This is a genomic window from Pseudomonas donghuensis (assembly GCF_000259195.1).
Taxonomy (GTDB): domain Bacteria; phylum Pseudomonadota; class Gammaproteobacteria; order Pseudomonadales; family Pseudomonadaceae; genus Aquipseudomonas; species Aquipseudomonas donghuensis.
Genome location: NZ_JH650777.1, coordinates 33,595 through 82,023, shown reverse-complemented (window position 1 = coordinate 82,023; position 48,429 = coordinate 33,595). Strand labels below are relative to the sequence as shown.

Annotated in this window: 48 protein-coding genes, 2 pseudogenes and 1 riboswitch; of the genes and pseudogenes, 23 read left to right on the top strand and 27 right to left on the bottom strand. The window is 62.6% G+C overall.

Annotated elements, in window-relative coordinates; genetic code table 11:
- Window positions 1-66 precede the first annotated feature (66 nt).
- Together UW3_RS0122405 and UW3_RS0122400 are read right to left on the bottom strand one after the other, a co-directional pair.
- A complete protein-coding gene (locus tag UW3_RS0122405) occupies window positions 67-549 on the bottom strand; it encodes a glutathione peroxidase (protein WP_010225806.1) in 483 nt (160 codons plus the stop codon).
- 153 nt (window positions 550-702) lie between these two features.
- Window positions 703-1,188, bottom strand: a complete 486-nt coding sequence (locus UW3_RS0122400; protein WP_010225804.1) for an FKBP-type peptidyl-prolyl cis-trans isomerase — start codon at window positions 1,186-1,188, stop codon at window positions 703-705.
- Here UW3_RS0122400 and UW3_RS29880 point away from each other — a divergent pair.
- From UW3_RS29880 to UW3_RS0122385, 4 genes and pseudogenes are all read left to right on the top strand, one after another.
- A pseudogene (locus UW3_RS29880) lies at window positions 1,157-1,273 on the top strand (DUF3565 domain-containing protein); the annotation flags it as partial. The gene UW3_RS0122400 and the pseudogene UW3_RS29880 sit on opposite strands and share 32 nt — an antisense overlap.
- A 93-nt stretch (window positions 1,274-1,366) precedes the next feature.
- A complete protein-coding gene (pta, locus tag UW3_RS0122395; RefSeq protein ID WP_010225802.1) occupies window positions 1,367-3,463 on the top strand; it encodes a phosphate acetyltransferase in 2,097 nt (698 codons plus the stop codon).
- Window positions 3,464-3,465: 2 nt separating this feature from the next.
- On the top strand, window positions 3,466-4,368 hold the full coding sequence (locus UW3_RS0122390; protein ID WP_010225801.1) for an acyltransferase: 903 nt from the start codon (window positions 3,466-3,468) through the stop codon (window positions 4,366-4,368).
- Window positions 4,369-4,436: 68 nt separating this feature from the next.
- Entirely contained in the window at window positions 4,437-5,021 is a 585-nt protein-coding gene (locus UW3_RS0122385; RefSeq protein WP_010225800.1) for a hypothetical protein, read from the top strand.
- A 112-nt stretch (window positions 5,022-5,133) separates the two neighbouring features.
- On the opposite strand, the gene UW3_RS0122380 is transcribed toward UW3_RS0122385, so the two are convergent.
- The 6 genes from UW3_RS0122380 to UW3_RS0122355 all read right to left on the bottom strand — a co-directional run bounded on the left by UW3_RS0122380 (window position 5,134) and on the right by UW3_RS0122355 (window position 10,071).
- Window positions 5,134-5,451 (bottom strand): DUF3077 domain-containing protein, encoded by a 318-nt coding sequence (locus tag UW3_RS0122380; RefSeq protein WP_010225799.1) that lies wholly within the window; start codon window positions 5,449-5,451, stop codon window positions 5,134-5,136.
- Between the two features lie 439 nt (window positions 5,452-5,890).
- The gene (locus tag UW3_RS0122375) at window positions 5,891-6,586 is read right to left on the bottom strand and encodes a YiaD family glycine zipper/OmpA-like lipoprotein (protein ID WP_010225798.1); all 696 of its coding nucleotides are present in this window, start codon (window positions 6,584-6,586) and stop codon (window positions 5,891-5,893) included.
- Between the two features lie 95 nt (window positions 6,587-6,681).
- Window positions 6,682-7,326 carry an MBL fold metallo-hydrolase gene (locus UW3_RS0122370; RefSeq protein ID WP_010225797.1) on the bottom strand — a complete coding sequence of 215 codons (645 nt, stop codon included), beginning with the start codon at window positions 7,324-7,326 and terminating at the stop codon, window positions 6,682-6,684.
- Between the two features lie 65 nt (window positions 7,327-7,391).
- Complete coding sequence (locus tag UW3_RS0122365; protein WP_010225796.1) at window positions 7,392-7,778, bottom strand: hypothetical protein; 387 nt, start codon at window positions 7,776-7,778, stop codon at window positions 7,392-7,394.
- A complete protein-coding gene (locus tag UW3_RS0122360; protein ID WP_010225795.1) occupies window positions 7,775-8,467 on the bottom strand; it encodes a sensor histidine kinase in 693 nt (230 codons plus the stop codon). The genes UW3_RS0122365 and UW3_RS0122360 overlap by 4 nt, the downstream gene beginning before the upstream one ends.
- Window positions 8,464-10,071: a tetratricopeptide repeat-containing response regulator gene (locus UW3_RS0122355; protein WP_010225793.1), complete on the bottom strand. Its 1,608-nt coding sequence runs from the start codon at window positions 10,069-10,071 to the stop codon at window positions 8,464-8,466. Before UW3_RS0122355 ends, UW3_RS0122360 begins: the two co-directional genes overlap by 4 nt.
- A gap of 431 nt (window positions 10,072-10,502) precedes the next feature.
- Between UW3_RS0122355 and UW3_RS0122350 the strand changes: the two genes are divergently transcribed.
- Complete coding sequence (locus UW3_RS0122350) at window positions 10,503-11,996, top strand: aldehyde dehydrogenase family protein (RefSeq protein ID WP_010225791.1); 1,494 nt, start codon at window positions 10,503-10,505, stop codon at window positions 11,994-11,996.
- Between the two features lie 71 nt (window positions 11,997-12,067).
- On the opposite strand, the gene UW3_RS0122345 is transcribed toward UW3_RS0122350, so the two are convergent.
- The 6 genes from UW3_RS0122345 to UW3_RS0122320 all read right to left on the bottom strand — a co-directional run bounded on the left by UW3_RS0122345 (window position 12,068) and on the right by UW3_RS0122320 (window position 23,073).
- Window positions 12,068-13,972, bottom strand: coding sequence for a sigma-54-dependent Fis family transcriptional regulator (locus UW3_RS0122345; RefSeq protein WP_026001467.1), 1,905 nt, complete (start codon window positions 13,970-13,972; stop codon window positions 12,068-12,070).
- A gap of 118 nt (window positions 13,973-14,090) precedes the next feature.
- On the bottom strand, window positions 14,091-16,811 hold the full coding sequence (locus UW3_RS0122340; RefSeq protein WP_010225788.1) for a winged helix-turn-helix domain-containing protein: 2,721 nt from the start codon (window positions 16,809-16,811) through the stop codon (window positions 14,091-14,093).
- A 205-nt stretch (window positions 16,812-17,016) separates the two neighbouring features.
- Window positions 17,017-18,381, bottom strand: coding sequence for a DUF1329 domain-containing protein (locus UW3_RS0122335; protein ID WP_010225787.1), 1,365 nt, complete (start codon window positions 18,379-18,381; stop codon window positions 17,017-17,019).
- A gap of 27 nt (window positions 18,382-18,408) precedes the next feature.
- Complete coding sequence (locus tag UW3_RS0122330; RefSeq protein ID WP_010225786.1) at window positions 18,409-20,298, bottom strand: DUF1302 domain-containing protein; 1,890 nt, start codon at window positions 20,296-20,298, stop codon at window positions 18,409-18,411.
- 333 nt (window positions 20,299-20,631) lie between these two features.
- Window positions 20,632-22,314 (bottom strand): fatty acid--CoA ligase, encoded by a 1,683-nt coding sequence (locus UW3_RS0122325; RefSeq protein ID WP_010225785.1) that lies wholly within the window; start codon window positions 22,312-22,314, stop codon window positions 20,632-20,634.
- Window positions 22,315-22,443: 129 nt separating this feature from the next.
- Entirely contained in the window at window positions 22,444-23,073 is a 630-nt protein-coding gene (locus tag UW3_RS0122320; protein ID WP_010225784.1) for a LysE family translocator, read from the bottom strand.
- Between the two features lie 147 nt (window positions 23,074-23,220).
- Here UW3_RS0122320 and UW3_RS0122315 point away from each other — a divergent pair, with 147 nt between their 5' ends.
- The 5 genes from UW3_RS0122315 (at window position 23,221) to UW3_RS0122295 (ending at window position 27,048) form a co-directional block, all read left to right on the top strand.
- Window positions 23,221-23,799: an NAD(P)H-dependent oxidoreductase gene (locus tag UW3_RS0122315; RefSeq protein ID WP_010225783.1), complete on the top strand. Its 579-nt coding sequence runs from the start codon at window positions 23,221-23,223 to the stop codon at window positions 23,797-23,799.
- 11 nt (window positions 23,800-23,810) lie between these two features.
- A complete protein-coding gene (locus tag UW3_RS0122310) occupies window positions 23,811-24,179 on the top strand; it encodes a MerR family transcriptional regulator (protein WP_010225782.1) in 369 nt (122 codons plus the stop codon).
- Window positions 24,180-24,200: 21 nt separating this feature from the next.
- Window positions 24,201-25,163 carry a 2-hydroxyacid dehydrogenase gene (locus UW3_RS0122305; RefSeq protein ID WP_010225780.1) on the top strand — a complete coding sequence of 321 codons (963 nt, stop codon included), beginning with the start codon at window positions 24,201-24,203 and terminating at the stop codon, window positions 25,161-25,163.
- A 51-nt stretch (window positions 25,164-25,214) separates the two neighbouring features.
- Complete coding sequence (locus UW3_RS0122300; protein ID WP_010225778.1) at window positions 25,215-26,213, top strand: class I SAM-dependent methyltransferase; 999 nt, start codon at window positions 25,215-25,217, stop codon at window positions 26,211-26,213.
- Window positions 26,214-26,251: 38 nt separating this feature from the next.
- A riboswitch (yybP-ykoY riboswitch) is annotated at window positions 26,252-26,373 on the top strand.
- Window positions 26,374-26,460: 87 nt separating this feature from the next.
- Complete coding sequence (locus UW3_RS0122295; RefSeq protein ID WP_010225776.1) at window positions 26,461-27,048, top strand: TMEM165/GDT1 family protein; 588 nt, start codon at window positions 26,461-26,463, stop codon at window positions 27,046-27,048.
- Window positions 27,049-27,159: 111 nt separating this feature from the next.
- Here the strand turns inward: UW3_RS0122295 and UW3_RS0122290 are convergent, their stop codons facing one another.
- Window positions 27,160-27,975 carry a M48 family metallopeptidase gene (locus tag UW3_RS0122290; RefSeq protein ID WP_010225775.1) on the bottom strand — a complete coding sequence of 272 codons (816 nt, stop codon included), beginning with the start codon at window positions 27,973-27,975 and terminating at the stop codon, window positions 27,160-27,162.
- Window positions 27,976-28,129: 154 nt separating this feature from the next.
- On the opposite strand from UW3_RS0122290, the pseudogene UW3_RS30330 reads away from it, so the two are divergent.
- Together UW3_RS30330 and UW3_RS30325 are read left to right on the top strand one after the other, a co-directional pair.
- Window positions 28,130-29,416 (top strand): annotated as a pseudogene (locus tag UW3_RS30330) (methyl-accepting chemotaxis protein); the annotation flags it as partial.
- Between the two features lie 12 nt (window positions 29,417-29,428).
- On the top strand, window positions 29,429-30,271 hold the full coding sequence (locus UW3_RS30325) for a methyl-accepting chemotaxis protein (RefSeq protein WP_374045267.1): 843 nt from the start codon (window positions 29,429-29,431) through the stop codon (window positions 30,269-30,271).
- Between the two features lie 109 nt (window positions 30,272-30,380).
- Here the strand turns inward: UW3_RS30325 and UW3_RS0122280 are convergent, their stop codons facing one another.
- The 3 genes from UW3_RS0122280 to UW3_RS0122270 are packed head-to-tail and all read right to left on the bottom strand — an operon-like array spanning window position 30,381 to window position 31,460.
- On the bottom strand, window positions 30,381-31,004 hold the full coding sequence (locus tag UW3_RS0122280; protein WP_010225773.1) for an SOS response-associated peptidase: 624 nt from the start codon (window positions 31,002-31,004) through the stop codon (window positions 30,381-30,383).
- A 13-nt stretch (window positions 31,005-31,017) separates the two neighbouring features.
- Entirely contained in the window at window positions 31,018-31,278 is a 261-nt protein-coding gene (locus UW3_RS0122275; RefSeq protein ID WP_010225772.1) for a putative signal transducing protein, read from the bottom strand.
- Complete coding sequence (locus tag UW3_RS0122270; RefSeq protein WP_010225771.1) at window positions 31,278-31,460, bottom strand: CPXCG motif-containing cysteine-rich protein; 183 nt, start codon at window positions 31,458-31,460, stop codon at window positions 31,278-31,280. The genes UW3_RS0122275 and UW3_RS0122270 overlap by 1 nt, the downstream gene beginning before the upstream one ends.
- Before the next feature lie 124 nt (window positions 31,461-31,584).
- Here UW3_RS0122270 and UW3_RS0122265 point away from each other — a divergent pair, with 124 nt between their 5' ends.
- A complete protein-coding gene (locus UW3_RS0122265) occupies window positions 31,585-32,748 on the top strand; it encodes a 1-acyl-sn-glycerol-3-phosphate acyltransferase (protein WP_026001466.1) in 1,164 nt (387 codons plus the stop codon).
- Window positions 32,749-32,844: 96 nt separating this feature from the next.
- Here UW3_RS0122265 and UW3_RS0122260 read toward each other — a convergent pair whose 3' ends face one another.
- Complete coding sequence (locus UW3_RS0122260) at window positions 32,845-33,105, bottom strand: hypothetical protein (protein ID WP_010225767.1); 261 nt, start codon at window positions 33,103-33,105, stop codon at window positions 32,845-32,847.
- A 170-nt stretch (window positions 33,106-33,275) separates the two neighbouring features.
- Here UW3_RS0122260 and UW3_RS0122255 point away from each other — a divergent pair, with 170 nt between their 5' ends.
- Window positions 33,276-33,482, top strand: a complete 207-nt coding sequence (locus tag UW3_RS0122255) for a hypothetical protein (RefSeq protein ID WP_010225766.1) — start codon at window positions 33,276-33,278, stop codon at window positions 33,480-33,482.
- A gap of 63 nt (window positions 33,483-33,545) precedes the next feature.
- On the opposite strand, the gene UW3_RS0122250 is transcribed toward UW3_RS0122255, so the two are convergent.
- The gene (locus UW3_RS0122250) at window positions 33,546-34,130 is read right to left on the bottom strand and encodes a YajG family lipoprotein (RefSeq protein ID WP_010225764.1); all 585 of its coding nucleotides are present in this window, start codon (window positions 34,128-34,130) and stop codon (window positions 33,546-33,548) included.
- A gap of 173 nt (window positions 34,131-34,303) precedes the next feature.
- Between UW3_RS0122250 and UW3_RS0122245 the strand changes: the two genes are divergently transcribed.
- Both UW3_RS0122245 and mqo read left to right on the top strand, forming a co-directional pair.
- On the top strand, window positions 34,304-34,537 hold the full coding sequence (locus tag UW3_RS0122245) for a hypothetical protein (RefSeq protein ID WP_010225763.1): 234 nt from the start codon (window positions 34,304-34,306) through the stop codon (window positions 34,535-34,537).
- Between the two features lie 605 nt (window positions 34,538-35,142).
- A complete protein-coding gene (gene mqo / locus UW3_RS0122240) occupies window positions 35,143-36,648 on the top strand; it encodes a malate dehydrogenase (quinone) (protein WP_010225762.1) in 1,506 nt (501 codons plus the stop codon).
- 52 nt (window positions 36,649-36,700) lie between these two features.
- Here the strand turns inward: mqo and UW3_RS0122235 are convergent, their stop codons facing one another.
- The 4 genes from UW3_RS0122235 to UW3_RS0122220 all read right to left on the bottom strand — a co-directional run bounded on the left by UW3_RS0122235 (window position 36,701) and on the right by UW3_RS0122220 (window position 38,662).
- Window positions 36,701-36,991: a PA4642 family protein gene (locus UW3_RS0122235; RefSeq protein WP_010225761.1), complete on the bottom strand. Its 291-nt coding sequence runs from the start codon at window positions 36,989-36,991 to the stop codon at window positions 36,701-36,703.
- A gap of 70 nt (window positions 36,992-37,061) precedes the next feature.
- Entirely contained in the window at window positions 37,062-37,529 is a 468-nt protein-coding gene (locus tag UW3_RS0122230) for a hypothetical protein (RefSeq protein ID WP_010225760.1), read from the bottom strand.
- Window positions 37,530-37,627: 98 nt separating this feature from the next.
- Window positions 37,628-38,101, bottom strand: coding sequence for a WbuC family cupin fold metalloprotein (locus UW3_RS0122225; protein WP_010225759.1), 474 nt, complete (start codon window positions 38,099-38,101; stop codon window positions 37,628-37,630).
- A 3-nt stretch (window positions 38,102-38,104) separates the two neighbouring features.
- Window positions 38,105-38,662, bottom strand: coding sequence for a hypoxanthine-guanine phosphoribosyltransferase (locus tag UW3_RS0122220; RefSeq protein WP_010225758.1), 558 nt, complete (start codon window positions 38,660-38,662; stop codon window positions 38,105-38,107).
- 164 nt (window positions 38,663-38,826) lie between these two features.
- Between UW3_RS0122220 and upp the strand changes: the two genes are divergently transcribed.
- Window positions 38,827-39,465, top strand: coding sequence for a uracil phosphoribosyltransferase (upp, locus tag UW3_RS0122215; RefSeq protein WP_010225757.1), 639 nt, complete (start codon window positions 38,827-38,829; stop codon window positions 39,463-39,465).
- A 2-nt stretch (window positions 39,466-39,467) separates the two neighbouring features.
- Window positions 39,468-40,742, top strand: coding sequence for a uracil-xanthine permease family protein (locus UW3_RS0122210; RefSeq protein WP_010225756.1), 1,275 nt, complete (start codon window positions 39,468-39,470; stop codon window positions 40,740-40,742).
- 109 nt (window positions 40,743-40,851) lie between these two features.
- Here UW3_RS0122210 and hemH read toward each other — a convergent pair whose 3' ends face one another.
- Complete coding sequence (hemH, locus tag UW3_RS0122205; RefSeq protein ID WP_010225754.1) at window positions 40,852-41,865, bottom strand: ferrochelatase; 1,014 nt, start codon at window positions 41,863-41,865, stop codon at window positions 40,852-40,854.
- A gap of 13 nt (window positions 41,866-41,878) precedes the next feature.
- Window positions 41,879-42,784: a TIGR01777 family oxidoreductase gene (locus UW3_RS0122200; RefSeq protein WP_010225752.1), complete on the bottom strand. Its 906-nt coding sequence runs from the start codon at window positions 42,782-42,784 to the stop codon at window positions 41,879-41,881.
- A gap of 186 nt (window positions 42,785-42,970) precedes the next feature.
- On the opposite strand from UW3_RS0122200, the gene UW3_RS0122195 reads away from it, so the two are divergent.
- From UW3_RS0122195 to UW3_RS0122175, 5 genes are all read left to right on the top strand, one after another.
- Entirely contained in the window at window positions 42,971-43,957 is a 987-nt protein-coding gene (locus UW3_RS0122195) for an NAD(P)/FAD-dependent oxidoreductase (protein ID WP_010225750.1), read from the top strand.
- A 149-nt stretch (window positions 43,958-44,106) separates the two neighbouring features.
- Window positions 44,107-45,075 carry a YbgA family protein gene (locus UW3_RS0122190; protein WP_010225748.1) on the top strand — a complete coding sequence of 323 codons (969 nt, stop codon included), beginning with the start codon at window positions 44,107-44,109 and terminating at the stop codon, window positions 45,073-45,075.
- A complete protein-coding gene (locus tag UW3_RS0122185; protein ID WP_010225746.1) occupies window positions 45,065-45,988 on the top strand; it encodes a MerR family transcriptional regulator in 924 nt (307 codons plus the stop codon). The genes UW3_RS0122190 and UW3_RS0122185 overlap by 11 nt, the downstream gene beginning before the upstream one ends.
- Window positions 45,979-47,421, top strand: a complete 1,443-nt coding sequence (phrB, locus tag UW3_RS0122180) for a deoxyribodipyrimidine photo-lyase (protein WP_010225744.1) — start codon at window positions 45,979-45,981, stop codon at window positions 47,419-47,421. Before UW3_RS0122185 ends, phrB begins: the two co-directional genes overlap by 10 nt.
- Complete coding sequence (locus UW3_RS0122175; RefSeq protein ID WP_010225743.1) at window positions 47,418-48,140, top strand: SDR family NAD(P)-dependent oxidoreductase; 723 nt, start codon at window positions 47,418-47,420, stop codon at window positions 48,138-48,140. The genes phrB and UW3_RS0122175 overlap by 4 nt, the downstream gene beginning before the upstream one ends.
- A gap of 24 nt (window positions 48,141-48,164) precedes the next feature.
- Here UW3_RS0122175 and UW3_RS29875 read toward each other — a convergent pair.
- The coding region (locus UW3_RS29875) for an acyloxyacyl hydrolase (protein WP_010225742.1) at window positions 48,165-48,429 on the bottom strand (265 nt) is incomplete at its 5' end.

Here is a 48,429-nt window from a genome sequence, read left to right as displayed (position 1 = left end):
CAGCATCGCGGGGCAAGCCCGCTCCTACACTTCTGTAGGAGCGGGCTTGCCCCGCGATAGGGCCGATCAGGCCAAAGCCTTCTCGATCGCCTGCACCACTGTCGGATCATCCGGCGCGGTACGTGGCGAGAAACGCGCCAGCACGCGGCCGTCCTTACCGACCAGAAACTTCTCGAAGTTCCAGGTGATATCGCCCGGAAACTCGGCGCCTTCACCCGCCAGCAAGCGATACAGCTGATGACGGTCGTGGCCGTTGACTTCAAGCTTGCTGCCCAACGGAAAGCTCACGCCGTAGTTCAGGCTGCAGAACTTCTGGATTTCTTCTTCAGTCCCTGGCTCCTGGCCGGCAAACTGGTTGCACGGCAGGCCCAGCACACTGAAGCCTTTGCCCTTGTACTGCTGATAGAGGTTTTCCAGCGCCGCATACTGTGGGGTCAGGCCACACTTGGAGGCGACATTGACCACCAGCACCACCTGGCCCTTGAACGGCGCCAGAGGCAACTCCTGGCCATTCAGTGCCTGCAGCTTCAGGTCGTGAAATGCACTCATGACGTACTCCCCTTTCCAGATCCCGGTTGCCGCTGCGAGCTGCAATCAGTAAAACCAGCCCATCAAAAAGGCGCCCTGCCAAGCCGTCTTCCCCTGCTGGAGCGACGGACTTGCCCGGGCGCCTTCGCGACTCTCTGAGCTTAGCGCAGAAAATCAGTGGTGATGGCCACCTTCGCCATGGACGTGGCCATGGGCTACTTCTTCTTCGCTGGCATCACGCACGTTGACGACCTTGACCTTGAAGTTCAGGCGCTGGCCAGCCAGTGGGTGGTTGCCGTCGACGGTGACGTCGTCGCCGTCCAGGTCGCGAATGGTGACGATCTGCATCTGGCCATCCGGCGCCGAAGCGTGGAACTGCATGCCCACTTCCAGCTCGTCGACACCTTCGAACATGCTGCGGTTCAGGGTGCTGACCAGCTCGGCCAGGTATTCGCCGTAGGCGTCTTCCGGCTCGACGGCAACGTCCAGCTCGTCACCGGTGGTTTTACCTTCCAGGGCTTTTTCCAGGCCCGGAATGATGTTGCCTGCGCCATGCAGGTAGACCAGCGGAGCGCCGCCGGCGGAGCTGTCGATGACCTCACCAGCGTCGTTGGTCAGGGTATAGTCGATGGAGACAGCCTTTTTGGCGGCGATCAGCATGGGGCGAGACCTTTTGCATAAGAATGTAGAACGAACAAGTGTAACCAAGGCCTCGCCTGAAAGCGAACGCAACCCGGACAAACGGGTTGCCGGATATTTGCGACGGGTGCGCTCGGGGGGTCGATAGCGATACCCTTGGCAATTGATTCTTTTGCACAGCTCATTTCGAGAAGCTCGCATGCAGACATTTTTTATCGCGCCGACCGACTTTGGCGTCGGCCTGACCTCCATCAGCCTGGGCCTGGTGCGCACCCTGGAGCGTGCCGGGTTGAAGGTTGGCTTCTTCAAGCCGATTGCCCAGCCGCACCCGGGCGATACCGGCCCGGAACGCTCCACCGAACTGGTTGCCCGCACCCATGGCCTGAAGCCACCGCAGCCGCTGAGCCTGGCACATGTCGAGCGTATGCTGGGCGACGGCCAGCTGGATGAGCTGCTCGAGGAAATCATTACTCTCTACCAGCAGGCCTGCATCGGCAAGGACGTGGTGGTGGTCGAAGGCATGGTCCCGACCCGCCACGCCAGCTACGCCGCGCGGGTCAACCTGCACCTGGCCAAGAGCCTGGATGCCGAAGTGATCCTGGTGTCGGCACCGGAAAACGAGGTGCTCACCGAGCTGTCCGGGCGCGTCGAACTGCAGGCCCAGCTGTTTGGCGGGCCACGCGACCCGAAAGTGCTCGGGGTAATTCTCAACAAGGTGCGCACCGACGAGGACATGAGCGCCTTCGCCGCGCGCCTGGTCGAGCATTCGCCGCTGCTGCGCGGCGGCGACTTCCGCCTGCTCGGCTGCATCCCCTTCCAGGCCGGCCTCAACGACCCACGCACCCGCGACGTGGCCGAACTGCTCGGCGCCCAGGTACTCAATGCCGGCGACTACGAAACCCGGCGGATGAACAAGATCATCATCTGCGCCCGCACCGTGGCCAATACCGTGCCGCTGCTCAAGCCCGGCACGCTGGTGGTGACCCCGGGGGATCGCGACGACATCATCCTCGCCGTGAGCCTGGCGGCGATCAACGGTGTACCGCTGGCGGGCCTGCTGCTGACCAGCGACAGCAAGCCCGACCCGCGCATCCTCGAACTGTGCCAGGGCGCGCTACTGGCCGGCTTGCCGGTCCTGTCGGTAAGCACCGGCTCCTACGACACCGCCAACCAGCTCAACGGCCTGAACAAGGAAATCCCGGTGGATGACCGCGAGCGCGCGGAGCTGATCACCGATTTCGTCGCCAGCTACCTGGACGCCGACTGGCTGCACCAGCGCTGCGGCACCCCGCGCGAGCTGCGCCTGTCGCCAGCCGTGTTCCGCTACCAGTTGATCCAGCGCGCCCAGCAGGCCAACAAGCGCATTGTCCTGCCCGAAGGCGCCGAGCCGATGACCGTGCAGGCCGCCGCCATCTGCCAGGCCCGCGGTATTGCCCGCTGTGTGCTGCTGGCCAAGCCCGACGACGTTCAGGCCGTGGCCCGCGCCCAGGGCATTACCTTGCCCGAAGGCCTGGAGATTCTTGACCCGGACCTGATCCGCGAGCGCTACGTCGAGCCGATGGTCAGCCTGCGCAAGAGCAAGAGCCTCAATGCACCGATGGCCGAGCAACAATTGGAAGACCCGGTGGTGATCGGCACCATGATGCTGGCCCTGGACGAGGTCGACGGCCTGGTGTCGGGCCTGGTGCACTCCACCGCCAACACCATCCGCCCGGCCCTGCAACTGATCAAGACCGCGCCGGGCTGCAGCCTTGTGTCGTCGGTGTTCTTCATGCTGTTCCCCGAGCAGGTGCTGGTGTACGGCGACTGCGTGATGAACCCGCACCCAACGGCCCATGAGCTGGCGGAAATCGCCCTGCAGAGCGCCGACTCCGCCGAAGCCTTCGGTATTGCCCCGCGGGTGGCGATGATCAGCTACTCCAGCGGTGATTCGGCCAGTGGCGAAGAGGTCGAGAAGGTTCGCGAAGCCACCCTGCTGGCCCAGGAAACCCAGCGCGGCCTGCTGATCGACGGCCCCTTGCAGTACGACGCTGCGGCCAACCTGGACATCGCCCGGCAACTGGCGCCCAACAGTCAAGTGGCCGGCCGCGCCACCGTGTTCGTGTTCCCCGACCTGAACACCGGCAACACCACCCACAAGGCCGTGCAGCGCAGCGCCGATTGCGTAAGCCTGGGGCCGATGCTGCAAGGCCTGCGCAAGCCGGTCAACGACCTGCCGCGCGGCGCCCAGGTCGACGACATCGTCTACACCATCGCCCTGACCGCCATTCAGGCCAACCGCTCACTGGATAGTTGAACATGCTCGGATTGCTACCCGCGCCGCTGCGCGGGGTTATCGCCTCGTTGCTGCTGGGGCTCAACACCATCGTCTGCTGCACCCCGTTGTTCATCGTCAGCCTGTTCAAGCTGTTGCTGCCGTTCGCCGCGGCGCAGCGGCTCACCGATGAACTGATGCGCCACATCCACGAAACCTGGATCAGCAACAACAACGCCTGGATCAACCTGCTGGGCAAGGCCCGCTGGCAGGTCGAGGGCCTGGCCGGGCTGGACTACCAGCACAGCTACCTGGTCACCAGCAACCACCAGAGCTGGGTCGATATCCTGGTACTGCAGTACGTGCTCAACCGCCGTATCCGCCCGCTGAAGTTCTTCCTCAAGCAGGTACTGATCTGGGTGCCGGTGATCGGCCTGGCCTGGTGGGCGCTGGGCTTCCCGTTCATGAAGCGCTACTCCAAGGCGTACCTGGCCAAGCACCCGGAAAAGGCCGGCAAGGACCTGGAAACCACCCGCCGCACCTGCGCCAAGTTTCGCGGCAAGCCGACGGCAATCTTCAACTTCGCCGAAGGCACGCGGTTCACGCAGGCCAAGCATCGCCAGCAGCAGTCGCCGTTCAAGCACTTGCTCAAGCCCAAGGCCGGCGGTATTGCCTTTGTGCTCGATGCCATGGGCGAGCAACTGCAGTCGATCATCAACGTCACCATTCACTATCCAAACGGGGCGCCAGGCTTCTGGGACTTGCTGTGCGGGCGGGTCAGGCACATTGTCGTGCACTTCGAGGAACTGGCGATTCCGGCCGAGTTCCTGGGCAGGAACTACGACCAGGATGAGACCTATCGCCTGGCCTTCCAGCAATGGATCAACCAGCTGTGGAGCGATAAGGACGCCTTGCTCGAACGGCTGCGACAAAACGCCGACGGGTAATTTGCCGGACAGCATCTATGCTCACTTCCTACGATGATTTCACTAGCAATCACAAGGAACGTAAGCCTATGAAACCGCTGCGCCGCTTTGCCCATGCTTTTGCTGTTGTTTCACTTCTGTCTGCAGCCAGTTTCACGGTGCAGGCAGAAGACATCCTGATCGACGCTGTCGCCACTGAGGATGTGGTGAATACCAAAGTCCTTGCCGTTGACCTCGATAAGCGCGTCGTTACGGTGGCAGGGCCTGAGAACTCTGAGGTGCCGATCCAGGTGAGCGAACAGGCCAAGGCCCTGCATAACCTCAAGGTCGGCGACCTGGTCAACATCACAGTCAACCGCTCGGTTGCTACTGTGCTCGAAACCGACCTCACCAAGGCCCCGGGCATCAGCAAGGAGGCCGGTGTCATTCGCGCCACCAAGGACAACCCTAACCCAGGTGGTGAGGCATTTCGGCAGATCAAGGTCACCTCGAAGATCACCAAGATCGACCTGAAAACCCATGAGGTAACGCTGACGCCACCTGAGGGCCCGCAAAAGGTCGTGAAGGTCGAAGACCCTGACCTTCAGGCCCGCATGAAAAATCTCAAGGTCGGCCAGTCTGTGGTCATCGTTTATACCGATGTACTGACAATCACTACCAGAAGCCCAAGCTGAGTCGCCTGACCTACCGTATCGCCGGCAAAGCCGGCTTCCACAATTAATCTGGGCACACACCGGACCTGTGGGAGCTGGCCTTGCCAGCGATCGAGCGCAACGCGCTCGCAACTCAGGCGCCGCCTGGCATCCTGATCACACGGCTCTCCAGCCCATCGAGCAACGCATCAATCAATGCCTTGGCCATTTCATGGGAATGCAGGGTCGCCTGAAGAAACCCTCGCCCCGGCTCACAGGTATGCTCGACCGCCAGCGGCCCGGTCAGGCTTGCGCACTTCAAATACAGCGATGCATGCACCAGCGCATCTTCGACATTGACCCCGGCGCGCACGGCGAATAACTGTGGATGACCAGCATCGCAGAGGCCGAATGGGGTTTCTGTGGTTTCGAGAAGGTGGAATTCAGGTGGGTCTGGAACGATTTTTTTCATGATGAAGCTCCTTTTGGAATGGAGCAGCCACCGACTCGTCGCCAAACGAAGGGGTGGCGGCTGTACGCGGATTGGCGAACCGAGCCAAAAGGGAAACCCGGCAGGGCCGAAGCCCTCCCGCGCACAGCCACCATAAAGTGAAGTCAGCGCAACTTAACGCCGACAAGCATTCACATGGTGCAGTCTTTTGTTTGCTCCAGGTCGCCAAACCCGATCGCTGATACATCAGCGACCCGGTGAGCCTAGTGGCGTACTTCCCCCGGAGCAATCATCTGCAGGGCGACAGAATTCGTAGGATAGGTCCTAGGACGCTCAAACTACCAGCCCAAGGCTGTTGCAGGATGCTAACCAGGCCTCTGTGGGAGCTGGCTTGCCAGCGATGAGGCCATTACAGGCACAAAAAAAGGGGAGCCTGGCTCCCCTTTTTTACACCCTGAATTTACTGGTACTGCTGCCCAGGAATCGGCTTGAGGTTGACCTCTACCCGACGGTTCTGCGCGCGGCCGTTGGCGTCGGCGTTGCTGGCGATCGGCTGGTCCGGGCCCAGGCCACGGGCGCTGACGCGGCTCGGGTCAACACCCTGGGAGGTCAGGTAGCTGACCACCGATTGCGCCCGACGTTGCGACAGGTCCATGTTGTGCTGACGGCTGCCGGTACTGTCGGTGTAGCCGACCACTTCAATGGTGTTCTGGTTGAACTGCTTGAAGGAGTTGGCCAGGTTGTTCAGCGGCGAGTAGAAGCTCGGGGCAATGTTGGCCGAGTCGGTGGCGAAGGTGATGTTACCCGGCATGATCAGCTTGATCTGATCGCCCTGACGTTGAACCTCGACACCGGTGTTGGCCATGCTCTCACGCAGGGCAGCTTCCTGCTTGTCGGCGTAGTAGCCATAACCTGCGGCGGCGGCGCCCACCGCGGCAGCGCCGATCAGCGCACCCTTGCCGCGGTTGTTATGGTCGATGGCGGCACCGGCAATGGCACCGGCCAGCGCACCCAGGCCGCCGTACTTGGCAGTTTTGCTCATCCCTGTGGAACCCTGCTGCGCCTGACCCTGGCTGTCATACGGGTTGGGGCTGGCACAACCGGACATCAGCGCGGCAGCGGTAGCGACGATAATCAAACGACGCATGGTGAACATGGACAAGCTCCTACTGTAATTCGAAAGTGCAGCGGATCTGATTCGGATCTATGCCAGCCTTGGATTGCAGCAAAGCAGAAAAATTCCCTGAAACTTCACGCGCGCACGAACGGGTTCTGGCGCATCTCATCACCCAGGCGGGTATCCGGCCCATGTCCGGTCACCACCGTGGCCTCTTCATCCAGGCTGTACAAGCGCTGCTTGATGGAACGAACGATAGTCGCCTGATCACCACCCCACAAATCGGTGCGACCAATCCCACGGCGAAAAAGCGTATCGCCTGCAATCAGCAGCTTGGCCTCGGCGAACCAGAAACTCATCGAGCCCGGCGTGTGCCCCGGGGTGTGCAAGGCCACGCCACAGCCGCAGGCCAGTTCTTCGTCATCGGCCAGCCAGCGGTCCGGCGCCGGCACCGGAGTGTAGGGCACGCCGAACATCTGGCACTGCATTTCCAGGTTGTCCCAGAGGAACTGGTCGTCCTTATGCAGGTGCAGGGTGGCGCCGGTCTTCTCCTTCAACTGCCCGGAGGCGAGGAAATGATCCAGATGCGCGTGGGTATGGATGATGCTCACCACCTTCAGGCCATGGGCATCCAGGCGGGCGAGGATCTGCTCGTGATTGCCACCCGGATCGACGACGATGGCCTTTTTGCTGATCGGGTCACCGATGATGGTGCAGTTGCACTGCAACGGGCCGACGGGGAAGGTTTCGCGGATCAGGGCGGGTTTAGCCGGGTTCATGGGGCAATCCTGTGGAGCAAAGGGTGGAGTGTCGCACAGCCTTCCACCTCCGGCGACGACACTCGTCACTTCACCTCAAGGCGATACTCGCGATCCGCACTCAAGCCAGCACACTGCGTACCAAACGTCCCCACCGACACCACGAAGTGATAGACCCCCGCACGTTGCGGTGTGCCGACCAATGTCGCGTCAGGCCTGCGGCCCTGGTGCTGCAGTGTCAGCCCTGGCGGTAAGGGTTCGGCATAGAAGCCACTCACCGGCGAACTGCTGGCGATGAGCGTGATCTGCGTCTGATAGGGCTGCCCCACCCTCGCCAGCGGCAAGGCTTCAGGGGAGAGCGTCGGCTGCGCACGCAAAGCGCAGCTGACCAGGGTAATCGGGTACAGGGCAATCTGACACCCGCTCAATGGCAGCAACAGCCCGGCCAACAGCCCGCGGGATAACCACTTCACGGCAAATAGAGCCTGAAAAGCCCCCCGCCCAACACCCCGCCGTTGGCAATCTCGATCCGCCCCTTGACGCCGTTGCGCTCGTGCAGAGCGGCAATCCGCGCCGCGAAGTATAGCCCCAGGCCGGTGCTGCCGCTCTTGCCGTCGATACCCTGCACATACTCCTGCTGACGCTCGAGCATGCGCGCCGGGAAGCCCGGGCCGTCATCGTTGATGCTCAGCAGCAGTTGTTCGCCTTCGTCGCTGACGCTGATCAACAAGGTATGCCCGGCATAACGAATGGCGTTGTTGAGGATGTTGGCCACTACCGAGCCAACCAGTTCGCGGTCGAAGAAACCCAGCGGGCTTGCGGTTTCAATGCGCCAGCTGGCGAGGATGTCGCGGTGCTGCAGCAGGTTCTGCTGGGCCGCCAGCTGGGCTTCGATGAAATCGTCGAGCTCGTGATAGTCGGGGCACATGGGCAGTTGGTTGACGCCCAGCTTGTACAAGCCCAGCAACTGCACCAGCATGCCGTTGAGGTGGCTGAATTCGTGCTCCATCACCCCCTGTTCGCTGCCGCTGCGCAACGCTTCGGGCAGGCGCGCCAGCCACTGGCTGTGGGCCTGGGTCAGGGCCGCCAGGGAGTTCTTCATGTCGTGTACGGTGGAGGCGATCACCGTGGAGAAATCCAGCCCCTGGTTGTCCTGGTTCATGCGCCAAAGGCCCGGATGTGCAGTTTGCGGTAGCGATCGTAACGGTTGTCGCTTTTCGGGATGCCGGTCACGCTGCCCAGGCAGGCACGGCACTCGTCCATGATCGCCGGCGGCGGTGCCTCGCCACCGATGCGCAGCAGCGCCTGGGCGGTGTTGAGGGCAATACTGATGTTCTTCGGCTGCAGCGTCAGGGCCCGGCGGAACTGCGCCAGCGCTTCGCTGAGCTGGCCGGCCTGGTAACTGCGAACGCCCTGGCGGTTAAGGTCGACCGCTTCGGTCACCGCGCCCAACACGTTCGGATCATCGGTCAGTTGTGCCACGCTCTGCATGACCTTGGGGTCGTCGCCGTAGGTCTCCACGCAGCCCTTGAGAATAGAGGTGCCGGCAGCCTCCTGACCGAGCTTTTGCAACTGCGTGGCCACCACCAACGCAGCTTCCACCGAGAAAAACTGGTCCATTTTCTCCAGCCGGGCCATGGCCTGTTCGGTCAGCTTGGCGGCGGTTTCGGCGTCGCCAGCCTGCTGCAGGCTGGCGGCTTTCATCAACCGTGCGCGCACCTGCAGCCCCTGGTCTTCGACGTTCTCTTTGGCCACTTCGCTGAGCACGGTATTGATCTCGACCCGGGTACGTGCATCCAGGCCGTTGCCGGCGTTCTTGTTCATCAGCGCCTGCACCAGCCCGAGGTTGCTCTCCGGGTCTTTGTAACGCGAGCTCTGGCCCTGGTTGACGGCGTGCCGGTAGGCCTTGGACGAGGTGTCGTAGTCGTCGTTGCTCAGGGCCAGCTTGCCCAGCATCATCTGCCGGCGTACGGCCAACGGTGAAAGGCGCACGGCCTCTTCCAGCACACCCTGGGCGCGCTTGCTTTCACCCAGGGCCACCAGCACCTCGGCCAGGCCATCGTAGAGCCCGGGCATCATCGGGAAAGCCTTGAGTGCTTGTTCGTATACGCCCTGGGCCTGGGCCAACTGGTTGCGCTTGTACAACAGGTTGCCCAGGGCGGCATAGGCCCAGGGCGTGGCGCGGCTGGCGATGATGGTGGTGAGGAACTTCTCCAACTCATCGACGCGGTTGAGGTCGCGCAAGGCATCGGCGCGATAACGCAGGCACAGCGGCGCGAAGCGCGGGTCCTTCTTGCACAGCTCGGCACAGGCCGCCAGCACCTCGGCCGGACGGCCGCGGTCCAGGGCCTGGAGGATCGGCTTGAGCAAGGTCTTGCGCTGCACCAGTTTTTCCAGGCGCTGAGCCAGGCCGATGCGGTTGAACGGCTTGGTCAGGTAGGCGTCGGGCTCGTGCTCCAGGGCGCTGAGGACAATCGCCTGGCTGCTTTCGGCAGTGACCATGAGGAACACGCACTCATGACTGATCAGTTTGTCGAGGATCAGGTCCTCGAGCACCTGCTGGCCGTTCTTCTTGCCATCGCCCAGGTGGAAGTCTTGAAGGATAAAGTCGTAACGTTTCTGCGCGCACATGCGCAGTGCCTGCTCGCCACTGTCGGCGGTGTCGACATCGCGCACGCCCAGTTCGCGCAACATCGAGCGGGCCGAGCTGCGAAAATCGGAGAAGTCATCGACAATCAGAAAGCTTTTTTGGCTGTAGACCTGCATCCACGAAACCTGTCATGGCAAATGAAAAAATAGACGCAGAGGCACCTTCACGGACAGGCTCGGCTTCGCGGGTAGATTCGCTGCGGCAATGAATCGGGCCGCACTCGCAGAGTATCGGCCACACAGGGCGATAGCTTGAGGCTTGCGCTGCGCATATTTGGCGCACGATCGTACCAGCAACGACGCAAATAATAGCACTATGCTATCACCATTCATGCCAAGCACAGAGTAAAGCGCCGCGCCCCTGTTGCGGACAACGGTGCTGAGGTGACGATACATACCGACCCGTCTCACCACTGTCTCAAAATGAGACGGAGCATCCCGGCGACAGGCTGCCAACTTTGCCCGACAGCGCCTGAAAACAGGGACTTCGCCACGTTGGCACACGCGTTGCGAACACCCGGCACTCACTCACAACAATGAGGTTTGCCATGTCCACCACTGCCCCCCTGCACCCCGACGTCGAAGCCTTCATTCGCCGCGCCCCACGCATGCTGATTGGCGCCGACTGGGTCGACTCCAGCGATGGCGCCCGCCTGACCCTGCGCAACCCGGCCAACGGCGAGAACCTCTGCGAGGTGCCCGCCGCCACCCCGGCCGATGTCGACCGCGCGGTACACGCCGCCCGCCAGGCGTTCGATGACTCCGCCTGGAGCCGCACCCGCCCACGCGAGCGGCAGAACCTGCTGTGGCGCCTGGCCGACCTGCTTGAGCGCGACGGCGAAATCCTCGCCCAGCTCGAATGCCTGAACAACGGCAAGAGTGCCATGGTAGCCCGGGCCATGGACGTGCAGCTGTCGATCGACTTTCTGCGCTATATGGCCGGCTGGGCCACCAAGATCGAAGGCAGCACCGTCGAGGTGTCGATGCCGTTGATGCCCGCCGATCAGTTCCACGGGTTCGTGCGCCGTGAAGCGGTCGGCGTGGTCGGCGCCATCGTCGCCTGGAACTTCCCCCTGCTGCTGGCCTGCTGGAAGCTCGGTCCGGCCCTGGCCACCGGCTGCACCATGGTCCTCAAGCCTGCCGATGAAACCCCGCTGAGTGCTCTGAAACTGGCCGAACTGGTACTGGAAGCGGGTTACCCGGCGGGGGTCTTCAACGTCGTGACCGGCACCGGCCTGGTCGCCGGCGATGCCCTGACCCGCAACCCGCTGGTCGACAAACTGACCTTCACCGGCTCCACCGCCGTGGGCAAGACCATTGGCAAGATCGCCATGGACTCCATGACCCGGGTCACCCTGGAACTGGGCGGCAAATCACCGACCATCGTCATGGCCGACGCCGATCTGCCCAGCGCCGCCGCTGGCGCCGCCAGCGCGATCTTCTTCAACCAGGGCCAGGTGTGCTGTGCCGGTTCCCGCCTGTACGTACAGCGCAAGCATTTCGACAATGTGGTGGCCGATATCGCCGGCATCGCCAATGCCATGAAACTCGGCAACGGCCTGGACCCCAGCGTGGAAATGGGGCCGCTGATCTCCGCGCGCCAGCAGAAGCGCGTCTACGACTACATCGAGCAAGGCCGCAGCAGCGGTGCGACCATCGCCTGCGGTGGCGAGCAATTCGGCCCCGGTTACTTCGTCAAGCCAACGGTGATTGTCGATGTCGACCAGCGTCACCCGCTGGTACAGGAAGAAATCTTCGGCCCGGTGCTGGTGGCCATTCCGTTCGATGACGAAGCTGACGCGGTGCGCATGGCCAACGACAGCCCCTACGGCCTGGGTGCGAGCATCTGGTCCAACAACCTGGGCGCGGTGCACCGGATGATCCCGCAGATCCGCTCGGGCTCGGTATGGGTCAACTGCCACAGCGCCCTCGACCCGGCGTTGCCGTTCGGCGGCTACCAGATGTCGGGGGTCGGTCGGGAAATGGGCGCAGCGGCCATCGAGCACTACACCGAGCTCAAGTCGGTGCTGATCAAGCTGTAACCCTCAGAGTGGCAATGCGCTGTTGCTGGCCGCGCTCGCCCAACGGGCGGTCGAGGCCAGCAGACGCTGGATCAAGGCGGCGTCTGCTTGAGCTTGCGGTACAGGGTTGCACGGCTGATGCCCAGGGCCTCGGCTGCCGCAGTGACATTGCCAGCATGGCGTTCCAGGGCCTGGCGAATCAGCACGCTCTGGCTGTCACGCATGCGTGTGCTGGGCGGCCGGGCGCTGTCGCGCAATTCGTCGAGCAGGTTGTCGGGCAGGTGATCCAGGCCCAGTTCCTGTTCACCGGCTTCACGCATGGCCAGCAGCAAGCGCAAGGTCATTTCCAGCTGACGGATGTTGCCCGGCCAGTGATAGCCGGCGAACAATGCACTCAGCTCGCTCGAAAGCTCGACGCCCTGGCCACCGAGGCGATCAAGCAGGCTGCGCACCAGCGCCGGCAGGTCTTCGCGCTCTCGCAGCGCGGGCAACTGCACGCTGATGCCATGGATACGGTAAAAAAGGTCTTCACGAAACTGCTGGCTTTGCACCTGGGCCTTGAGGTCGCGATGGGTGGCGCAGATCAGGGCGATATCCAGGTCTTGCTCCTGGCCCGCGCCCAACGGCGCAACCTTGCGCTCCTGCAACACCCGCAGCAGGCGGGCCTGCAAGGCCAGCGGCATATCGCCAACTTCGTCCAGAAACAGCGTACCGCCATGGGCCTGCTGCAGGCGCCCGATCATGCCGCCGCGACGCGAGCCGGTGAACGCCCCTTCACGGTAGCCGAACAGCTCCGACTCGATCAGGCCTTCAGGGATCGCCGCGCAGTTCACCGCCACAAAGGGCTTGCCGGCGCGCGCGCTGTCCTGATGCAGGGCGCGCGCTACCACTTCCTTGCCGCTGCCGGTCTCGCCCAGCAGCACCACCGGCAGGCCGTTGGCCAAGCCCTGACGCGCCATGCGCAGGGCCCTGGCGTGGCGGCTGTTGCCGGCGCCAAGGCGCTCCAGGTCCGGCTGTTGAGTGCTTTGCCGAGGCGCCCGTGCAGCCGGCACGACAACACTCAGTGGCCGCTGCGGCACCTGCAGGGCCTTGTAGAAAAAACCACCCTTGGCTGTCTCGGTGCTTTCGACGCTGCCTGGTTGCACGCGCGCCAGCCATTGCTCCAGGCGCATGCCGAGCAGGCTGTCGCAACGTTGGCCGAGCAGCGCCTCGCGCTGACTGCCGAGCAGTTGGCAGGCCTGGTTGCTGGCGGCCAGGATACGCCCGTCCAGGCCCAGTGCCAGCAGGCCCTGCCAAGGGGAGCCGAGGTATTGCCGGCGGCTGTGAAACGCCAGCACGATCTGCTGCGGGTAACTGTTGTTGAACAGCTTGCCCTCAATCTGGCTGACCGCCAGGGCGAGCAAGGCAGTGCGGTCCTGCAAGCGGCCCAAGGGCCCTTGGCGGGTCAGGTCGAGCACGCCGAACAGGTCACCTTGCGGGCAGTGGATCGGCACTGAGGTGCAGGAATAATCGCTGAGCCGTTCGAGAAAATGTTCGCCACAATCGATCTGCACCGTGCGCGCCTCCACCAGCGCCGTCCCCAGGGCATTGGTGCCGCATTCGGCTTCACTCCAGCGGGTGCCAGGGGCAATCCCCGCCTCGGTGCTGTGGCGCACAACGTCGGCCGGGCCTTCAACGGCCAGGATGGTCGCATCGGCGTTAGCCAGGATGATCAGGGCGTCCTGGCCCTGATGCCCACTCAAGTAATCGAGTTCCGCGGTGGCGGCATCGAGCAGCAAGCGGTTGTTGGCGAGTAACAGATCAAGGTTGGCCACCGGGGCCAGGCCGAGGTCATGCTGACTGTGCACGCCGACGCCATGATCAAGGCTGCGGCGCCAGGAGGCGTCGATTTCGGCACGCAACACGCCTTCCGGCACCTGGCCGTCCACCGCGAGTATTTCCCGGGCTAGGCGTGTACTGGGAGGGAGTGCGATCGTTGTTGTTTGTTGCGGGCTCATCGGCTGCTCCGGATCGGTATCCCGATTCAAGCAAGTCCCACGCCAGCAATGGTCGACGGGGCAAGCGGCTCCCATCCTTTTACGTCAAGGACGGTTGCGCTGCAATCACCCGGTGTCACTATTGCAGCATCCCCAGGGCCTTGGCCCGGGCCACCGCCTGGGTCCGGCGCTCGACGCCCAGCTTGCTGTTGATGTGGCTGGCGTGGGTTTTCACCGTGTGCAGGGAAATGAACAGGCGCTCGCTGATTTCCTGGTTCGAGCAGCCTTGGGCAATCAGCTCCAGCACGGCCATCTCGCGGCTACTCAACGATTCGTTGCCAGCCATCGATTCGACCGATTCAGGCGTCGGCAGCAACCCCAGCAAGCTGCTTTGGGCGGCCCCCTGAGGGTGTTGCAGCAACTGCTCACGCAGCCATTTCGGGTGGTCCTGCAGCAGGCGCTGGAAAGGTTGCAGAACACCGCCGCGCGCGGACTCCAGGGCCAGGCCCAGCAGGTCTCGCGCCTGCGCCTCGTTATTGCTGGCCAGCAGCAGAACCATCCACTGGCACAGCGCAGTGACGCAGAGCATCTGCCCGCCGCTGGCCTGGCCGCGCTCCACCAGTGCCTGCAAGCGGCGCCCGGCCTGTTCCAGACGACCTTGGGTGCGTTCGAGCAAGGCCTGCTGCAGTTCGATATGCAGCGGCAACAACGGGTGGAACTCGGGAGCAGCCGCCGCCTGTTCGCCACCGTAGGTCTGGCCCAGGCGCAACAGCCAGGACTCGGCCAGGTCGGTGCGGCCCTGGGCCAGCCACAGCTCGCACTTGACCAGGGTGATCATCGCCAGATAGAAAATCGGCGGAACGTCCCAGATGTGCATCAGCCGCTCGGCTTCGGCAAGCTCGGCAAAGGCTTCGGCGAAACGCCCTTCGCGGCCATCCAGCGAAGCGATCACGCAATGGCCGATCAGTACGCTGATGTCGCGACAGGCGCGCGCCTCGATCAGCCCGGCGCGCAGGCGGCTACGGCCGGCTTCCGGTTTTAGCCGTGCCGCCAGCAGGTAGCCCTCGTACAGGGTCAACCGCGCTCGTGCCGCGTACAGCCGTTGCGCCGACAAACCCTGCAGGCGCTGCAGGCCCTGGCGCACTTCATCCAGGGCGCGCAGCACCTCACCACGGGCGTGCAGTACCCGCGCGCGGTCGTAATGGGCCAGGGCTTCGAACAAGGGATTGCCGACCCGCTGGGCCAGCTCCAGCGCTTCGCGGTTCCAGCCGCGGGCACGCCAGAAATCGGCATCGGCGATGGCCAGGTTGGACAAGGTCGACAGGCATACCAGACGCTGCCCATAGCGCTTGAACGGCAAGCTGTGCAGCGCCTCGGAGCAGTATTCGAGGGTGCGCTGGCGGTCGCCGCGACCACGGGCAATGACCCCGCTCAACGCCAGCCACTGGGCCAGCATGGATTTCTGCGCGGTGGCTGAAGGCGCCGGCAAAAAACGGCTCAGGTGGCTGGCCAGCTCTTCGGCGGCATCCAGTTGCCCGGCCAGGCCCAGGGCCCAGCTGTACAGCACGATCAGCCGCGGCGTGCTGATCAGCAGGCTGTCGGGCAGGTCCATCTTCCAGCGCAGGAGCATGCCGACGTTCTGCTCGGCCAGCAGTTGCTCCTCGGACAGGTTCTGCACCAGGTTGGCGGCCACATCCAGGTGCCCGGCACGCAAGGCCTGCTCGACGGCTTCATCGAGCAGGCCCTGGCCATGGAACCAGCGACAAGCGCGCAGGTGCAGGCTCGACAACGGCAGGCTGGCCTGGCGGGTGCGCAGCAGGTCGGAGAACAAGTGATGATAACGGAACCAGCGCCCGTGCTCGTCCAGCGGCACCAGGAACACCTGGTGTGCCTGCAGGTATCGAAGGATCTCGGCACTGTCATGGCTTTCGCGCAGGGCGTCACAGAGCTCGGCGCAAAAGCGCTCCTGGCAGGCGGTGTCGTATAGAAACCCCTGCACTTCGGCGGGCAGCATCTCGATCACTTCTTCGAGCAGGTAGTCACGAATCAGCCCTTCGCCGCCATGCAGGGCCTGAGGCAAGGCACTGTCGGCCCCCGCCTCGTTGGCGGCGAGCAACCAGAAACGCAAACCGGCGACCCAGCCATCGCTGCGCTGGATCAGGTTGTCCAGCGCCTGTCCACGCAGCACGCTCGGTTGCTGGCCAAGCACGGCGAGGGATTCATCGGTGGTCAGGCGCAAGTCCTGCTCATTGAGTTCGAGCAACTGGCGCGACAGACGCAGGCGCGCCAGGTGCCAGTCTGGCCGCTGCCGGCTGGTCACCAGCAGCACCAGGCCAGGCGGCAGGTGATTGAGGAAAAACTGCAGGCAGCGATCGAGCACCGGGCCCTGGGCCAGGTGGTAATCATCCAGCACCAGCAGCAAGGGGTTGTGCGGCTGCAGGTGCCGGGCCAGCTCATCGAGCAGGCCGTCGAGCCATTCTTCGAAGGCGAACGGCTGATGCCGCTGGCGCATTTTCAGCAGGCCCAGGGCCTGGCCGCCAAGCGCCGGGCAGTACTGCTGCAAGCCTTCGAGCAAGCGCTCAAGAAAGCGCCCGGGGTCGTTGTCGCGCCGGCTCAGCCCCAGCCACAGGCTGCTCCAATGGTTGGGCAGCCCCTGGCAGAACTCCACCGCCAATGAACTTTTACCGAAGCCTGCCGGTGCGTTGACCAGCAACAAGCGCCCACCGAGCCCCGCGTGCAAACGCTGGCACAAGCGCGCTCGCGGTACATAGCCTTCGGGCAATGGCGGACGAAAGAAGCGGCCCTCCAGGACGCTCATGGCCTGGCTGGCGAACCCTTGCGTACGGGACAGATCAGTCATGGCCGGCTCGTTCTAGTTAGGGAATCTTCGGCAGTACGGATCAAGGCAGACTAACGGGTTAAACCGCACATTTGAAGATGATTGCCCCTTTATGCCGAAAAAAGACTACAACAAAAAACGACAAACCTGAGCGGGTCACGCTGCGCAAACAGAAACGCCCCGGCAAGCCGGGGCGTTCTGGGAGATCACACGGAGGTTTTAAAGCTTAGCGCACACCTTCCTGGCGAAGCGCGGCAGGCTGGAAGTCAGCCTTGGAGGCAGTGAAGCCAAAGTCGTAGGCTCTCTTTTCCTCGTTCTTCATGCCCAGAGCCAGGTAACGACCCGATTGCAGGTCGTAGATGACTTCCAGGGCGTACCACGGCACCTGGACGTTGTAGTAGTCCTGGGAGTGGGCCTCGGACACGCGCCACAGCTGGTTGCGGCCGTCGTACTGGTCGATCACCGCGGCTTGCCAGGTGTCTTCGTCGATGTAGAAGTCACGCTTGGCGTAGATATGGCGCTGGCCCGGTTTCAGGGTCGCAACCACATGCCATACCCGGCGCAGCTCGTAACGGGCAAGGTCCTGGTTGATGTGCCCGGCCTTGATGATGTCGGCGTACTTGAGCTTTGGATCGTCGAGCTTGTAGCTGTTGGAGGCAATGTACAGCTCTTTCTTGCCTTCCAGCTTCCAGTCGTAGCGATCCGGCGCACCGTTGTACATGTCCAGGTTATCGGAGGTGCGCAGGCCGTCGGCAGCAGTACCCGGACCGTCATAGGAAACCTGTGGCGCAGCCCGTACCCGACGCTGGCCGGCGTTGTAGACCCACGCTTTGCGAGGCTCTTTGACCTGGTCCAGGGTTTCATGCACCAGCAGTACGGTACCGGCCAGACGCGCTGGCGCCGTCACCTTCTGTTTGAAGTAGAACAGTACGTTGCCCGGGTTGGCCGGATCGTAATCCTTCATCCGGTCACGGAAAACGAACTGGTCCTGGAAGTACACCAGGCTGTACGAGCCGTTTTGCTGCGGCGTGGCCTGGGTTACCAGACGGGTCACGCTGCCGCCACGGTAGCGGGTGATGTGGTTCCAGATCACTTCCACGCCGCTTTTCGGAATCGGGAACGGTACGGCGTTGTCGAAGTTCTCCAGGCCGTTGCCACCACCGACCAGGTTGGTGCTGGTGGCGTTTTTCTTGATCGCGGCAAACACTGCATCCGGCACGGTGGAACCGCGGTGGGTCGGGTACACCGGAATCTTGAAGGTGTCCGGATAGCGCTTGAACATAGCGACCTGGCCTGGGGACAGTTTGTCCTTGTACTGGTCGACGTTCTGCGCGGTGATGGTGAACTTCGGTTGCTCGTTGCCGTACGGGTCGGAAAGGAAGCCCTTGCCGTCGACGCTGCCGGCGCCGGTGGACAGCGGTTTCCAGGCGGTGATCGAGCCGTCGGCGTTACCGGCCTTTTCCGCCCCCATCGGCGTCAGGCTCGCGCCCAGCTTGGCCGCCTCGTCGGCGGAAACCGCCGCCATGACACTGGTCGCCAACAGGGACAGGCCCAGTACACCGGCTTGCAGCAGAGTCTTGGTTGTTTTCATCTTCATGGTCGTCCTGAATCCGAATTCTTAGAAGTTCACGCCGAAGCTGAGGGCGATGAAGTCGCGGTCATCCACGGTGGTGTACTTGCCGTCGAAGAAGTTGGTGTACGACAGGCTGGTGGTGTAGGTGTTCTGGTACTCGGCGTCCAGGCCCAGGCTGATCGCCTTGCGCCCTTCCTCGAAGTTGCCGCCAGGGCCTGGCGAGTAACCGGAGACGTCATGGGACCAGGCGATGTTCGGCTTGAGGTTGACCCCGGCGAACACGTCGTTGTAGTCCCAGATCGCCCGGGCGCGGTAGCCCCAGGAGGTGCTGGTGGTGTAACCGTCGTTTTCGCACTTGCGACTGCGGTTGTCGCCCGAGGTGCCGGGGCCTGCGCCGGTGATGGTGCCACTGTTGAGGATCTGCGAGCAGGTATCGAAACCGCCGGTTGCCGGCAATGGACCAGGACCGTAGACCGGGTCACGGCCATAACGCACTTCGTGGGCGCTTTCCAGGCCGCCGACATGGGTCACGCCCAGCTCACCCACCACGGTCAGACGGCTGGCGCCCATGACCTGGTCGAAGAAGTGCGTCAGGGTGGTCTGGAACTGGGTGATTTCCTTGCGCCGGTAACCGTGCAGGTCCTGGCCAGGAACACCATTGAGCAACGAGGCGTTAGCCAGGGTCCCGCCAATTGGACGCACGCCAGCAAACAGGATGTCGGTGGTGTTCAGTTGCACCGGCGCATTCGGCCGGTAGCTGATTTCACCGCTCCACGCGGTACCGGTAGGCAGGGTGGTGGAGAAGCTCAGGCCATACAGGCGGATGTCTTCAGGGTACTCGACGAAGTACTGCGAGTTGCCCGCAACGATCATCGGCGCCAGCGGCCGCAGGGATGCCGGCAAGCCAGCCAACCCGGCATAGACCGATGGCGCGGCGCCGGTGGCGCTGAAGATCGGCGCACGGCTGTGGTAATTCATGAAGTAGGCGCCGAATTCGGTACCCAGCGGGTCGTACATGTAACGGAAGGCCACACCGAACTGGCCGCTGTCGCGCGCATCGCGGTCCGGGCCACGGCGTACCAGCACGCCTTCTTCGTTGATGTTCACCCCGCGGGTGGCGAGGAACTGCTGGGCAGCGCCCGGCACCGTACGGCTGCTGTTGAGCACGCGCAGGTTGTCGGTACAGCCGTCGGCAATGATGTCCGGCTGGGAGAAGAAGGTGCCGCAGTTGTCGACGACGGTCTGGTCCCATTCGATCTGGTAGAACGCTTCGGCCGAGAGGTTGTCGGTCAGGCTCTGGGACACATAGAACATGTTGACCGGAATCAGGCCTTCCTTCACTTCGGCGCCCGGGCGACGGAATGCGGCGACGTCGATCGGGTTGATCGAGTTGATGCCGCCACCGATGAAGGTACTTTCACCCCAACTGACCACCTGCTTACCCAGGCGCACCGAGCCCGGCTGATCGGCGATGGAGTAGTTGTGATAGACGAAGGCGTCGAGGATCTGCCCGCCGGACGATTGCGCGCCCTCTTTACGGTTGGAATCGCTGATGTCCTTGAACTCGCGATGCTCGTCCTTGAGTTCGAAGTCGTACCAGTACTTGCCACGGACGAATACCCCGGTATCGCCGTACTTGAGCTCCAGGTCATGGATGCCCTTGAAGATCTTCGAGAAGGTTTCACCGCGCTTGAAGTTCAGGTGGCCGTCATCGGAGGTTTGCGACAGGCCCTTGCCGCCGTTGTTGACGCCGATCAGGTTCTTGTTCGGGTTGGCTGTCGACCAGCTCGCCCCCACCGACAGCGACGAGTCGAACGAGCCTTCGATTTCACCGATATTGAAACTGACGCCGAAAGCAGGACCGGCGAGCGTAGAAGCGAGGCTGACGGCCAGGGGCAGTTTCGCCCGGCGCCAGAACAGATTTGCTGATGTCATCGACGCTACTCCATGTACTTTATTTTTATGGCAGTGAGTCCTTTGCAGAAACGCATCGTTCGAGCGGTGTGAGCGCACCTTTTGCTCGAGCGAGTGGCTGGGCACATGCATGTGCGATCCCCCGTTCCTGAAAATCCCCTGAACCGACTATAGCCAGCAGGTTGAACTGCTTGATCCCTCTAAAGTGTGATTTGCATCCCACCCCCTCTGCCGTGGTCTGCATGACCGGCCACTATGCTGGCAGGGGGAAGAATGGCTGAATTTCGTCATTTGACAAGGCAGCCATGCGTCTGGCGTGCGGGTCGCGCCCGAATGGGCACGACCCGCCTGACGTTACAGGGTCGAGAGGAAGGTGCTGTTACTGGCTTGCCATTGGCTGATATCCACGCGGATTCGCTTCTTGTCGAGCTTGCCGACGCTGGTCTTGGGAATTTCAGTAACAAGGGCGATCTGACTGGGGATTGCCCACTTGTTGATGTGCCCCAGCTCCACGAACGGCTTGAGGTGCGCCTTGAGCGCCTTGGCATCGATGCTCTGGCCTTCGTGGAGCACCAGCAGGGCAAACGGCCGCTCGCCCCACTGTGGATCGGCGACGCCGACCACTGCCACTTCGCGGATCGCCGGATGACGGCTGATCAGGTCTTCGAGCTCCAGTGAAGAGATCCACTCACCGCCGGTCTTGATCACATCCTTGATCCGGTCGCGGATATCGATCACGCCCATGCTGTCGAGGGTGGCGACGTCGCCGGTGTGCAGCCAGCCGCCGTGCCAGAGTTCGGCGCCCTTCTCGGCCTCGCGGAAGTAGCCCATGGTCAGCCACGGCGCCCGCAATACCAGTTCGCCCTGGGTTTCGCCATCGGCCGGGAGGAACTTGCCAGTACCGTCGACGATCGCCGCCTCCACCAACGGTACCGGCACCCCGGCCTTGATCCGGTAGGTGATGCATTCATCTTCGCTACCGGCCAGCAATTCGTCGTTGAGGTGGGCACAGGCCACCAGCGGGCAGGTCTCCGACATGCCATAGGCCGCGGTCAACTGGATGCCATGGGCCTTGGCCGCCTCATACAGGGCGCGGTTCAGCGCACTGCCGCCGATGATGATCTTCCAACCGCCAAAGTCCTGCTGCTGGGCGCCCTTGGCGTTGAGCAGCATCTGCAGGATGGTCGGTACGCAGTGCGAGAAGGTCACCTGCTCCTTGCGCCACAGCTCGCACAGCATCTCCGGTTCGTAACGCCCCGGGTAAACCTGCTTGATGCCAAGCATGGTTGCCACGTAGGGAATACCCCAGGCGTGGACATGGAACATCGGGGTAATGGGCATGTACACATCGTTGCTGCCGAGCAGGCGCACGCTGTCGATACTGCCGGTGACCGACGCCGCCGCCAGGGTGTGCAGCACCAGTTGCCGGTGGGTGAAGTACACCCCCTTGGGGTTACCGGTGGTGCCGGTGGTGTAGAACGTGGTGGCCACCGAGTTCTCGTCAAAATCGGGGAAGTCGTACACCGGGCTGGCCGCCGCCAGGAGTTGCTCATACTCACCGACCAGGTTGGGCAGGTCGGCGGTTTTTTGCTCACCATCGGTCAGCAACAGGGTTTTCTCGACCGTGGTCAGTTGCCCGGCGATAGCCTGGTAGAGGCCGACAAAGTCGCTGTTGACCAGCACGAAGCGGTCGTCGGCGTGATTCATGGTGTAGAGGATCTGCTCCGGCGACAGGCGCACGTTGATGGTGTGCACCACTGCGCCGATCATCGGGATGGCAAACATGCACTCGAGGTAGCGATGGCTGTCCCAGTCCATCACCGCCACGGTGTCACCGGCCTTGACCCCCGCCGCGGTGAGCACGTTGGCCAGCCGCGCGATGCGTTCGTTGAGGGTCAGGTAGCTGTAGCGCAGTTGATCGCGGTAGACGATTTCGCGGGTTTTCTCGTAGCGACTGCCCGACAGCAGCAAACGCTTGATCAACAGCGGAAACTGATAGGCGCCCTCGGCGGAAGGAATGACGCGAGTCTGCAACATAGGAGTCCCTTTTCTAGTGTGCACAAGCTAAGCAAGACATGTCCTACTCTAGAACGCCACAGCAGCGGCCAAATCAGCCAAAGGAATGATTTGACCGGTACAGGGACCAGCGGCGTTTAACCATCACTGTCAGTGCATCTCGGTGAAGGCAATCTTCACGCCCAGGGCAATCAGCACCGCCCCCATGCTGCGGTCGAACCAGTGGCCCATGCGCGCAAAGGCGGCGCGCACCCGCTGCTGGCTGAACAGCCTGGCCACCAGGCAGAACCACAGGCCGGTGGCCAGTGCCAGGTAGACGCCGTAGCCGGCCTGCACGGCCAACGGGGTGTGCGGGTTGATCACCACGGTGAACAGCGACAGGAAAAACAGCGTCGCCTTGGGGTTCAGGCCGTTGGTCATGAAGCCTGCGACAAAGGCGGCACGCGGCGTGCGCTCGACCGTCGAGACCTGCACGGCGTCACTGCCAGGCGCCGCAGGGCGGGCGCGCAGGGCCTTGAAACCGATATACAGCAGATAACCTGCTGCCAGCCATTTCAGCACGTTGAACAGCATGATCGACTGCGACACGATCAAGCCGATACCCAACAGCGAATAGCCCACATGCAGGAAAATCGCCGTACCGACACCGCAGGCCGTCCAGGTGCCGGCGCGCCGGCCGTGGGTAACACTCTCGCGTACCACCACGGCAAAGTCCGGGCCGGGGCTGGCCACCGCCAGCAGGTGAATCAACGCGACAGTCAGAAATTCAGCCCAGTACATGGGGGCTCCTTGCGGCAAAGAAGGCAATCGGGGGCGCTACATTACGCTTTCGTCCTTTCGGGCAACAGTCTCTGGTAGGATCGGGCTTGACTCTCCTCCTGAGGGCAGGGGTTAGCCTCAGCGCTTTTGCCCCTGGACCTGCCTTCGATGAGTAAACGAATCCTGGTGATACTCGGCCACCCTGCGCGCAACAGCTTCTGCGCCGCGTTAAGTGACAGCTACATCAATAGTGCCCGGGATAAAGGCCATAGCGTCTGCCTGCTGGCACTCGGCAACCTGGCCTTCGACCCGATCCTGCATGACGGTTATCAACAGGTGCAACCCCTGGAGCCCGACCTGCTGCACGCCCAGCAACTGATCAGTTGGGCCGAGCACCTGGTGTTCATCTTCCCGGTCTGGTGGGGCGGCATTCCGGCGTTGCTCAAGGGCTTTCTCGATCGCATCCTGCTGCCCGGCTTTGCCTTCAAATACCGCAGCGGCTCGCCCTTCCCCGAACAACTGCTCAAGGGCCGCAGCGCCGACCTGCTGGTGAGCATGGACACGCCGCCCTGGTATTACCGCTGGGTCTATCGCATGCCGGCCCTTGAGCAAATGCGCCGCACCACCCTTGGCTTCTGTGGAATCAGGGCCAAAAAGACGTTAACGTTCGGTCCTGTCATCAGCTCAAGCGAACGGCAACGCGAAACCTGGCTGCAACAGGCGCGCACACTGGCTCGCCGGCATTAAAAGGACGTTCGATGTACATTGGCAAAGCCGCGCAGTTGTCCGGGGCGACCATCAAGAGCATTCGCCACTATGAGCGCATCGGCCTGTTGCCGGCGCCCAGGCGCCAGGGAAGCTATCGCCTGTATGACCAGCAGAGCGTCGCCCTGCTGAGCCTGATCAAGTGCGCGCAGAAGCTCGGTTTCAGCCTCAAGGAAATGCAGGCGCTGGTCGGCGATGATCAGGCCGGGCTGCCGATGGAGCGCGTGCGCCAAGCGATTGCCGGCAAGAAAGCCCAGTTGCAGGCGCAGATCCAGGCGCTGCAGCAACAACATCAAGGCCTGCTCGAACTGGAAAGCAGTCTTGAGCAAAGCCATTACGATTGCTTCGTCTACAACGCCTGAGCCCTCACAGGAGTCATCCTAATGTCCATCTCCCGTCGCGCCGTATTTCTCGACCATAGTTCCCTGGACCTGGGTGACCTGGCGCTGGATCGCCTCAAGGCCTGTTTCGATGATTTGCAGCTGTATCCGGCAACCGCTCCCGAGCAGGTCGCCGAACGCCTGCAGGGCGCAACCGTGGCGATCAGCAACAAGGTCATGATCGACGCCGCCACCCTGGCGGCCTGCCCCGAACTGAAGCTGATCCTGGTGGCCGCCACCGGCACCAACAATGTCGACCTGCAGGCGGCACGCGCTCAAGGTATCGTCGTCAGCAACTGCCAGGGTTACGGCACCCCGTCAGTGGCGCAGCACACCCTGGCCCTGCTGCTGGCCCTGGCCACCCGCCTGAGCGACTATCAAAAGGCCGTCGCCGACGGCCGCTGGGGCCAGGCCAAGCAGTTCTGCCTGCTGGACTTCCCGATCGTCGAGCTGGAAGGCAAGACCCTCGGCCTGCTCGGCCATGGCGAGCTGGGTGGCGCCGTGGCGCGCCTGGCCGAAGCTTTCGGCATGCGCGTGCTGCTAGGCCAATTGCCCGGCCGTCCGCCGCGCGAAGACCGCCTGGCGCTGGATGAGCTGCTGCCGCAAGTCGACGTCTTGACTCTGCACTGCCCGCTCAACGAGCACACCCACAACCTGATCGGCGCCCGCCAACTGGCCCTGCTCAAGCCGGGCGCTTTCGTGATCAACACCGCCCGCGGCGGCCTGATCGACGAGCAGGCCCTGGCCGATGCCTTGCGTGCCGGCCACCTGGGCGGTGCCGCCACCGATGTGCTGAGTGTCGAGCCGCCAGTCAATGGCAACCCGCTGCTGGCGACAGACATCCCGCGCCTGATCATTACCCCGCACAGCGCCTGGGGCGCGGTCGAATCACGCCAGCGTATCGTCGAGCAGTTGAGCGAAAACGCCGAGGCGTTTTTCGCCGGCAGCCCGCGCCGCCAGGTCTAAGCCAGGCCCGGCTCTGGTAAACTGCGCCACTTTTTTCAGGAGTCGCCGTCCATGGACCCGCGCAGTGAAGTGTTGCTTCGTCAGGCTGATCTTTTCCAGGGCTCGCTGTTGCTGGCCGGTTTGCCTGCTGACGACCTGCTCGGCAAGCTGCCAGCGGCCCATGGCTGGAGCTGGCATGCCGGCGATCATGCGGCGCTCGATGCGCGCTTCGCCGGGCGCAGCCACTTCGGCGTAGAAGCACCGGCCCAGGCCTTCGACGCCGCCATAGTGTTTTTACCCAAGTCCCGTGACCTGGCCAATTACCTGCTCAACACCCTGGCTTCGCGCCTGGCCGGCCGCGAGCTGTACCTGGTCGGCGAGAAACGCGGCGGCATCGAAGGCGCGGCCAAGCAGCTGCACGCCTTCGGCAAGCCCCGCAAGCTCGACAGCGCCCGCCATTGCCAGTTGTGGCAGGTCACCGTGGAGCACGCACCGCAAGCCAAATCGCTGCAAAGCCTGGCCGAGCATTTCGAACTGGCGCTGGCCGATGGCCCGCTGCAGATCGTCAGCCTGCCGGGTGTGTTCAGCCACGGCCGCCTGGATCGCGGCAGCGCCCTGCTGCTGGAAAACCTCGATCAACTGCCCACCGGCCACGTGCTGGATTTTGGTTGTGGTGCGGGCGTCCTCGGCGCGGCCATCAAACGTCGCTATCCGCAAAACCGCATCACCTTGCTCGATGTCGATGCCTTCGCGGTCGCCAGCAGCCGCCTGACCCTGGCCGCCAATGGTCTGGACGGCGAGGTGATCAGCGGCGACGGCATCGATGCCGCACCGCGCGAGCTTGACGTGATCATCAGCAACCCGCCGTTTCATACCGGGGTGCACACCAATTACCAGGCCTCAGAAAACCTGCTGCGAAAATCAGCCGATCATCTGAAAAAAGGCGGAGAAATGCGCCTGGTGGCCAACAGCTTCCTGCGCTACCAACCGCTGATCGAAGAGGCCCTGGGCAACTGCCGGATCCGCGACGAAGGGCAAGGCTTTCGCATCTACCAGGCAACACGCGGTTAAAATCAGCGCTTGCCGAAACGGATTTGCCTAGGCAGAATCCGCTCCGTCCTAGGGGAGTAGTCTCCCGCGAGCACCCAGCTCGCCCGGTACGCGTCAACATACTTGGTCCACAGACCATGGCGCGTGCGACCCACGGTCCGCACAGACGGACCCAGGGTTTGACAAGACCTATGACACGAACACCTTACCCGGGGCGGGAAGGCTGTACGTGTCATAGCCGTGTCGACCCGCCCCCGTAGGAATCCTGATGCTGGAATCATTGCTCGTCCCCACCGCGATCGTGGCCCTCGCCGAAATTGGCGACAAGACCCAATTGCTCGCGCTCATCCTTGCCGCCCGCTTTCGCAAACCCTGGCCGATCATTGCCGGCATCATTGCTGCGACCCTGGCCAACCATGCGGCTGCAGGCGCGGTCGGCGCCTGGGTCAGCACCTTCTTCAGCGCCGCCACCTTGCACTGGATTCTCGCGGCCAGCTTTGCCGCCACGGCGTTGTGGACGCTGATCCCGGACAAGATGGACGATGACGAAGCCAGCACCGCCCGGCGCTTCGGCCCGTTCCTGACCACCCTGATCGCGTTCTTCATCGCTGAAATCGGCGACAAGACCCAGGTCGCCACGGTGATGCTGGCGGCACAGTATCCGCACCTGATCATGGTGATTATCGGTACCACCCTGGGCATGTTGATTGCCAACGTACCGGTGGTGCTGGCGGGCAACTTCGCCGCCGAGAAACTGCCGCTGACCCTGATCCGCCGCCTGGCTTCGGCCGCGTTCTTCGTCCTGGCCGCTGTGGCGGTGTATTCGGCAATGCAGGTCAGTGGCTGGATAGGCTGATCGGTGGTGACTTCATCGCTGGCAAGCCAGCTCCCACAGGCCTTGTATACACAGGACCCTGTGGGCGCCGGTCTTGCCGGCGATGGGCCGCAGCGCGGCCCCGGCTATAACTTACTTGCGGGCCTGTTCGTACAACGGCATCACCTTCGGAATCGCCGCCTGCAACGACGCCTGGCGGCTCGCCGAGGCCGGGTGAGTGCTCATGAACTCCGGCTGCGAACCGCCCGAGGCCTGGGCCATCTTGTCCCACAGGCTGATGGCTGCATTCGGGTTGTAACCGGCACGGGCGGCCAGTTCCAGGCCGATCAGGTCGGCTTCGTTCTCGTTAGCCCGGCTGTTGGGCAGGGTCAGGCTGTATTGCACCACGGTGTCGGCAATTGCCAGGCTGTCCTGGCCCAGGCCCAGCAAGGCTCCCGCGCCCTGGCGGGCCATCTGCACACCATAGGCCTTGGACATCGCTTCACGGCCATGCTCGCGCAAGGCGTGGGCGATTTCATGGCCCATCACCGCAGCCAGCTCGTCATCGGTCAGCTTGAGTTTGTCGATCAGGCCGTTGTACACGAAGATCTTGCCGCCAGGCCCGCAGTTGGCGTTGAGCTCGTCGCTCTTGATCAGGTTCACTTCCCAGTTCCACTGTGCCGCATCCGGGCGGAATTGCGGTGCCTGGGCAATCAGGCGATTGGCGATGGCCTGCACGCGCTTGGCATTGGCGCTGCTCTTATCGAGCACACCCTTGCTCGAAGCCTCACCCAGGGTCTGCTGGTAGGACTGGGCGTACATCTGGTTGACTTCATCGGTCGACAGCATGCTGAACATATATTGCTTACGCTCGACACCCACGGCGCCGCCGCTGGTGGTGTTCACCGCCTGGCAGCCAGCAAGCAGGACGCTGGCGCTCAATGCACCGATTACAAATGACTTACGCATGAAAACACTCCCTTCGAACATGCCGCGTATCCTAGGCCGACTCGCTTGAGCCCGCCATATCCCTGATGAAGATTTCTCCAGACGGTGCTCATGCTTTCGCCCCGCCGGGCCGATAACGCAAGGCAGACGCCTTTCCTTGCGCTTGGAGCCCCACATGAAGTTCCGGTCGATCCAGTTTTCCGTCGCAGCCCTGGCTGGTGCCATTGTCCTGAGCATTGTTGCCGCTCTGGTGCTCTACGCCGTGTATGCCGGCGAACGCACCCAGGAACTGGTGCAAACCCGCACTCAGCAGCAGTTCGAGGCGGTGATCGAGCAGCGCCTGACCGCCCTGGCGCGGACCCAGGTCAGCGAAATCCAGCGCGGCCTGGAAGCGCCCCTGCTGATCGCCCGCGGCCTGGCTACCAGCAACGCCATGCTTGGCATGCAGGACAGCAACGGCAATGCCCTGATGAAGATCGAACGCGAGCAAATGATTGCCCTGCTCAAGCAGACGGCGCTGACCAACCCGCTGATTCTCGGCACCTACCTGGGCTGGGAGAGCAATGCCCTGGACCACGATGACGCGCGCTTCGTCGGCACCTCGGTCACCGGTATCGACAGTGCCACCGGGCGCTTCCTGCCCTGGTGGTTCCGCAACGAAGACGGCAGCCTGGGCCTGGACAAGCTGGCCGACGTCAATGACCAGACCGTCCTCGCCACCGGCGTGCGCGCCAGTGAGTACTACCTGTGCCCACGGGAGTCGAAAAAAGCCTGCGTTATCGACCCGGCACCTTACAAGGTAGGCGACAAGATGGTGATGCTCGCCTCGTTCGTCGAGCCGATCATGATCGACGGCAAGTTCCAGGGCATTGCCGGCGCCGACCTGTCGGTGAACTTCATCCAGGAACTGCTCAATACCGCCGACCGCCAGCTCTATGACGGGGCCGGCGAACTGGCGCTGGTGTCCGGCAACGGCCGCCTGGTGGCCTTTACCAAGGACCCGGGCAAGTTCGGCGAAAAAGCCAGCGACGCTCTCGACGCCAATGCCGCCGGCACCCTGGCGCAACTGAGCGGCGAAAACCTGCACTACGAAGTCGACAAGAGCGCTGGCCGCATCGAGCTGTACCTGCCATTCAAGATTGCCAATACCGATGCCCGCTGGACCCTGCTGCTGGAGCTGCCGATCAGCGCAGTGATGGCCGATGTGGAAAAACTGCAAAGCGACCTCAGCGCCCAGCGCAGCACCGACATCACCGGCATGACCCTGGTAGGCCTGGGCATCGCCGCGCTGGGCCTGCTGGTGATCTGGCTGCTGGCCCACGGCATCGCCCGACCACTGCGGCAGATGGTGGCGATGCTCGATGACATCGCCCAGGGCGAAGGCGACCTGACCCGCCGCCTGAGCAGCGACCGCGCCGATGAACTGGGCTCGATCGCCAAGGGCTTCAACACTTTCCTGAGCAAGCTGCAGGCGATGATCAGCCAGGTGGTGGCCTCGGTGCAGAAGGTCAGCGACTCCTCGGAGCACACCGCCGACATCGCCATCCGCACCAACCAGGGCGTGCACAAGCAAATGGCCGAAATCGACCTGGTGGCCACCGCCGTGCACGAGATGACCGCCACCGCCCAGGACGTTGCGCGCAACGCCACCCATGCGGCCCAGGCCGCCAGCAACGCCGATCAGGCCGCCCACCAGGGCCTGGAAATCGTGCGCAACACCTCCCATTCGATCAGCGCCCTGGCCGAGGAAATCGGCCGCGCTGTCGGCGTGGTGCAAACCCTGGCCCGCGACAGCGAGAACATCAACGCCATCCTTATCGCCATCCGCGCGATTGCCGAACAGACCAACTTGCTGGCGCTCAACGCCGCGATCGAGGCAGCGCGCGCCGGTGAACAGGGCCGTGGTTTTGCCGTGGTGGCCGACGAGGTGCGCAACCTGGCGCAGAAAACCCAGCAGGCCACCGAAGAAATCCAGCAGATGATCCAGCAACTGCAGCAGGGTACCCGCGATGTGGTGCGCGTCATGGAAGACAGCCAGGGCAAGACCGACGACAGCGTGCAGCAAGCGGCGCGCGCCGCCGAAGCCCTGGAGAGCATCACCCAGGCGGTATCGGTGATCAACGACATGAACACGCAGATAGCCAGTGCAGCCGAAGAACAGAGCGCGGTAGCCGAGGATATCAACCGCAACGTGATCAATATCGGCCAGGTGGCCAACGAAGTGGCGGGCGGCGCCGATGAGTCAAGCACCGCCAGTGCCGAGCTGACCAAGCTGGCCGAGCAGCAGCGGCGGTTGATCAACCAGTTCAGAGTGTGAGGTCTTGGGGCTGCTTCGCAGCCCATCGCTGGCAAGGCCAGCTCCCACAGGGTCAGTACACACTCCATTGTGGCAGCCGGCCTTGCCGGCGAAGCCCTTTCCAGCCCCCTCAAGCCGGGGTCAAGCACTCCGGCCCATTGAGCTTGGGATCGTTGACGAAATTGGCCAGCACCCGCTCGCGCAGCGGTGCCTGGCCGCCCGCCAGCAATTCGTACAAGCGCGCCGGCGGGGTCTGGGGATCAAGCCACGCCGCTTGCCCGGCGGCATCAAGAATCAGCGGCCGTCGCTGGGTCATCGCCGCCTGGGTCACCACCGCGGTGCTCAGCCAGACCTGATCCTGCACCGGATACGCCTCCCAGATCGCGGCAAAAAACAACGAGGAGCCCTCCCCCGGCGTCAACCAGTAGGGGCGCTTGCGCTGGGTGCCACGCCATTCGTAAAAACCGTTGGCCGGCAACAGGCAGCGGCGCAGGCGAAAGGCCTCACGGAACATCGGCTGTTCGGCCAGGGTCTCGGCCCGGGCATGGGCCGGGGTGCGTGACAAGTCGGTGAGCCAGGCCGGAGTCAGCCCCCAGCGCGCCCGCGCCAGTTCCATCTGGCCATCGTCGAGACGGCGCTGGATCAGCACCGAGGCACCGGGGGAGATGTTCCATTGCGCCTGCTGGTCACTGGGAAATCCCGGCAACGCAGCAAAGGCGGGAGACCAGCGAAACAGCGCATAACGTCCACACATGAGGGGCAAAAACCTAGCAAATCAGGGTTCCGGGGAGGTTCTCCGGTTCGTCGCCCACAAGTGGCTGGGCGCTATTGTACGCGGCGATCAGCTCGCGTGCGCAGGCGGCCTGCTCATCGGCCACCGCCAGGCCCAACAGACCGTGCATCGGCAGGTCGCCCATGGCGCCCATCAGGTCGCGGCCGACCAGGTGCACGGTGATGCCTTCACTGGCGAGCATGCCGATAAGCATTTGCGCTTCCAGCAGGCTTTCAGGCTCGTAAATTCGCTGCATCAGTCATTCTCACCATAAACGTCCAGCATCCATTCCTCGCCATGCACCTGCAGCACGAAGCGGATCGGCTTGCAGCACACCTGGCAGTCCTCGATGTACTCCTGATCGCCGCCCGACAGGTCCACCGTCGTCTCGACTTCTTCACCACAATAAGGACAATCGTAGATCGCTGTCTCCAGCATCGCGGCCTCCCGAGTGACTTGTGCGTATAATTGCCGGTCTATTTACAGGCCCTGAGTGTGTCTGAGCCGTTTTTCAGACCCCGGCCCTACCTATTACCCTAGCCGTTTCCAACAAGAGAGCATGATGGGCGAATTCGATGCCATCCGACCGTACGACGACGCTGAAGTCCCTGCCGTTCTGGCACGGCTGCTCAGCGACCCGGCATTCCTCGATATCCTCACCCACTTCCGCTTCCCGCGCATGGCCGGGGCCTTCGGCTGGCTGCTCAAGCCGTTGATCGCCCGACGCCTGCGCAAAGAGTTTGCCGGGGTCAGCTGCGTCTCGACGCTGCAGGACAAGGTCGAATACTACGTCGACCACACCATCGAGCGGGCAACCGACGGCGTGACCTATACCGGTGTAGAGCAGCTCAAGGCCGGTACCGCCTACCTGTTCCTGGCCAACCATCGCGATATCGTCATGGACCCGGCGTTCGTCAACTATGCCGTCTACCACGCCGGCCTGCCGACCCCGCGCATTGCCATTGGCGACAACCTGCTGCAAAAGCCGTTCGTCAGCGACATGATGCGCCTGAACAAGAGCTTTATCGTGCACCGCTCGATCACCGGCCGCCGGGAAAAGCTTGCCGCTTACCAGTTGCTGTCGGCCTACATCAACCATTCGATCCGCAATGACTGCCAGTCGATCTGGATCGCCCAGGCCGAAGGCCGGGCCAAGGATGGTGATGACCGGACCGATTCGGCGATCCTGAAAATGTTCCACATGAGCCGCAAGGACGAGCCGTTCGGCGCAGTGATCCAGTCGCTGAACCTGAGCCCGGTGTCGATCAGTTACGAGTACGACCCGTGCGATCAGGCCAAGGCCCGCGAGCTGTACATCCGCGCCACCACCGGCACCTACAGCAAGGCGCCAGGTGAAGATGACGTCAGCATTGCCCAGGGCATCACCGGCTACAAAGGCCGCGTGCACATCAACTTTGCCCCGCCGGTGAGCGAGTTCGTCGAGGACACCAAGCAACTGGCAGCCGAGATCGACCGGCAGATTCTGGCCGGTTACCGGTTGTTCCCGGTGCATTATCTGGCGTATGCGCAGTGGACCGATGCCGACCCGACGCTGGCAGTACCGGTGGCGGCCAAGGTGTTTCCGGCCGATGAACTGGCCCGCGCCCAGGCCGAATGGCAGCGCCGCCTGGACGCTTGCCCGGCCGAGCATCGGCCGTTCCTGGTGCAGCAGTATGCGACGCCGGTACGCAATCAGTACCGGGTCAAGGCGGGGTTGGCGCTTTAGGTCGCACCGCGTCGCCTGCATCGCTGGCAAGCCAGCTCCCACAGGAACACTCTGTGGGAGCCGGCTTGCCAGCGATGGGCTGCGAAGCAGCCCCGATCACACCCAGGTACTGAACCAGGACAGCAACAAGGCCAGCGCCAGGAAGGCGAAACCGAGGATGTAGTAAAAACGGTTGATGCGCAGGCTCATGCCATCGACCACCGCCTCATCGGCGGCCATGCCCGCCAGGGTTTGCGCCGCGCGACGCCGGGCGCTGTGCAGCAGCAGGCCGCCCGGGCAGGTCAGCAGCAGGGCCAGCAGGTTGATCAGCTTGCCCGGATGGGCGGCAAACAGCCCCCAGATCACTTGCAACGACATCGCAAAACCTCAAAAAGAAGTACATCGATACTTTCGACACGGCGGGCATTCTACCCAAGCGCCGCGCCCGTGCCTGCCCTTTGCGACCAACGACGATTAATTCGCAGCGTCACACGCTCGTCATCTGGACACGCCACTCTATCGGCCGTCGCCACCCACCGGAGCTTGTCATGCTGCACGCCGAAAACCAGGACCGTCTTTACCTGATCGCCCAGAGCGACGAGCAGCAGGCGCTGATCGACGGCCTGGCGTTCAACGTCCAGGACCGCCAATGGCTGGTGTACTGCGCCCTGGGCGGACATGCCCATGATGATCTGCCCGAAGTCGACGGTCCTACCGGCATCAGCGTACTGGATTTCTACGTCGAAGCCGCCTGAGCGTCCAGAAACGCAAAAGCCCGATGCCTACCCTGCAGGCATCGGGCTTTTTACTGTCTGGGCTTACTCGCCGAGGATCTGGCCGACGGCCTGGTCCTTGAACAGACGGGTCAGGGCGTCGCTCAGCACATCACCCACCAGCTTGGTGTTGGTTTCCTGGTTCGGCGCCATGCCGAAACGCTGGTCGAGCGAGGCGCCGTAACGGCCGCTGTAGCGACGGTTGGCGTTGGCCACGTCAGCCTTGAAAGTCGCACCGATGGTGGCTTCGGTCACGTACATGCCTTCTTTTGGCGACTGGTACTTGAGCTCGGTCAGGGTCACGGTCAGTTGCGGCGCGTTGTAGGCATTCGGCGTCGGCGTGAAGCCCAGCAGCCGCACAGCCGCTTCGGCCTGGGCCTGCAGTTTTGGCAGGATATCGTTGCTGGTCACCGTGATGGCACTGGTTTCCGGGTACAGGCCGCCACGGGTGCCCAGGGTTTGCGAGGCACGGCCATCGACCACCTTGACCACCACCGGCTGGCCATGACCGACCGGCGCCAGCTGAGCGGTGAGTTTCGGTTGCGGGCTGAGTTGTTGCGGGCTGTGGGCACAACCGGCCAGGGTCAGACTGGTCACCGCGATCAAACCGAACAACAAACGTTGCAACATGCTCATCTCTCCAGAATAGGCAGCAAAGGCCGCCAGTATAACCAGCACAAGGCAGCCCAGCTATCGGCGTGCCATTAGTGAGTAAGACAGGCCGCAGCGGCCACGGTTCGCTGTCACAATCGTTTCATCACTGCCCGGTTATCCTTGCCTCAAATCTTCACAGGGATACCGCCATGCCCTCGCTCCTGGCCCTGCTGTTCAAACGCAATCCACAACGCTGCTTTGCCCGCCTCGACGCCCAGGGCCATTGCCAGGCCTTCAAGCAGTGCGCGCAGGCCCCCGCGACCAGCGGCTGGGTGGAAATCAACGAAATTCGCCTGGCCTGGCTCAACCGTCCACTGCCCGCCAACGCCCGTGTTTCAAAGCGTGTCAGCGGAAACTGGCTGCAACGCACCCTCGCCGCCTGAGTTTTGCCTCAATAAAAGTCGCTAATAAAGAGTTTTTCTGCCCGCGACATCGCTATAATCTCCCCCCGATTATAAGGACGTCTCCTGATCGGGCCTCGCAGTACCGCCAATGCACAGCATTGCGCATCCCCCGCACCGCCCACAGAGAGCCTTCCACACAGGTCTTGCACCAGCCAGTGTGCCTGCGTCATTCGGCCCTCTGCCCTGCCTGAACCTGCCGGGTCTGCCATCGCGCAGTCCATTTTGAGGTTCACGTCTCCAAAAGAGCGTGAAAAAACGGGTTTTCACAACTTCACGAGAGTGTGGCGAGCAATGAACAGTCTGGCATGTGCAAAAGCACCTAAAGTGTCCCGAACAGCCCTGAACAGCTGGCAACAGCGCTCATTTGCAATGGGTGCCTGAAACCGGTCCATAACGCACGACGGATACCTTGACCATAAGTCGAATTGCCGCACCGGCTGTAAAATGCGTTCATAGGCAACGCAAAGCCCGGTTGGTGGTGTCCGCTGAAGTTGCAAGAACTGCGAAGAATCGGACATGGCGATCCTGGCAAGCCAGGGATCCTATGCTGTCAATTTGGTGCTGAAGATTTTGGAGACGCGTTAATGGCGCAGAACGAAGCAGTCGATGTAGTACTGGTAGGGGCAGGCATCATGAGTGCCACCCTGGCCGTACTGCTCAAGGAACTCGACCCGGCGATCAAGCTGGAAGTCGTCGAGTTGATGGATTCGGGTGCCGCGGAAAGTTCCAACCCGTGGAACAACGCCGGGACCGGCCATGCCGGGCTGTGTGAACTGAACTACACGCCACAGGCCGCCGACGGCAGCATCGATATCAAGAAAGCGGTGCATATCAACACCCAGTTCGAGGTTTCCCGGCAGTTCTGGGCTTACCTGAGCAAAAAAGGCGCGTTCAGCTCGCCACGGGCGTTCATCAACCCCGTGCCGCACCTGAGCTACGTCGAAGGCGAAAAGGGCATCAGCTTCCTCAAGAAACGTTTCGAGCTGCTCAAGCAGCACCATGCCTTCGCCGAGATGGAATACACCGAAGACAAGGCGGTGATGAACGAGTGGATGCCGCTGATGATGCCGGGTCGCCCCGCCGACCAGCAGATCGCCGCCACCCGCGTCATGAAAGGCACCGACGTCAACTTCGGCGCGCTGACCAACAAGCTGCTCAAGCACCTGGCCAACGCGCCCCAGGCGCAGGTCAAGTACTGCAAGAAGGTCACCGGCCTGCGCCGTAACGGCAGCGGCTGGACCGTCAGCATCAAGGACGTCAACAGCGGCAGCAGCCGTGAAGTCGACGCCCGCTTCGTGTTCCTCGGCGCCGGTGGCGCGGCCCTGCCGCTGCTGCAACTGTCGGGTATCGAGGAGAGCAAGGGCTTTGGCGGTTTCCCGGTCAGCGGCCAGTGGCTGCGTTGCGACAACCCTGAAGTGGTCAAGCACCACCAGGCCAAGGTCTACAGCCAGGCCGCGGTCGGTTCGCCACCCATGTCGGTACCGCACCTGGATACCCGCGTAGTTGACGGCAAGACCTCGCTGCTGTTCGGCCCGTATGCCGGCTTCACCACCAAGTTCCTCAAGCACGGCTCGTTCCTCGACCTGCCGCTGTCGGTACGCATGGGCAACATTGGCCCGATGCTGGCCGTGGCCCGCGACAACATGGACCTGACCAAGTACCTGGTCAGCGAAGTGATGCAGTCGATGGAGCAGCGCCTGGAGTCCCTGCGCCGCTTCTACCCCGAAGCCAAAGCCGAGGACTGGCGCCTGGAAGTGGCTGGCCAACGCGTGCAGATCATCAAGAAAGACCCGAAAAAAGGCGGCATCCTGCAGTTCGGTACCGAACTGGTTGCGGCCAAGGACGGCTCCCTGGCCGCCCTGCTCGGTGCTTCGCCAGGTGCTTCGGTGACCGTGTCGATCATGCTGGAACTGATCGAGCGCTGCTTCCCCGAGCAAGCCAAAGGCGCCTGGGCTGCCAAGCTCAAGGAAATTTTCCCGGCCCGGGAAAAGGTCCTGGCCACCGACGCTGCCCTGTACCACAAGATCAGTGCGTACAACGACGAGGCCCTGGGCCTGGTCGAGAACAGCCCGGCGCAGAGCTACGCGTAACTTGCCGGCATAAAAAAACGCCCTTCGGGGCGTTTTTTTATGGGCGCTGTTTTCAGCTGCGGGCCTTGTCGATGATCTCGATGTAGTCGGCGGCGTTACGCTGATCCTTGATGATCTCGACAAAAGTCTGGCCGTGCTCGTCCTTGCCGTCCAGGTCAAAGCCAGCCTCGACGAAGAAGCCGACATAGCGCTCGAAGTCATCGATGCGCAGGCCGCGGTAGCCCTTGATCAGCTTGTGCAGCGACGGCGAAGTGACGTTATCAGCCGGCTCGTACTGGAGGAACGACTTGACGTAGTCGTCGCTGATCTCATCACCAATCACTTGCTTCTTGTCTTTACGCATTGCCGACTCCAACTGAACCATCACGGACATTTTCACGGGTCGGCAGTTTACCCCCGGGCAGCGCCGGCACTCAACGCGCGCGTACGCTACCGGTGTGCAGATCGGCCCAGATGTGACCATTGGGGTAGCTGAGGAACTGCACATAGACCGTATCGTTGCGCAGCAGATCGAGCATGACCCGGTACTGGGCCAGCGGGTAGTTCAGCGTCAGGGTCTTGCTCTTGTCATCGAACACCGGCTTTTTCAGGCTTTTGCTTTCGGCATCGAAGCTGATCAACACCTGGCTGATGGTCGCGCCCTTGCTCAGCGGCTTGCCTTTGAGGCGCAGGATCAACGGTGAGGTCACCGGGATAGGCTGCTGGTTGGACTGGCGCTGGTTGCCGACCACTACGGAGTAGCTGGTGACCTGCAGCAGCTGCTGTGACTCAGCAGCTTCCTTGCGCAGCCCAAGATCATCGGGCGGCAGGAACTGGCTATGCAGGGGCGCTGCGGCCAGCGGCATGCTCAGCAGGAACAACAGGGGGAAGATCGCACGCATGTCAGGCTCCTTGGGGGCAGCCTGGCACTCTAGCATGGGCCGATGATCGCGGGGCAAGCCGCCCGTGCAGGTTTTCTGGCGATGAACTCAACGCAGTTTCAGTCGAACTGCGCACGCATCCAGGCGTGATACTCGGCAACCCCCGGTTCGCCTTCGCGCGGCGCCCAGGTAGAAAAGTCCCCCTGCGCGACTGGACGGAAAGGCCCGGCCTTGCACTCGAACATCACCGTGTCTGGCTCAAGCACCACCAGACCATGGAAAATACCGGTCGGCAGGTCGACACCCAGGCATTCCCCACCCGCCTGCAGGATCCGCTTATCTACCACTTGGCCTTGATCATCGAAGACCAGCAAACCCAGCTTTCCGCGCAGCACAAGCAGGCACTCAGCCTTGTCCGATGCTTGATGACGATGCGGCGGTATGTAGGTAGAAGGCTGCAGCCCTACCGCCATGCGGTGGCAGGGCTCGTCCATCTCATGGAAATTATGGTGCTGGCGACCGCGCGGATTTGCCGCAGCCTTGGCGCCCAGTTCGGCGAACAACGATTGATCGAGAAAACCGGGCTGGCGCATGAGTCAGAGTCCTTTAACCGCGTAGATACCGTTGGCGTTACGCCAGTAACCTTTGTAGTCCATACCATAACCGAACACGTAGCGGTCGACGCAGCTCAAGCCGCAGAAGTCGGCCTTGAGGTCGGCGCTGGCCTTGCGATCATGGTCCTTGTCGATCAGTACGGCAGTATGCACGGCACGGGCACCGGCGTGCTTGCAGAAGTCGATAATAGCGCTAAGGGTATGACCTTCATCAAGGATGTCGTCGATGATCAGCACATCACGATCAATGAACGAAACTTCCGGCTTGGCCTTCCAGAACAGGTCGCCGCCGCTGGTCTGGTTGCGGTAGCGGGTGGCGTGCAAGTAGGACGATTCCAGCGGGAACTGCAGATGAGTCAGCAGCTTGCCGGCGAAGATCAGGCCGCCGTTCATCACGCAGAACACTACCGGGTTGCTATCGGCCAGCACTTCGGTGATCTGCGCGCCCACGCGGGCGATGGCTGCCTCGACTTCGGCTTCGGTGTGCAGGCAGTCAGCCTCGCGCATGACTTGACGGATGTGCTCGAGATCGGCGGACATGGCGCTCTCCAAGGGGCGGCAATTGAGAAAAGCGGGCAAAGGTACGCATCCCGTCGCATCAGATCAAGCATTTCTGGACTAACGTCCAGTAAGTCTGAGGACATGCATGGCTGAATAGATTAATCTAGCGCGGTTTTTTTGCCCGCCCCCCGGAGCCTTTCCCTATGCCTACCCGTGAGATCCGTCACCCGCTGATCCGCCACAAGCTCGGCCTGATGCGTCGCGCCGACATCAGCACCAAGAATTTTCGCGAGCTCGCCCAGGAAGTCGGTACGCTCCTGACCTACGAAGCCACCAAAGACCTGCCCCTGGAAAGCTATGAAATCGATGGCTGGTGCGGCAAGGTCCAGGTCGAGAAAATCGCTGGCAAGAAAATCACTGTAGTACCGATCCTGCGTGCCGGCATCGGCATGCTCGATGGCGTGCTCAGCCTGATTCCGGGCGCCAAGGTCAGCGCCGTTGGCGTGGCCCGCAACGAGGAAACCCTCGAAGCGCACACCTACCTGGAAAAACTCGCCCCGGAAATCAACGAACGCCTGGCCCTGATTATCGACCCGATGCTGGCCACCGGCGGCTCGATGGTCGCCACCATCGACCTGCTGAAGAAAGCCGGGTGCAAGGACATCCGCGCCATGGTCCTGGTCGCCGCGCCCGAAGGCATCGCCGTGGTGGAAAAAGCCCACCCGGACGTGCAGATCTACACCGCCTCGATCGACCAGCGCCTGAACGAACACGGTTACATCATCCCTGGCCTGGGCGATGCCGGTGACAAGATTTTCGGCACCAAGCAGAAGGACGCCTGAACATGCAGGATGAGTTCAACGACCCGCTCTGGCGCCAGGTCGTCTCTGGCGCGCAGATGCTCTTCGTCGCCTTCGGCGCGCTGGTACTGATGCCGCTGATTACCGGCCTTGACCCCAACGTCGCGCTGTTCACGGCGGGTCTGGGAACTCTGCTGTTTCAGGTGGTTACCGGTCGCCAGGTGCCGGTGTTCCTGGCTTCGAGCTTCGCGTTCATTACCCCGATCATCCTTGCCAAGGGCCAGTTCGGCCTGGCCGAGACCATGGGCGGGGTAATGGCAGCAGGTTTCGTCTACACCTTCCTCGGCCTTGCGGTAAAAATCAAAGGCACCGGCTTTATCGACCGCTTGCTGCCGCCGGTAGTGATTGGCCCGGTGATCATCTCCATCGGCCTGGCAATGGCGCCGATTGCCGCCAACATGGCCATGGGCAAGGCCGGTGACGGCACCGAGCTGCTGCCCTACAGCACCGCGATGATGATCTCCATGCCGGCACTGCTGACCACCCTGATCGTTGCCGTGTTCGGCAAAGGCATCTTCCGCCTGGTGCCGATCATCGCCGGCGTGCTGGTGGGCTTTGGCCTGTCGTTCTACTTTGGCGTGGTCGACACCGCCAAGATCGCCGCCGCGCCATGGCTGGCGCTGCCGCACTTCACCGCACCTGCGTTCAACTGGCAGGCGATCCTGTTCATCGTACCGGTGGCCCTGGCGCCGGCGATCGAGCACATCGGCGGCGTGATTGCCGTTGGCAGCGTGACCGGCCGCGATTACCTGAAAAAGCCCGGCTTGCACCGCACCCTGCTCGGGGACGGCATCGCCACCACCACTGCCGGCCTGTTCGGCGGGCCACCCAACACCACCTATGCCGAAGTGACCGGCGCAGTGATGCTGACCAAGAACTACAACCCGAAGATCATGACCTGGGCGGCAATCTTTGCCATCACCCTGGCCTTCATCGGCAAGTTCGGCGCGCTGCTGCAGAGCATTCCGGTACCGGTAATGGGCGGCATTCTCTGCCTGCTGTTCGGCTCGATCGCGGCGGTAGGCATGAACACCATGATCCGCCACAAGATCGACCTCAGCGAGGCGCGCAACCTGGTGATCGTTTCGGTGACCCTGGTGTTCGGAATCGGTGGCGTGCTGATCGGTAGCGGCACCGGCCCCGATGACTGGGGCCTGAAGGGCATCGCCCTGTGCGCGGTGGTGGCTATTGCCCTGAACCTGCTGCTGCCGGGTAACGACAGCTGGAAGAACAAGGCGCTGGACGATCAGTTGCCTTGATCTGAATGCCAGTCAGGGCCGCTGCGCGGCCCATCGCCGGCAACGCCGGCTCCCACAATGGCAATGCATGCCATTTGTGTGGGAGCTGGCTTTGCCAGCGATGAGGCCCTCAAGCCTCTTCGCACATCCCCTTCAAGGCCTGTACCCACTGCGGGTGATCATTCAGGCACGGCACCAGCACCAGCTCTTCGCCGCCCGCCTCGACAAACTGCTCGCGCCCACGATCACCGATCTCCTCCAGCGTCTCGATGCAGTCGGCGACAAACGCCGGACACATCACCAGCAGCTTTTTCACCCCAGACTTGCCCAGTTCGTCCAGCCGCGTTTCGGTATAGGGCTCGATCCACTTCGCCCGCCCCAGCCGCGACTGAAACGACACCGACCACTTGCCGTCGGCGATACCCATCTTCTGCGCAAAGGCCTGGGCGGTGCGCAGGCACTGGCCGCGGTAACAGACCGCAAGCATCTCGGGCGAAGCATCGCGACAGCAATCAGCGTCCTGGAAACAATGGTTGCCGGTCGGATCGAGTTTTTTCAGGTGCCGCTCGGGCAGCCCATGAAAACTCAACAACAGGTGATCGTAATCCTGCTGCAGATAAGGCTGTGCACTGGCCACCAGGGCATCGATGTACTCGGGCTTATCGTAGAACGGCTGCAGAATCGCCATCTCGATCGGCAGCTTCTGCTCGGCAATTACCTGTTTAGCCTGCTCGACAACCGTGGTCACGGTGCTGTCGGCAAATTGTGGATAAAGCGGTGCGAGGGTGACGTTCTTCACCCCCTGGGCTGCCAGGCGCGCCAGCACCGTCGGCAGCGAAGGCTCGCCGTAGCGCATGGCGATTTCCACCGGGCCGTGTGTCCATTGCTCGCGCATGGCTGCCTGCAGGCGGCGGGTCAGCACCACCAGTGGCGAACCCTCGTCCCACCAGATCGAGGCATAGGCATGGGCCGACTGCTCCGGGCGCTTGATCAGGATCAGCGACACCAGCAGGCGCCGCACCGGCCACGGCAGGTCGATGACATAAGGGTCCATCAGAAACTGATTGAGGTACCGGCGCACGTCGGCGACAGAAGTGGAGGCCGGTGAACCCAGGTTGACCAGCAGCAAAGCGTGATCGGTCATGCAACGTCCTATTTCAGAGGCGGCTGGACAGTTCGTCCAGGGCCGATTGCAGATCATTGAAGCGGAAGGTAAAACCGGCCGCCAGCAAACGTACCGGCCGCGCCCGTTGCCCACCCAGCAGCAGGGTCGACAGCTCGCCAAGCCCGGCCTTGAGCACCAGCGCCGGCAACGGCATCAACGCCGGGCGGTGCAAGGCCCGGCCCAGACGCTTGGCGAACTCGCGGTTGCGCACCGGCTCCGGGGCGCAGGCATTATAAGGACCGCTGGCATCCTTGTGCTGCAAGAGAAAATCAATCAGGGCGATCTGGTCATGTATATGAATCCACGGCATCCACTGCCGACCATCGCCGATAGGCCCGCCCAGCCCCAGTTTGAACGGCAGGCGCAGGCGCGACAAAAAGCCGCCCTCGCTCGATAGCACCAGACCGGTACGCACCAGTACCACCCGAATACCCAAGGCCTGGGCTGTCATTGCGGTTTCTTCCCAAGCGATGCACAACTGGCTGGCGAAATCCTCCTTGACCGGCTGTGAAGCCTCGGTCAATTCACGCTCGCCGCCATCGCCGTACCAACCGACCGCCGATCCGGAAATCAGCACCTGCGGACGTTGCTGGCGCGCCTCAAGCCAGGCTATCAACTGTTCAGTCAGGGTGATTCTGCTTGCCCACAATAGCGCGCGGCGCCCGGAGCTCCAGGGGCGGTCGGCGATCGGCGCACCGGCCAGATTGATCACCGCATCCAGGGTGTCGTCATTGCTCAGGTCTTCAAGCCGGGCAATGCCGCGCACACCGGCACCACACAGCCTGCCCACCTGTTCAGGGCGGCGACTCCAGACCGTCAACCGATGCCCCTGGGCCAGCCAGTGCTGACACAGCTGTTGGCCGATCAACCCGGTACCGCCGGTCAGCAATATATGCATGGCTGTGTCCTCACATGGCGCGCCAGTGGTCTATTTTTAACAACAAGGCACTTTTTTGACCGATCGCTCTCGGATAAACATAGGCCAACCTGTGGTAACGAGCGGAATCATCTTATACATGATCCATGCATTGTACAGGTTAGCCGGGCAGCATAGTCTGCAACCCTAAGGTTCGAAGAGGCCATCATGACTGTACCTATTGCCATCATCGGGGCCGGTATTGCCGGCCTGTCCGCGGCCCAGGCGTTGCAAAAGGCCGGGCAGACCGTTCATTTGTTCGACAAAGGCCACGGTAGCGGCGGACGCATGGCCAGCAAGCGTAGCGATGCTGGCGCCCTTGATCTCGGCGCCCAGTACTTCACCGCCCGCGACCGGCGCTTTGTCGACCAGCTCCAGCAATGGGTGGCCGCTGGCTGGGCGGCCGAATGGAAGCCGCAGCTCTACCACTATCAGGACGGCGTGCTCAGCCCCTCGCCCGACGAACAGACGCGCTGGGTCGGCGTGCCGCGCATGAGTGCAATCACCCGCGGCCTGCTCAAGGACGTCACGGTGAATTTCAGCTGCCGCATCGCCGAGGTCTATCGCGGCCAGAAATACTGGCATTTGCAGGACACAGACGGCTGCAGCCACGGCCCCTTCAGCCGGGTCGTGGTCGCTGTACCGGCGCCCCAGGCCACCCAGTTGCTCAGTGCTGCCCCCAAGCTCGCCGCCACCGCTGCGGGCGTACAAATGGACCCGACCTGGGCCATCGCCCTGGCCTTCGACACCCCGCTCGACACCCCGATGCAGGGGTGTTTCGTCCAGGACAGCGCCCTCGACTGGCTGGCACGCAACCGCAGCAAACCCGGGCGCGACGAACATATGGATACCTGGGTGCTGCATGCCACCTCCAGTTGGAGCAAGCAACACATCGACCTGCCCAAGGAGGCCGTGATCGAGCAACTGTGGGGCAGCTTTGCCGAACTGGTCGGCTGCGTGGTCCCTGCCCCGAATTTCTCCCTCGCCCATCGCTGGCTGTATGCACGCCCCTCCAGCAACCATGAGTGGGGCGCATTGGCCGACGCCGACCTGGGCCTGTATGCCTGTGGCGACTGGTGCCTGTCCGGCCGCGTCGAAGGGGCCTGGCTCAGTGGCCAGGAAGCGGCTCGGCGCTTGCTGGAACACCTGGAGTAAATCAGCGGAGCTACCCTCGTTCAGCCCCGCCGCCGTTCAAGACCCTGCTGAAAAGCTGTACAAGAAAATTGACTTGCATAGGTTTATCTCTATGATGAGATTTACCTGTACAAGATTTTATTTCTGTACAACTAATACAGGATCTGTTCATGGACGCGTGCGACCTGCCGTGCAAACCTAGAATTGCCGTCAGCGCCTGCCTGGTCGGCCAGGAGGTTCGCTTCAACGGCGGCCACAAGGCATCACGACTGTGCAACGAGGTCCTGAGCAAACATTTCGATTTTGTTCCGATATGCCCGGAAGTGGCCATTGGCCTGGGCGTGCCTCGCCCGGCCATCCGCCTGGTGGGCGACCCCGCCGACCCGCAGGCGGTGTGCAGCCGCGATCCAGGGCTGGACCTGTCCGGCCCGTTGCGCGCCTATGGTCAGCAAATGGCCAATGACCTCAATGACATTTGCGGCTACATCTTCATGCACAAATCACCGTCCTGCGGGTTGCAGCGGGTCAAGGTGTATCAGGCCAATGGCTACCCCGCAGTAGAAGGTGGCCGCGGGCTGTTCGCCGCCGCGTTCTGTCAACAGCGCCCCGACCTGCCGGTGGAAGAAGACGGCAGGCTGTGTGATCCAGTGCTGCGGGAGAACTTCATCACCCGGGTCTACGCCTATGCCGACTGGCAGCAATTGCTCGCCGCAGGGGTCAGCCGCGGGGCCCTGATTGCGTTCCACGCCCGCTACAAGTACCAGTTGATGGCCCACAATCCGCAGCAGTACAAAACCCTGGGCAAGCTGTTGGGCAGCATGACCCGTGACGACGATCCAGCAGCACTCGCTGCGCGCTACTTCAGCCAGCTGATGCAGGCCCTGAGCCGCTGCGCCAGCCGTGGTACCCACAGCAATGTGCTGCTGCACCTGAGCGGTTACCTGCGCAACGCCCTGAGCGGCAACGACAGACAGGAAATCCAGCAGCTGATCGCCCAGTACCACGCCGGCGAAGTACCGCTGGTAGTGCCGCTGACGCTGCTCAAGCATCACCTGCGCAATCACCCCGACCCGTACCTGCTGCAGCAGGTCTACCTGCAGCCACACCCGCAAAGCCTGAGCCTGCGTAATGCCATCTGAAGCGCTGCTGCCGATCCGTGAAGTGACGCGCCTGACCGGCGTCAACCCGGTCACCCTGCGCGCCTGGGAGCGGCGCTACGGGTTGATCGTGCCGCAACGCACTGGCAAGGGGCATCGCCTTTACAGTCAGGATGACGTCCAGTGCATCCGGCAGATCCTCACCTGGCTCAATTGTGGCGTTGCAGTGAGCCAGGTCAGATCCTTGCTGGAGGCTGCGCCCAGTGCAGCGCAAGCGCCGCCCGGCAGCGACTGGCAAACCTTGCGTGAGCAACTGACGGAGGCCATCGGCGCACTCGCCGAGCGCCGTCTTGAGCAACATCTGAACCAGGCCATGGCCCTGTACCCGCCAGCAACGCTGTGCCAACAGCTGTTGATGCCGCTGCTTGCCGACCTGGAACTGCGCTGGCAAAGCCAGTTCGCCGCACACCTTGAGCAAGTGTTCTTTCACTCCTGGCTGCGCAGCAAACTGGGCGCGCGGGTGTACCACAACAATCATCAGCTGGGCGGCGCCCCGCTGTTGCTGGTCAACGCCTCTGACCTGGCCTTCGACCCGCGGCTATGGCTGAGCGCCTGGCTGGCGAGCAATGCCGGCTACCCGGTGCAGGTCTTCGATTGGCAACTGCCGGGCAATGAGCTGCCCCTGGCCATTGCCCGCCTGCAACCCTGGGCGCTGCTGCTGAGCGTCGACAAAACGCTCGACCTGGCGCGCCTGCAGCGAAACCTGGCCAACATTGAAATTCCGAAACTCCTGTGTGGCCGCGCAGTCAGCATTCATAACCAAGCGCTGAAAACCTGGAGCGACGAGACGCTGTTTGCCCTCGACTCGCCCCAGGCGGCGCTTAACTGCCTGCAGCAACTCAGCGGACGCGCCCTGAACACCACCGACAACGGCCAAGGATTCCCATGCAACTGATCTGGCTGCGCAGCGACCTGCGCGTACTCGACAACACCGCACTGGCAGCGGCCTGCGAACGGGGCCCGAGCCTGGCAGTGTGGCTGCTGAGCCCCGGGCAGTGGCAAGCCCATGACGATGCCGCGTGCAAGGTCGACTTCTGGCTGCGCAACCTGCAAGGCCTGAGCACAGCATTGGCGCAGTTGAACATTCCGTTACTGATCCGTCGCGCCGATACCTGGCAGCAGGTACCCGAGGCCCTGCTGCAACTGTGTCAGGAACATCGGGTACAGGCCGTGCATTTCAACGACGAATATGGCGTCAACGAAAGCACCCGCGACCAGGCTGTGCGCTGCACCCTGGAACAGCAAGGCATTGCCGCTCACGCCTACCTCGACCAATTGCTGTTCAAGCCCGGTAGCATCCTGACCCGCAGCGGTGGCTACTTCCAGGTCTTCAGTCAGTTCCGCAAAGTCTGTTACGAGCGTTTGCACCTAGGGCTGCCGCACCAGGTCAAAGCGCCCAAGGCGCAAGCACCGACGGGTGTGGCAAGCGACCCGGTGCCGGCTGAAGCTGCCGGCTTCCCTCTCCCCGCACAGCCTTTACGCGAACTTTGGCCTGCGGGTGAAGAAGAAGCCCGGCGCCGCCTGCGACGCTTCACCGACGAATGTGCCGAGGACTATCAGAAGCAGCGCGATTTTCCCGCCGTCGCCGGTACCAGCCAACTGTCGGCTTACCTGGCGGCCGGGGTGATTTCGCCACGCCAATGCCTGCACGCGGCGTTGAGCAACAACTTCGGCGAGTTCGACAGCGGTAACCAGGGCCTGGTGACCTGGATCAACGAACTGCTCTGGCGCGAGTTCTACAAGCACATTCTGGTGGGCTACCCGCGCGTCTCCAGGCACCGCGCCTTTCGCGCGGAAACCGAAGCCCTGCCCTGGCGTCACGCGCCGGATGAGCTCAAGGCCTGGCAGCAGGGGCAAACCGGGATCCCGATCGTCGACGCCGCCATGCGCCAATTGCTCGCCACCGGCTGGATGCACAACCGCCTGCGCATGGTTGTCGCCATGTTCCTGACCAAGAACCTGCTGATCGACTGGCGCGAAGGCGAACGCTTTTTCATGCGTCACCTGATCGACGGTGACCTGGCCGCCAACAATGGTGGTTGGCAGTGGAGTGCCTCGACCGGCACCGACGCAGCGCCCTATTTTCGCATCTTCAATCCCCTGAGCCAGTCTCTGCGTTTCGACCGCGCCGGCCACTTCATTCGACAGTGGCTCCCTGAACTGGCTAGCCTGGATGAAAAAAATATCCACAATCCCGTGCCTGCTGACGATCTTTTTGCTACTAATCTTTATCCACAACCTATTGTGGACCTCGGTAGCAGTCGCCAACGTGCGTTGAATGCATTCAAGAATTTACCCACGCGGCAGGAAGAGAGGGCAGTAACGTGATCGAACCCATCGCGCGCAAGGTGTGGGTCACCGGTGCAGGCTCCGGCCTGGGTCTGGCGTTGGTGCAACAACTGCTTGCACAGGGCTGGAAAGTCGCCGCCAGCGGGCGGGCATCAACCGAACTACAGGGGCTGTCGCAACTGAACCCGCAGCAGTTGTTACTGCTCGATGGCAACTTGACCGATGCCGCCCAGGCGGCGCAGGCCAGCCAGCGACTCCAGGCGCAGTGGGGTGCCCTTGATTGCCTGCTGGTCAATGCCGGAACCTGCGATTATCTCGACGCGAGTATCCCGCCGACGGCAATTTTCGAAGCGATCGCCAGCAGCAACCTGAGCGCTTCGGTCCACTGCCTGCACAATGCGCTGCCACTGCTGGAGAACGGCCAGTCGCCGCAGATCATGGCAGTGCTCAGTCGCTATTCAGCGCTGCAGCTCTACGAACCAAGTCAGCCGGCAACACCGGACAACAGCCTGGCAGAAGTGTTTCGCAGCGAGTGCCAGCACTTGGCAAGCAAAGGTATCGACCTGACCCTGGTCGCGCCCCAGGCCCTGAAAGTGCCGCTGGTGGCGACGCAGGTCATGCCGCAAGAGTGGACTGCAGAAAGTGCCGCCGATGTGTTGCTCCAGCGGCTACCTGAGCGGGCCCCGGAGTTGCTGCTCGAAGCCCTGAATCTCAACAGCCTCTGGCCATTGCCCGAACAACCTTCAAGCCCTGTGTAAAACCCAGGGCTGTCGTTGCAGAGGTCAGAGCGGCATACGATAGTGCAGCGAGTAACTTTCCACACCGTCGTTGGGCATCTTCAGCCCGGCATTGGAATAGTGGATCGCGCGTACACCTACTTCATGTCCGCCGGCAAAACGCAGGCCGAAGCCGATACGGTCTTCGAACTGGAAGGAGGAGCCGAGTTCATTACTCTCAAGTTCGGTACTGGAAAACGCTGCCACACCGATGCCGGCTTCGATGTAGGGTTTAACCGACTCACCGGCGAACTCGTAAACGAACACGGGT

What these genes read in the sequence shown, in the direction of transcription:
- UW3_RS0122185 (WP_010225746.1), top strand. Translation starts at nt 45,065, where the DNA reads ATGCCATCTGAAGCGCTGCTGCCGATCCGTGAAGTGACGCGCCTGACC.
- UW3_RS0122265 (WP_026001466.1), top strand. Translation starts at nt 31,585, where the DNA reads ATGGGCGAATTCGATGCCATCCGACCGTACGACGACGCTGAAGTCCCT.
- UW3_RS0122340 (WP_010225788.1), bottom strand. Translation starts at nt 16,811, where the DNA reads ATGACTGATCTGTCCCGTACGCAAGGGTTCGCCAGCCAGGCCATGAGC.
- UW3_RS0122190 (WP_010225748.1), top strand. Translation starts at nt 44,107, where the DNA reads ATGGACGCGTGCGACCTGCCGTGCAAACCTAGAATTGCCGTCAGCGCC.
- UW3_RS0122280 (WP_010225773.1), bottom strand. Translation starts at nt 31,004, where the DNA reads ATGTGTGGACGTTATGCGCTGTTTCGCTGGTCTCCCGCCTTTGCTGCG.
- UW3_RS0122400 (WP_010225804.1), bottom strand. Translation starts at nt 1,188, where the DNA reads ATGCTGATCGCCGCCAAAAAGGCTGTCTCCATCGACTATACCCTGACC.
- UW3_RS0122335 (WP_010225787.1), bottom strand. Translation starts at nt 18,381, where the DNA reads ATGAAAACAACCAAGACTCTGCTGCAAGCCGGTGTACTGGGCCTGTCC.
- mqo (WP_010225762.1), top strand. Translation starts at nt 35,143, where the DNA reads ATGGCGCAGAACGAAGCAGTCGATGTAGTACTGGTAGGGGCAGGCATC.
- UW3_RS0122225 (WP_010225759.1), bottom strand. Translation starts at nt 38,101, where the DNA reads ATGCGCCAGCCCGGTTTTCTCGATCAATCGTTGTTCGCCGAACTGGGC.
- UW3_RS0122290 (WP_010225775.1), bottom strand. Translation starts at nt 27,975, where the DNA reads ATGCGTAAGTCATTTGTAATCGGTGCATTGAGCGCCAGCGTCCTGCTT.
- UW3_RS30325 (WP_374045267.1), top strand. Translation starts at nt 29,429, where the DNA reads ATGATCAGCCAGGTGGTGGCCTCGGTGCAGAAGGTCAGCGACTCCTCG.
- UW3_RS0122375 (WP_010225798.1), bottom strand. Translation starts at nt 6,586, where the DNA reads ATGTTCACCATGCGTCGTTTGATTATCGTCGCTACCGCTGCCGCGCTG.
- upp (WP_010225757.1), top strand. Translation starts at nt 38,827, where the DNA reads ATGCCTACCCGTGAGATCCGTCACCCGCTGATCCGCCACAAGCTCGGC.
- UW3_RS0122315 (WP_010225783.1), top strand. Translation starts at nt 23,221, where the DNA reads ATGAGTAAACGAATCCTGGTGATACTCGGCCACCCTGCGCGCAACAGC.
- UW3_RS0122350 (WP_010225791.1), top strand. Translation starts at nt 10,503, where the DNA reads ATGTCCACCACTGCCCCCCTGCACCCCGACGTCGAAGCCTTCATTCGC.
- pta (WP_010225802.1), top strand. Translation starts at nt 1,367, where the DNA reads ATGCAGACATTTTTTATCGCGCCGACCGACTTTGGCGTCGGCCTGACC.
- UW3_RS0122355 (WP_010225793.1), bottom strand. Translation starts at nt 10,071, where the DNA reads ATGCAGGTCTACAGCCAAAAAAGCTTTCTGATTGTCGATGACTTCTCC.
- UW3_RS0122245 (WP_010225763.1), top strand. Translation starts at nt 34,304, where the DNA reads ATGCCCTCGCTCCTGGCCCTGCTGTTCAAACGCAATCCACAACGCTGC.
- UW3_RS0122195 (WP_010225750.1), top strand. Translation starts at nt 42,971, where the DNA reads ATGACTGTACCTATTGCCATCATCGGGGCCGGTATTGCCGGCCTGTCC.
- UW3_RS0122200 (WP_010225752.1), bottom strand. Translation starts at nt 42,784, where the DNA reads ATGCATATATTGCTGACCGGCGGTACCGGGTTGATCGGCCAACAGCTG.
- UW3_RS0122235 (WP_010225761.1), bottom strand. Translation starts at nt 36,991, where the DNA reads ATGCGTAAAGACAAGAAGCAAGTGATTGGTGATGAGATCAGCGACGAC.
- UW3_RS0122300 (WP_010225778.1), top strand. Translation starts at nt 25,215, where the DNA reads ATGGACCCGCGCAGTGAAGTGTTGCTTCGTCAGGCTGATCTTTTCCAG.
- UW3_RS0122250 (WP_010225764.1), bottom strand. Translation starts at nt 34,130, where the DNA reads ATGTTGCAACGTTTGTTGTTCGGTTTGATCGCGGTGACCAGTCTGACC.
- phrB (WP_010225744.1), top strand. Translation starts at nt 45,979, where the DNA reads ATGCAACTGATCTGGCTGCGCAGCGACCTGCGCGTACTCGACAACACC.
- UW3_RS0122405 (WP_010225806.1), bottom strand. Translation starts at nt 549, where the DNA reads ATGAGTGCATTTCACGACCTGAAGCTGCAGGCACTGAATGGCCAGGAG.
- UW3_RS0122385 (WP_010225800.1), top strand. Translation starts at nt 4,437, where the DNA reads ATGAAACCGCTGCGCCGCTTTGCCCATGCTTTTGCTGTTGTTTCACTT.
- UW3_RS0122380 (WP_010225799.1), bottom strand. Translation starts at nt 5,451, where the DNA reads ATGAAAAAAATCGTTCCAGACCCACCTGAATTCCACCTTCTCGAAACC.
- UW3_RS0122320 (WP_010225784.1), bottom strand. Translation starts at nt 23,073, where the DNA reads ATGTACTGGGCTGAATTTCTGACTGTCGCGTTGATTCACCTGCTGGCG.
- UW3_RS0122295 (WP_010225776.1), top strand. Translation starts at nt 26,461, where the DNA reads ATGCTGGAATCATTGCTCGTCCCCACCGCGATCGTGGCCCTCGCCGAA.
- UW3_RS0122360 (WP_010225795.1), bottom strand. Translation starts at nt 8,467, where the DNA reads ATGAACCAGGACAACCAGGGGCTGGATTTCTCCACGGTGATCGCCTCC.
- UW3_RS0122255 (WP_010225766.1), top strand. Translation starts at nt 33,276, where the DNA reads ATGCTGCACGCCGAAAACCAGGACCGTCTTTACCTGATCGCCCAGAGC.
- UW3_RS0122220 (WP_010225758.1), bottom strand. Translation starts at nt 38,662, where the DNA reads ATGTCCGCCGATCTCGAGCACATCCGTCAAGTCATGCGCGAGGCTGAC.
- UW3_RS0122330 (WP_010225786.1), bottom strand. Translation starts at nt 20,298, where the DNA reads ATGACATCAGCAAATCTGTTCTGGCGCCGGGCGAAACTGCCCCTGGCC.
- UW3_RS0122210 (WP_010225756.1), top strand. Translation starts at nt 39,468, where the DNA reads ATGCAGGATGAGTTCAACGACCCGCTCTGGCGCCAGGTCGTCTCTGGC.
- UW3_RS0122270 (WP_010225771.1), bottom strand. Translation starts at nt 31,460, where the DNA reads ATGCTGGAGACAGCGATCTACGATTGTCCTTATTGTGGTGAAGAAGTC.
- UW3_RS0122275 (WP_010225772.1), bottom strand. Translation starts at nt 31,278, where the DNA reads ATGCAGCGAATTTACGAGCCTGAAAGCCTGCTGGAAGCGCAAATGCTT.
- UW3_RS0122310 (WP_010225782.1), top strand. Translation starts at nt 23,811, where the DNA reads ATGTACATTGGCAAAGCCGCGCAGTTGTCCGGGGCGACCATCAAGAGC.
- UW3_RS0122390 (WP_010225801.1), top strand. Translation starts at nt 3,466, where the DNA reads ATGCTCGGATTGCTACCCGCGCCGCTGCGCGGGGTTATCGCCTCGTTG.
- hemH (WP_010225754.1), bottom strand. Translation starts at nt 41,865, where the DNA reads ATGACCGATCACGCTTTGCTGCTGGTCAACCTGGGTTCACCGGCCTCC.
- UW3_RS0122370 (WP_010225797.1), bottom strand. Translation starts at nt 7,326, where the DNA reads ATGAACCCGGCTAAACCCGCCCTGATCCGCGAAACCTTCCCCGTCGGC.
- UW3_RS0122305 (WP_010225780.1), top strand. Translation starts at nt 24,201, where the DNA reads ATGTCCATCTCCCGTCGCGCCGTATTTCTCGACCATAGTTCCCTGGAC.
- UW3_RS0122260 (WP_010225767.1), bottom strand. Translation starts at nt 33,105, where the DNA reads ATGTCGTTGCAAGTGATCTGGGGGCTGTTTGCCGCCCATCCGGGCAAG.
- UW3_RS0122325 (WP_010225785.1), bottom strand. Translation starts at nt 22,314, where the DNA reads ATGTTGCAGACTCGCGTCATTCCTTCCGCCGAGGGCGCCTATCAGTTT.
- UW3_RS0122230 (WP_010225760.1), bottom strand. Translation starts at nt 37,529, where the DNA reads ATGCGTGCGATCTTCCCCCTGTTGTTCCTGCTGAGCATGCCGCTGGCC.
- UW3_RS0122345 (WP_026001467.1), bottom strand. Translation starts at nt 13,972, where the DNA reads ATGAGCCCGCAACAAACAACAACGATCGCACTCCCTCCCAGTACACGC.